We start from the raw sequence: 57,671 nt of genomic DNA on the forward strand, positions 1-57,671 counted from the left end.
GGCTATTACGCTACGTTGTTTTCCTTGCTTGCTTTCGGTAAAAACAGAGAATCAATGACAACGCTCTGAATCCTGCATCTTGAAGTCACTTGGGTATATATCCCGTTAGCTTGCCACACAGTGAACTAAACTTAGCTAAGTTGCTCAAAGTTAAGGATTCTCAAACAAGGAAGGGAGTGCAACAGTTGTTAATCTCATTGGCGGTCATCTTGGCGGTTTGTGCCATAGTCATCACATGGAAAGCAGTCGGTCGAATATCAAGGCTCGAAGACGAAGTATCTCTGCTTCATAAAGAACTGACAGAGCTGCGTGCGCGTTGGTTTGAGGGAGATACATCAACGACTCCACAGCCTGAGCATAAGGTTACAGCAACACTGCATGCGTCAACACCACCAGACAGTCCCGTACCACCTAATGCTCCGAAGCTTAAATCAGATCCAGAGCTAATAACTGCGTCTCTAGCAGCCAAAGAAGTGCCACAACCGATTGTTGAGCCGAGCCTCCCGTCACTCGACGAAGTGCACATTGGTGGTTTAGCCCATAGCAGTGAATCCGTTTTTGAGAAGCAAGCCAATAAACTGCTGACCAACATCCAAGAAAATTGGTTGGTTTGGGTTGGCGCACTCGCCATGTTGATTGGTGGCGGTTATCTCGTGCAAGTGATTGGCAGTCATATCGAGTTCTCACCAATCATGCGCGTGACCATCGCATTCTCAATCTCCCTTGCTACCGTGATAGCAGGTGAGTGGTTCCATCGCCGTGAGCAAAAATCCTCAGACCGAGCAGAACGAGCGAAAGGTTTTACTTACGTACCTGCTGCCATTACCGGAACAGGGTTAACAGGGATTTACTGCACGGTGATCTTTGCGTTTGTCTTCTATCAACTATTATCGCCTAGTGCATCGCTGCTGATCTTAGCGGGCGCCGCATTTTCGAGCTTAGCTCTCTCCCTGCGCCAGGGACCTTTAATGGCTGTACTTGGTTTGATCGGCGGCTACTCCGCGCCCCTGTGGATTGGCGGCGCAGAGCCCAACTATTACTTGCTCGCGGGCTATATCACTGCGATTTCAGTTGCAGCGACTTTGTTAATGCAAAAGATCCGACACGCTTGGATTTCACCATCAATGACCGTGCCGCATGTTTTGTGGATGCTTCTGTTGATCGAAAGCATACCAATAGAACAACTATTCTCTTGGCTTACGCTCTTCCTTTCACTCAGTTTGTACCTGTTGTTTGTCGTACCAAGAATGGGCTGGATGCTCAAACCGCGTTACCGTCATTGCCAAGGTAAGTGGACACATCCGCCAACAGGTATTGCTCCGGCTATCACGTTGTTAATGCTGTCGGCATTGGCTCGCATGTCTAGCGTTGATACCGCAGAGATGGTTTACTTCTATGTGTTCTTTATTGCCATGATTTGGCTACCAGCCGTTCGAAAGGCTTGGTCGTTAAGAATCTTTTTACCATCAATTTTGGTGGCTTCTACCGCAATCATGCTGCTTTCTATCGCGCTTGAGTCTATCTATATGGCAGAGGGGCAAACACCAGTATTGGTTGCGCTCGGTGTCAGTATTGCGTTGATTGCACTGCGAACATTATTCCAAACACTAGCAGGTGATCACTCACGGCTGACGGGTACCCTCTTCCTTGTTCTTGCCCCAGCAATGACATTGATTACCCTGCTCTACGCGTACGAGTTTATGAGTCGTCATGTTTTTGCTTGGACACTCTTCACCGCAGTGATTGCGGTTTATTACGCCTTACTCGGACAGAAATTCAAAGCTCTGGCGCTGGAGTGTTCAGCTATCATGCATGCCATCATTGCAGGAACGGCTTTTGTTTGGCTCAATGACACATGGCTTACGACTGCCATTTCGATTCAAGTGGCAGTAATGGCATTACAGACTCAAGCCAACCTGTTCCGCCCTGCAAGTTGGGCAGTGAAAGTTACCATGGGGATCTTGGTCATGCGTCTGACTTTGCTACCATTCATTCCAGAGTGGCAACCCGTTAATGCTGGGCACTGGGCTTGGGTATTGATCAGTTACTTGCCGTCTTTGGCGATTCTTGCTTACGCTCGTACTGTATTACATCACTCAGATACAGAACTCGCCAATTGGTTTGAAGGTGCATTTTTACACGTGTTCTTGATGGCAGTGTTCACTCAGACCAACTACTGGCTGACGGGGCAATACGGCTACCTTGGCTACGTCGATTTCACTTCTGCCATTGTGTTTGCCAACCAAGCATTAGTGATGGGATTGGTTTACAGCTATCGCAGCAAGTTCGCGCAACAATTAGAACGTGTTTATCAAGCTTACAGCTACCTACTTTGGGGCGTCTTTGTTGTGTTGGTGTTGCTACTCAATAGCCTTGAATCACCGTTGATGGTCAATAATGTTTCCGCTGAGTCCATGCCTGTGTTTAACATGCTATCACTCGGCTGGCTACTGCCTGCAATTATTTTGCTAGTAACTACTTACAAACACTGGGACACATTGCAAATCCCACGTCCTATTGTTACTAGCTTTGGTATTATCTTAACGGCAGCTTGGCTAGGTATGTCGATTCGCCAATTCTGGCAGCCTATCTCGATGACGCTAGCTCAACCAACGGGTATGGCAGAGCTGTTTACCTACTCGATTGCTGGTTTGATTGTCGGCGGCTTACTCACTTGGGTAGGCGCAACACGTAAAGCGATGACGATTCAACGCATTGGTTTGGCAGTGTTGGCGTGCGTCGCGCTTAAGGTGTTCTTGTGGGATGTAAGCTCACTAGATGGCTTCTGGCGAGCGGTTAGCTTCTTGGGGTTAGGGGCGTCACTGATTGGACTTGGGTGGTTGTTCCAAAAACTCCATCGTTCGGTTGCAGGACCTGTTGAGCAAGCAGAATAGAGTTTGAACTAAGAAAGAGATTCCCGACGTCGCTCCTTCGTCGCTCTCGGGAATGACCCAGAAGAGTATTGAGCCGTTGACGAATTCTAAAGCGGAATACGCGCCTAATGATCGTCTTTTCAGAGTTGAGGAATTAAGTGTCAGGAATCTCTCTTTTAATAGCGAACTAGAAAGGCGATTCCCAACTCTTTTCTGGTTTTTGAAACCACATATAGAATCGAGAAGGGAATCTTGGAGTGTTCTTGAAAGGTTATTTCAGGAGCGCCACAACCGTATGGCGACGCACATTCGCTTGTGCATTAAGCGCTTGGAACGTTGAGGTAAATTGATCTGACGTTGCCATAAATCCATCGAGTTTCGAATTCACATCCTCGGCACTCATCTGGTTAGATTTACTTTGCACCGAACGCATCTGAGCACTCAACTCACCGTGAAAAGCTTTGGCTTCTTCCAAGCTGGTTTGCACTTGTCTTAAATGCTGATTCACCTTGGCAATAGTTTGTTTGATGCCATCGCGAGAACCTAGGTCAAAGCTTAACTCTGCAATACCGTCAGGTTCCGATTTTAGGTTCAGAACATTAGCGTGCCCCGCTGGGAATCGATGCCCTTCACCCGTCACCAATACCTTTTGCTGCATTTGCTGATAAGCAGTATCGCGCGCTTCAAATAAAATAGTGCCGTCTTCCGCCAGTGATGCGCGCATTCCCATCGCAATCAAACTGCGATCGAGCATTTTCACCGTACGCGCACCATCCGCCTGACCGTCAAACTGGATCATCACCGATTGACCCTGCGGAAAATCCAAGCGAATTTGCTCTGCTTTTTCACTCAAACGATGTACGTTCAAACCCGGGATAGAGAAGCGGCGAATATCGGCTTTATCCAGTTTTAGGTGCAGTTCGTTATCAATCACCTTTTGTCCATCAAAACGCGCCTGATCAACCACTTGCTGAATGGACGTTTTGGAGCGAACTAAACTGTCTTGCAAACCAGGGACGTTCTGTGTTCCTTGGCTAACGGCTTGAGTCAAACCTCGCTTAATTTGAGTCAGCTCTCTACCAATCACTTGCAGCGATTTTGATGCGATCTGCACAGCAGTTGCTTGTTGCTGACCTTGAGTAAGCTGAATACCGGAAACAGAATAGGCTGACGCAGTGTCAGCCTGAACTTGCCTAGGACGCGGTTTAATCGCACTGCTCGTATCCGCTGAGCGGGTCGGCATGATAGAGGCTTGTTCTTGCCCACCTAAGCGTATACTGTGGGGTCTTACCTCTACTGTGCTCATCACCATATAAAACTTCCTTAAATACGATCAAACAGGTTGAGATCGTTGATCTTAACGTAGCTAGCTTGCGTTGCTTGTAACGCTGCCATGTAGTTGCTCAAACGTACTGATGCTTCACCGTAATCGAGCGCAGACAAATCGTTCGTCACTTTATCAACAAACAGCTTGTTTTCGCCGTGAGCTCCATCCATCAGATCTAGGTTGTTGTGGCGTCCACCAATCTCTGTGATAGCACCTAATACGTTTGCAGAGGTATCATCAATGGCAGCAAGGCTAGCGTCCACTTCAGCTCGAAAATTCGGACTCGGCTTCTCAAATTCTGCAATTAAAGCATCAAGTTGGTTCAGCACATTGTCGCCACTGCCAAGCTCTAAAATGTCTTTAGCGGTCATGTTGGATTCCATGGTGACGCCTTTAGCAACCGTCACAACACGCTTATCGCTGTTGCCGTCTACTTGGTAAACACCGCCCCCGTTACTCACCGCTGGTTTGTCGGTTTGAGTGCCTGAAAACAAGTAATGACCTTCTTCGTCTTGTGCATTAAAGGACGACTGTATGGCATCTCGGTAGCTTTTTAGTTCGGTAACCATGCCGCTGCGGTCATCATCGGTTAACGAGCCATTTGCCCCCCAAAGCACCAAGTCGCGAACGCTTTTCAAGCTTTCATTCACAGAATCCAAATGTGTTTCTTGCGCAGAAAGCGTCGTTTTCAGATTGGCAATATTGCTTTGGTACTGACCGATTGCGCTGTTTTCACGCTCAAGGTTAAGTAGCTTAATGGACGCCATTGGATCGTCTGAAAGCTTGGTCAGTCGATTACCTGTCGACATTTGTTGTAGCACATTCCCCAAGCCTGCGTTGTTGGTTTGCAGACTTTGCAGCATCATCTGGCTAAATTGAGTGTCACTGATTCGCATATCGAGTTCCCTTTAGAAAAGCTGCAATACAGCATCGAAAAGTTGGTTAGCTGTGCTAATGACTTTCATATTGGCATTGTGTGCGTTAGCAAACGTCATCAAGTTCGCCGCTTCTTCATTACTGTTAACCGCACTAACATTATCGCGTGCCGCGTGAGCTTGCTTGTTCATTGCGGTTTTTGCTTCATAATCTGCCGCAGCTTGGCGCGCTTTAATCGCCGTTTCACCAACCATTGCGGTAAATGCATCGTTCAAGCTCAAAGAACCAAAACCTGTAATGGCGACCGGTTTGTTGCTCAACTTAATCAAGTTATTCAGTACGTCGGCATTACCTGGCGCACCATCACTTGAGAATGCCAATTCCTCTGCGCTGATTCCCGTAATTTTTAAGCTAGATGAAGGGTTTGCAGGGTCGTAACTGAACAAAGGTTTGCCCGGGTTACCGTTAAGGTCTTTACCCGTCGCAAGTACCGCGTTGTACTCGTCTGCCATCGCCTTCGCCATATCGTCTAGTGCCACTTGGTTTGGCATTAGGATTTCTGTTTGATAGTCGTTAATCGCTCCCAATTTGCCGCCGACAGATTGATCGAGACCAAAACTTTGAGAAGCAAACTCAACATTTAAATCAGCAAGATAAGGATCGGAAGGATTTGGCTTCGACGTTAGCTGACCGTAATCAGTCCCCATCACCAAAGGCTGACCTGAAGCGAGTGTCACCTGCATGCTTCCATCAGCTTGATCCGTTGTCTTGATTTCAACGATCTGAGAGAGCTCACCAATCAAAACATCACGAGTATCCATTAGCTGAGCTGGGTTACCGCCCGTTCCCTGCATTTCGACAATCTGCTTGTTTATGTGAGCGATGTTCGTCATCAAGCTATTGGCATGATTTAACGCCGCATTACGTTGCTCACTCATGTCTTTATGCTGATTATGAAGCGACTCGGTTAACGTATTGAAGCGACGCGCTAACGCTTCTGATTCGTTGATAATTTGCTGACGGTATGGAATTGATTCTGGTTTTACTGTGGCATCATTCAAAGCTGCGTTAAGCGAATCCAAGCCCGCAGAAATACTAAAACCATCAGCGCCAAGCGTACTTTCAAGCTGGCTCATTGCGGTAGTGTAACCACTTGAGTATGACGCTAGGCTGTTTGTCGACCAAGTCTGTTTGACCAAAAACTGGTCTGTTACGCGGCGAATACTTGTGACTTCAACACCAATGCCCGGACTGAGCTTGTTGTACTTGCCATCCCCTACAGATGCCATAAGCGCTTGTTGACGGCTGTATCCTGGCGTATTGATGTTTGCCACGTTTTGCGCCGTCACTTCAAGTGCGACTTGGTTTGCGTTCAAGCCTGAAAGGCCGATATTAACAAGGTTCATTTACAGCTCCATTTTTCTGATCAGCGGCTGAGTAAACGCGGTCGTCATACCGGCTTCACCGAGCACTTGTTTAACAGAGGCGACCACTTGCTGCACGGAATTAACTGCATCAGTGACTGTGGCGATATCATCACTTTCAAGTTGTGACTTGCGTTCAAGCGAGGTCACTTTTCCATCATTCGCCGAAGAGATACTGCGTGATTGGTCGAATGCTACCTCACGCATTGATGGGCTTAGCTGTTGAACCAGCATATTGGCAATGCCCGCATTTTGCTTTTTAGCAAGCTCCATTGCCAGTTGACCGTCATACATATCGCGAAACACACCTTGTTGTTGGCTAGCAAATGGACTGTCTTTGTCAGCCAACACGTCACTACTGCTGCGCATTTGACGAAGCACCATTTGCAGAAACATGGCTTCAAACTGACCTGCAACCACTTCCAAGGCACCTTCTTGATCACGGCTTCTCTTGATGTTCGCTAGCGCACTATTGTCGTGATACAACATGGAGCTCAGTTTGGCTTGATCGTTACTGGTATCTAATTTCATCTCAAACTCCTTAAATCACGACAAGCTCGGCATTCAACGCACCCGCTTCACTGAGTGCTTGCAGAATCGACATCAGATCCGTCGGTGTTGCACCTAAGCTATTCACTGCATTGACGATGGTGTTCAGCTCCGTTCCCGGCGGCCATATCACCATTTGCGCAAGCTCTTCATCAACGTTAATTTGCGTTTGATCTATGACTTTTGTATCACCACCAGCAAAGGCGTTCGGCTGGCTAACTTGCTGCGATTCCGATATACGGACAGTCAAGTTACCGTGGCTAACTGCCGCTTCGCCCACTTTGACATTTTTACCGATGACAACGGTGCCAGTACGAGAGTTGAAAACAATTCGAGCCGGTTTACGACCTTCTTCCACGCTCATCTCTTCTAGCATCGACATCATGGTTACACGCTGCTGGGTATCCATTGGTGCTCGCATTTCAACGCGTGCTTTGTTGATTGCTTTCGCTACATTTGGACCAAAGGTGTTGTTGATTTCGCGGGCGATGTTTTTTGCGGTAGTGAAACTTGGTTTACGAAGGTTTAACGTAATTTCACCACGCTGGTTAAAGTCTGTTTCGATTTCTCGCTCCAACGTTGCACCGTTTGGAACACGACCTGCAGTTGGTGTGTTCACTTCTACCTTGGAGCCGCTTTTGCCTTCAGCCGATAAGCCGCCAACTACCACACTACCTTGAGCGATGGCATAAACTTCACCATCAATACCGCGCAGTGGTGTAAGTAACAGCGTACCGCCACGTAAGCTTTTCGCGTCACCAATAGAAGAGACTACGACGTCAAGTGTTTGACCCGGTCCCGCCATTGGGTCTACCGATGCAGTAACACTCACCGATGCCACGTTACGTAGTTTCGGGTTCATGCTGTCATCAATTTGTACACCAAATTGGCGTAACATGTTGGTAATCGATTGAGCAGTGAATTTAACTTGGTTCCGATCACCTTGACCTGCCAAGCCCACTACCAAACCGTAGCCGACCAATTGGTTTTCTCGGATGCCCTGAACATCCACCAAGTCCATGATCGGAATTTCCACTTCAGCTTGCGAAGTGGCAGGAAGTCCCAAGGTCAATGCCAATAGGAAAGAAGAAAAGAATGCGTTAATTGGCTTCATTAGAATGGTACCCATGGGCTGTTGAAGAACTGCGTCAGCCACCCAGCTGCGTTGCTGTCAGCTAATGCGCCGCGACCTGCATAGGTGATACGAGCATCTGCAATACGCTGAGAAGAAACTTGGTTGCTACGGTTGATATCATCAACACGCACGATGCCTGTTAGGCGAATAAATTCATCGCCTTGGTTAAGTCGCAACCACTTTTCACCGCTAATACGAAGCACACCATTTGGTAGCACTTCATGCACAGTAACCGTGATTGCACCCTGTAATTTGTTGCCCTGTGAACTCGAAGCGCTGCCATCAAAATTACGGCTACCGTCCACGCTTACACCCAATTCATCGATGGTTTTAGTGCCAATGGTTGGCGCAACAAAATTTACAGTTGAGCTTTTACCAAACTTAGTGCCTGCTTTTTTGCTGGATTCCGTCTCTTCCGATAGCTGCACCGTCAAGACATCACCAACACGGTAGGCACGTCGGTCTTGGAATAACGTCATGGTGTATTGGTGACGATAAAGGCTACCTGAGTTTGCTTCTGGCAAGGTGTAATCCAACACCGGCGGCGCGTATTCCTCTGCATTTGGTTCAGGCGGAATAAACTCCTGACGCCCAGCACATCCCACCAGCAACACGACGGCAACTGCCCAACTTTTCGAAAGCCATTTCATTGCTTTTTCCTTCATCATCACCAATTTCTTACCTACATTGCCTGTGCGACAAACTTCAGCATGTCATCCGCTGCAGAAACGACTTTTGCGTTCATTTCGTATGCGCGCTGAGTTGTGATCATGTCGACCATCTCTTCAACAACTTGCACGTTAGAACCTTCTAAAGCCCCTTGCTTAATGCTGCCCGCGCCATCTTCACCTGCGATTAACTCGTCAGCTGGTCCGCTTGCTGCTGTTTCACGGAACAAGTTGCCACCCACTGCTTCTAAGCCCGCAGGGTTAATGAACTTAGCCAGAGTGATTTGCCCTAGTTGCTGCGGCGTCGGGTCATCTGCTGACGTAGTTGTTACCGTGCCATCCACACCAACAGAGAATGAAATGGCGTTATCTGGGATCTGAATTTGAGGTTCTAGTGGTAGACCTTGACTGTTCACCATCAAACCTTCTGAGTTGATATGGAACTGACCATTTCGGGTGTACATGATCTGACCATCAGAGTTTTCGATTTGGAAAAAGCCCTGCCCCATTACCGCCAAGTCAAACTCACCAGTCGTATTTTGCGTGTTACCTTGTGTGAAGACTTTTTGCGTCCCCACAACACGAACACCAGAACCCAACTGAACACCGGTTGGTAGCTCGTTAACTTGGTCAACTTGCGCGCCTGGCTGACGCTGAATGCTGTAGAACAGGTCTTCAAACACTACTCGGTCACGCTTAAAGCCGACCGTGTTGACGTTTGCTAGGTTGTTCGAGATGGCAGTCATTTTTGTATCTTGAGCTGCCATGCCCGTTTTACTTACCCATAATGCTGAATGCATTGGTTATCTCCTTTGTGGCAGGAATTATCTAGAAGCACGATTTACGTTGAGCAAAAAGTGTTATCTCGCTGCCATCAATTTGTTTCCGGCTTGCGCCAAGGTTTCTGCGGTTTTCATCATGCGAACTTGCATCTCGAAGTTGCGCGTCAGTGACATCACGCTGAGTAGTTCATCGATGGCTGAAACGTTACTACCTTCGATATGCTCTGGTGCCAATTGCACCGTTTCATCAGCGACAAAAGGCACACCATCAACACTGTGCAGTAAGCTGTCGCTTTCTTTCTGAAGTTGGTTAATGGCAGGTTTCACCATTTTTAAAGTGCCAACTTCAACTTCTGCACCACCGCCCGGTGGGATCACAGACACGCGACCGCGCTCACTGATCTCAATCTTTTGAAAATCAGGCACGATCATTGGTCCGTTTTCACCTACAACGGGAAATCCATTGATACTCATGGCACCAAACGTATCGATTTTGATGTTACCCGCACGCGTGTAAGCCTCATTTCCAGCCGGTGTTTCTACTGTTAGGTAGCCTTCACCCATGATCGCAACGTCTAAGGGGCGTCCCGTTTTCATGATGTCGCCAGAATCAAAACGCGTCGATGCAGAGTTCGTCACCACCATGGTGCGACCATCAAAGCCCGCACCTTGCAATTCAACGCTTCGTACACGTTCCATATCCGCACGGAAACCAGCAGTATCGGCGTTCGATAAGTTGTTAGAACGAACGTGCTGAGCCTTAAGAACTCGGCTCGCACCAGACGTTGCAGTAAATAACAAGCTATCCATGCAATACTCCCATTACACTGCGTTGAACAGAGCTTGAGTTAGCTTGTCGTTGGTTGAGATGGTTTTGGCGTTCGCTTGGTAGTTACGCTGCGCCGTCATTAGCGCGACAAGCTCACTGGTTAAGTCAACGTTAGAACCTTCCAATGCACCCGGAGTAAGGTCACCCAGTGTACCTGTACCCGGAACGCCCATGATCGGCGCACCAGAGCTAAAGCTTTGTGTCCAAGCGGTACCGCTCACTTTCGATAGACCTTGCGTGTTAGCAAAGTCCGCAAGCACTACTTGACCTTGAAGTTGAGATTGACCATTGGTGTACGTCGCGTAAACCATGCCGTTGTCTTCCACTCTAACGCCAGCAAGTTCACCCGATGTGTAACCATTGGGATTATTGGTGCTCACGCCAAATGCAGCACCAAACTGAGTACTACCTGAAAGGCTAATATCAACGCTCATTGCGTTTGCACCCGCGGCTGGGAATGCCACATTAAATGCGCCAGCAGGAGAAGCCAGCGTACCATCGGTATTGAATTGAACGGTTTGAGCTGTTGCAGGAGTCGTAGGCGCACCATCCACTTCTACATTCACTTGCCATTCGTTATCTGACGTTTTAGTGAAGTACTGAGTCACCGTATGGGAATTGCCTAGCGAGTCGAAAACCTTGGTGGTGTAAGAAGAGTTGAATGATTTAGGGTCCGAAGAATTAAATGGATAAACCGCTTGATCAATCTTGGTCGCACTTGCATCGAAGTTAGCAACAAATTCTAAGCTGCTTGTTGCTTTAGCACTCAGAGAAGAAGTGGATACCTTGATATCGCCGACTGAACCTGTTTGCAGGTTATTATTGTTGTCAACGCTGTAGCCTTGTAGTTTGGTTCCGTTGTTCGCGGTAACGAAATTGTTCTTATCTGTGCTAAATACACCAGCACGGGTGTAGAGCATTTGACCCATAGAGTCTTTGGTCACAAAGAAACCGTTGCCGTTAATTGCTAGGTCCATTGCTCTGCCAGTACCCGTTACAGAACCGTTTTTTTCGAAGTTCTGAGAGATTGACGCCACTTCTACGCCGCCTGGCTGCATGCCGTTGTAAACCGCCGCGAATTCAGTACGACCGCCTTTGAAACCATACGTCGAAGCGTTAGCAATGTTATGACTGATGGTGTTCAATTCTGTATTGGTCGCGTCCAGACCACTAAGTGCGATGTTAAAACTCATAAATAACCTCTGATTTCCTTATTTGGTTAAGCACCAAACTGAGTAATTTGATAGAAAGGAACGTTGCCAACGCCTTGAACATTGACCAGTGCTGAGCCACCTGAGCTTGGAATACGAACCTGCTCAACCGTGCCTGCCAGCAAAACTTTAGGGCTTTTCTGCCCATCTTGAACTTCCACCGCAACGGTGTACTTACCCGGTTTCAAACCGAGCTCTTCAGGATTAATGGAGAATTCCAAATCACCAGCAGCGTGCGCGCCAAGAGGCACTTTCGTTGATTGACCAAACTGGTCTTTCACCACTAGCGTTACTTGGTTAGAACCATGTTCTAGTTCTATCTTGCCGTTTTGCGCGCCTTCACCGAGTTCAAACTCATTCGATGAAACGTACACGGTTTGACCAACCAAACCAGCGGTCGAAAGCACTTGCATGTTGTCGAGTAACACCATGCTGTTTTGCATTAACTTCGACATATTTTCGGTACTCTGCACCTGAGAAAACTGCGCAAGTTGACCAACGTACTCGGTTCCGTCTAACGGGTTTAGTGGGTCTTGGTTTTGAATTTGTGCAACCATCAACGAGATAAACTCATTTTGCAGTGAGCTGGCACTGTTCATATCTGATGGGTTAGCAGAGACACTTGCGTCACTGCCAGACTTGGTTGTTACCGGCTTATCGGAAGACAGTGGGGTGTATTGTGCAATACTCATTAGCTACCCTGCCCTAATCGAAGCAGACCTTGCTGCATGCTTTTCACATTCGCCAATACCTCGACATTGGTCTCGAAGCTGCGTGTCGCTGACATCATGTCTGCCATTTCTGACACCACATCAATATCCGGGTAGTACACGTAACCTTCATCGTTTGCCAATGGGTTATTAGGTTCGAAGCGCTTCTCTGCCTGCCCTGCATTTTTCACAACATCCACAATGCGAACTTCTGCATTTGGATAAGCACTGTTCTCTGTTGCCATTTGCGTTTTTTGATACACAGTTGCAAACACAGGTTTAAGTGCCTTGTAGGCATCATCTGGGTTGGCAGACACCGCATCGGCGTTTGCAAGGTTACTGGCTACCGTGTTCAGACGAACGGTTTGCGCCGTCATCGCTGAGCCAGTGATCGAATAGATATCAGTAAATGACATGTTTAACGTCCCTCAATCGCTTTCGCCAAGCCACTGAATTTCATGTTGAGAAACGTCAGGCTGGTTTGAAAGTCCATGTTGTTTTGTGTGAATTTGGCTTGTTCAACACCAAGTTCCACGGTGTTGCCGTCTTTGCTGTTTTGGTAAGGCACTGAATATTGCGCCTCTACCTGAAACTTCGGCACTGATTTGCTCACACTTCCCGTCGACATATTGTTCATCACGGTGGTGAAGCTCAGGTCCTTTGCCAAGTACCCTGGGGTATCAACATTTGCTAGGTTACTGGCGAGGACTTTGGTACGCTGAACGCGAAAATTAAGTGCCTCTGGATGTACACCTAACGCATTTTCGAATGTGATCGCCATGCATCTTTCCTTCAAGTCGGCTCGAATACGCCAAGAATGAAACAAGATGCGTGCCATAAAAATTACTTATAAAAATCAATGAATTATAAACAAGGAAGGAAGCCTCGCTTCCGGTTTACGGAAACCACTCAAAACAAGGGGAAAGGTCGATTTCCCCAAATTATGCTGCTTTGTGGTTTGGTTTTGAGTGCCAGTTCGATAAGTGCCGCTGCCGCAGAGAAAACCCTCACGGCGAACGAACTAAAAGTCACCGTCAGTAAACAATTTGAGCAAGAAGTCGCACAAATCGCGCGTTCACACCATTGGGGAACCTATCAGCTCGAATATCGTATTTGGGTTCCGGGCTCTGCCAATCACTTGCCCGCCTGTACGTCGCCTTTGGTCATCGCAGGACGAGATAATCGCTCACTGCCTGTTGGCAATTTGAAGCGCGCGGTCAGTTGTGAGGACATCACCTCTCCTTGGCGAATCAACGTTACAATCAAATCTGCAGTGACACTCCCTGTCCTCGTTGCGACCAGCACAATTGGGCGTAACGAAACGATCTCCGCGACTCATTTAAAATCTGAAACGCGCACGATTTCGCGCCAAGACGACTTCTACACACAAGTGAGCCAAGCGGTAGGATTGGAGACCTCTCGCCGTATTCGCGCCGGACAAATTATTGATCCTTCAAACCTAAGCTCCCCTGCTCTGGTTGAGAAAGGCAACGAGGTGATTATTGTTGCGAGCAAAGATGGATTTAGCGCCAGTACCAAAGGCGTCGCCCTAGAACAGGGAAAGAAAGGTCAGCAGATCGATGTAGAAAACATCAGCTCTGGCAAAGTGATACGAGCAGTCGTGACAGGGTTAAATCAAGTACATACTCAGTTCTGATTTTGGACTCAGGTTATCATTTTTTGATTTTTACACTCGTCAGCACAGGTGAACTTCGAGTACAAAAAATAAATATTTAATGTTCATCACACCCTAGTCGCCTATTCGATTTAGAACATGATGATTGAGGACAACAGCATGAAAATCGACAAAGTCGCGGGCGGTCATGTCCCACAAACGAAATTCCAGCAAGCAAGCAAGAAGCCTGTCGAAACCATCGCACAGAGCAAAACTAGCGAGTCAGCATTCCAAGCTAACACTGCCGCCATCGATCGCGCTCAAGCAGAAATGAAATCACTGCCAGACGTAGATATGGCAAAGGTTGAAGAGATCCGCAACGCATTAGCACGTGGTGAACTGAATCTGGATACCAAAGCACTATCCAAAGCAGTAATGCAGTTCCACACTGGTCACGAGTAACGCAGCGCACTAGGAGTCATGCATGGCAACGGCCGCATCGCAGCACATTCAACAATTTGTTCGTTCCCTAGCGGAAGACATTAAACTCTACCAGCAATTGCTAGAGCTTATTCAGCAACAAAAAACGCTGTACTTGAAGTTTGATGGGGAATCGCTTAGCGAGAACATTCAAAAGCAAACGCCAATTTTGAATCGACTTAGTCGCTCGGCGAGTGAAAGAAGTCAGTTGATGCGCTCGCTTGGACTCCCTTGCAACGAAACCAGTGTGAATCGAATTTTCAATGCTCTGCCTGCCAAAATTGGCACGCAAGCAAGAAAACAATGGGCGCTGTTGGAAACCTTGGTAAAACAATGCCAAACGGACAATCAGAGCAACGGTCAAAGCTCTGCGGCGTTCCAAGAGTTGGTCAGTCAACTCAAGCAACCTGTGCAACACACTTATGAAGAGCGTTCGTTCTAAACAATTCTCGCCTTGCCTACAGAATCTTCCTCCATCCAGGTCGATTACTGTGGGCTTTTTTGCGTTTTGGCTCACCTGCTTTTCTTCTCTCTCAATAGCCAAACCCAACGAAGAAACCATTACCCAACAATATCAAGTGCTCGCGCCCTACCAGAGCCAAATTGCCAAACGTCTCGATTCTGTTCGCCCATTGCTCGATCATATTTTCAAACAGCTTAAGCAACAGTCGTTACCGCCCACATTCGTTTTGTTGCCCATGTTGGAATCGTCTTATAACCCTCAAGCCGTCTCACATGCGAATGCTGCGGGTCTATGGCAATTAATCCCTGCCACAGCGACACGATTTGGTTTACAAGTATCAGACACCGATGATGAACGGTTTGATACCAAAGCCAGCACTCAAGCGGCGTTGAAATACTTGGCGTTCCTGTATGAGAAGTTTGATCAAGACTTGGCACTGACTCTAGCAGCTTACAACGCGGGCGAGGGACGCGTATCAAGGGCGATGAAAAATGCGGGTAGTCGAAATTTTGATGCGCTCACTTTACCCAATGAAACACAAGAGTACGTCAACCGCTTCTACGCACTAGAGCGCTTGGTTGATGTACAACAACTTCGTACGGATTCTTTTCAGCCTTTGCTGTTATTTTCCGACCAGTCATCTATCTACACCAAACCGCTTATAGACCTTAGTCGATTACCACCTCTGGTCGAATTGTGACACCCATCACTAAAACTCGACAATGTCAGGTGTTCGTAAAAATACAAGATCCTGTACTGCCAATTTGCAAACTCGTGATCTCGATGCAAACGCGTGCATAAAAGTTAAGGTAATGTATCTCAAAGATAAGAAAGAGCAGTGGTTTGCTGATAATTCACCAATTTGTGCTTGTGTATTGAGTAGAGATGCATCACATTACGGGTGCAAATTCAGTGAAAAACAATGGTTAGACCTATTAATTATTTACACAACAAATATAAAACCGCTATTGTTTTTACAGATTGAAACAAAATACAGAATATCGAGATGACGCTTCGCTTGCGCGTCTGGAATAAGTCCGGGTTCCGGGGGGGAGCTCGGACTTTTTTATTGGCTGGAAGTTACAACTTTGACCGTAGGGTGATTACAACAACTCTTTTGCGATTAGTTGGAGCAAGAAGGTTTCGCGTTCAATGCTCATTCCTTTCTTTGGGCTTTCTGCCATCGTCTTTTCATTATGCGCAATCGCATCATGCACATTCATCCAAACTGGACGCATGCCGTTTTTCACTTCGTAATCTTCATAAGACGTTTCACCTAGCTCACGATCAATCTTACACGTGTAGCAGTATGACGTCATGTGCATCACATCCGCATCGTCTTTGTACCAAGGACGAAACTCTTCAAAGATACCAAATGGCTTAATGTTGTGAATGTTTTTCGCACCAGTTTCTTCTTCGAGTTCACGAACCAAACCTGCAATCACGTCTTCGCCTTCATCAATACCACCACCCGGCAGAGTGTAGTCGTGGTAACGTTCAGTGTAGAGGAGAAGAACATCTTCACCATCAAGCACAATGGCACGTGCTGCATTACGCTGAAAGATGATTTTGTCATCCAAATGTTCGATGTCTGGGTGCGTAGTTGTTTTTAAGTGTCTCATCGCAGGATCCGCTGTGAATGTTTTGCGCGCATACTACCGAAATTCATAACTATTCCCAAGTTTCAATTTGCGCAAGCCTACAACAATGCCACCCAAGATAACCTTGAGATACTTGGATATACAGACGAACAGTGAGCAAATTCTAAAATTACACAGAATTCCCTTTCAAGCGTCGTGCTTTTAACAAACATAAGACAGTATTTTTCTTAAACTCTCCTATAATCAACACACTACTCGTAATTCCCACGCGGAGATCAAGAATGAAAAAGACGGCTTTAGTAACGGCGGTGGCGGCAGCAATGGTGTTGGCAGGTTGTTCTACTTATGAAGGTGCAACTCGCTCAAACGAATACACATCAGCAGCAAACCCAGCAGCAGTATACTGCGTGCAGCAAGGTGGTGAACTAGATACAGTGACAGAAAACGGTGAACGCATAACTTACTGCCTATTGTCTGAAAATGAGCGTGTTGAGCAGTGGGAATATTACCGTAAAAACCACAAAGAAGACGCTGAGTCATAATGGTTAACATTTACGCAATCTAAGATTGCACAATCCACAACAAAGGAGCTTCATGCTCCTTTTTATTTTATCTAAACATTCCAGATTTCTGACACTTAGTCCTTTATTTACCAGCCTTACCGCATAGCGACACCATATCGAACGCCGTTTTATTTCTGACATTCCTCTGACATTACTTTCCACTTGGGCAATAAAATTTCTCGCGCACATCACGAAATTTCACGTTTTTTCCACATTTTTATTGGAGCGGGTGGTCAGGATGAAAATAGATACTGTCAAACAAGTCGAATCGGCACAATCCAACCTTGTTGAAGACTCAAAAATTACTGAAGAATCAAAGCGCGTTATCTACAAAGCGATGTTGAGTGCATTGACCATCATCGCGATTAGTATTTTAGTGAACCTGAGTATTCGCGTAGATTACGTTCTACTGGGCTCAAGCTTGGGTGAAACATCCATCACTGAAACGCTACAACTGATCATGTTAGCCGTCGCTTCTTGGTCGTTCTATCGCGTTTCCAAGCAAGAAGCTCACTTATCGCACGCCGCGATCCTTATCTCTGGTTTTTTTGCGGTATTGATGATCCGCGAAATGGATTACTGGTTTGATATGATTCACCATGGCTCTTGGGTATTCCCAGCCTTAGCAGTAACAGCACTCGCATGTGCAAAAGCTTACCAAGGTGGTAAAGGTACCGTGAATCAGATGGCGGTTATACTTCAGTCGCCATACATGAAACTGCTCATTGGCTCTGTTGTTTTATTGGTGGTATTTTCTCGCTTATACGGAATGGGAAGTTTCTGGCAACACGTTATGGGTGAGCACTACGTGCGTGATGTGAAAAACATCTCTGAAGAAGGCATCGAGCTATTGTGCTACAGCCTTATTGCACTAAGCGCAGTTCGTACTCGTCGTGAACTTAAACGCCAGTAAACCTGAGTTTCATTCCGATACACTCGCTTCTGGGTCAAGGCGTTGATTTAACGCCGTGAGTATCGGATGAAATACAGCCAACGCTTGTTGCGCTGCAAAAACTGAATCATCAAAGGTCGTCATTTCGATGGCCTTTTTCATCTCTGCGATTTGGTTTTTAACGTCTTGTGTTAAAGGCAAAGTTTGGAGTTTTTCTATTGCTTTTAAAGCTATCGCTAATGGCTTCGCTTGTACTTGAGCCAAGTCTCGCTTAAATGCCTTGTTTTTCACCCCTTCCAAATAAACACGATAAGTCGTCAGTTCATCAAATAAAAGAAACGCATCTGCCTGAGTGCCTGAGTTTGGATATGGCACACTGATATGCTCAGCGATATCTAGTGAAACAGTGAGCTCTATTCCCATGTCTGCACAACGCGATTTCAATACTCGTAATAAGCCTTGTTCATCCATCAAGGTTTGGATCTCAATAATGCGCTCTAAATGGTAGTCATTGGAAAGCAGTATGACTTCGATAGCTTGTCCCATTGGACATAACCCACTTTTCAGTAGCTCTTTTGCCGCATTTTGCATGTTCTGCACGGTATTCAGGGAACGATTCTCGATGATGACTTGCTGATCAGGAAAGTCTATTCCCCTAACCTTGGCTAGCTGACCAAAATACTGATACATCGCATCCGCTTCAGAGATCATTTGACCATGAGTGACCCCTCCACAAAAAACCAATGCCGTCGACTCAAAATCCCATTGGTTTAAAACGGAAACTAAAGCTTCCATACGTGAGCGCCCTTCAGCACTGAGCTGATCATGCACCAAACGCTTACCTAGAATGATCACTACCTTGTTTAACTTCATTACCGAGATCTCAATTACTCATACTTTCGCGAACAATTTGTATACAAAAATTTGCTTTGCCAATACTCTTTCAGGCATTAACATCTAATTAACAATGTCGTTCTAGAGACCTTGACAAAGGTCCGCAAAGAAAGGAAGTCAATTATGCTGTCGATTTTCGATATTTTTAAGGTCGGTGTCGGTCCTTCTAGCTCCCACACCAATGGTCCTATGCTCGCAGGTTACCATTTCACTCAATTGCTTAGCGACTCTATGGCGAAAGTGCACAAGGTGCAAGTCGACCTTTACGGCTCTTTATCGCTCACCGGTAAAGGGCACCACACGGATCGTGCTACCGTCTTAGGGCTAATGGGTAATAAACCCGACACTATCAAGATGACGAGCGCGAAAAGCGCGCTACAACATACCATTGAACACGGCACGCTCTCTGTCGCAGGTGTTCATGAAATCGTGTTTAGCTATGAGCACGATATCGTCTTCCACAGCGATAACCTTCCTCTTCATGAAAACGGCATGACCATCACGGCTTTTGATGCTGCTGGTGAGCAAGTGGCGTTTGAAACTTACTATTCCATCGGTGGTGGCTTTATTGCCACTGCTGCCGAGCTAGAAAACGGTGGCAATGAGGCAGAAATCCAAGTTGCTTACCCTTTCACCTCTGCTGACGAGATGTTAGAAAAAGCAGAGCAAAACGGCTTTAGCTTAGGGGGGATGATCCTTCAAAACGAATTGGCTTTCCGTGAGCAAGAAGAGATCGATCAAAAAGCAGAACAGATCTGGAAAGTAATGTCGTTGTGTATGCAACGTGGCTTTGACACCGAAGGCATTCTTGAAGGCGGGTTAAACGTCACACGCCGAGCACCTAACCTACTCAAAAAGCTTGAAGCTAACGCAGCAGTAGAAAACGATCCAATGGAGATCATGGATTGGATAAACCTATTTGCTTTCGCAGTAAGTGAAGAAAACGCGGCTGGCGGTCAGGTGGTCACATCGCCGACCAACGGCGCAGCTGGCGTCATCCCCGCGGTACTCATGTACTACCATCGTTTCATCAAAGAGCTCGACAACAAACAACTGAAAGACTTCTTAGCTGTGGCTGGGGCGATTGGTATCTTGTACAAAACCAACGCTTCGATTTCTGGTGCAGAAGTCGGATGCCAGGGAGAAGTCGGCGTTTCTTCTTCTATGGCAGCAGCAGGTTTAACCGCCCTGCGTGGTGGCAGCAACGAGCAAATCTGCATTGCTGCTGAGATTGCTATGGAGCATTCACTTGGCATGACTTGTGATCCAATTGGTGGTTTGGTTCAAGTTCCGTGTATCGAACGAAACGCGATGGGCGCAATGAAAGCCATCAATGCATCACGCATGGCGTTAAAACGCACTAGCAAATGTCTTATTTCATTAGATAAAGTTATCGAAACCATGTACCAGACAGGTAAAGACATGAACAAGAAATATCGTGAGACGTCACTCGGCGGTCTGGCAGTGATTCACATGGCACCACCTTGCGAATAGCATACTTTATTTCAGCGTTTGCTAATTAATATTTTTCATTGTTGGCGGATAAAATTCCGCCAACGTCTTTATTCCTGAATAAAAATCACGCTATCTCCCACCTCACTCTCGACTGCTTATTATTTCAACGTCTTTTCAAAACCTTAAAAATCACTAAAGAATAATAGTCTTATAAAATGTTATTTTTTAGTCATTTATTCACATAATTCCTAGTTGATCTAGAACAATACATTAGCAAGGCAAACGTTTCGCATTAGAAAATTTAGTGCATTAAATTCGTTTTATGCGACAATTGTTTCAATATGTAACATAGCGTTTAAGTAACATTTAACAGAAATAATAACTACCTTTCTCGCAATAGTGAGTATTTAATTATGTGGAATAAACTAAATAAATCTATGATGTTCTGCCAAATGATGTTTGGCTTATCATTCTACGGCGTGTTAGTCAGTCTAACGCGTTTTTTCTTAGAGGATCTGAATTACAACGAAGCTGATACCATGATGATCGTGGGTGCCTTTTCTGCGATTGGTCCCCTATTTGCGATTGCTGGCGGTTTCATCGCTGACAAATTTTTAGGAGCTTACCGTTCTCTATCGATTGCCTTCCTAGCATTCACATCTGGTTACGCGCTGCTTGTTCTTGGTGCTTCGGCTACCAACGTACCACTGTCTATGTGTGGTATCGCACTAGCAAGCTACGGTCGTGGTTTGATGTCACCTTCCTACCCTAGCTTGTACAAACGTACCTTTAAGTCTCAAGAAGACTTTGAGAAAGGCTATCCAATCAACTACTCAGTGAACAACGTAGGCGCCTTCCTAGGTCAATACCTGTTCCCAATGATTGTATTGGTGATTGGCTTTAATGGCGGTTTCACCATCTCTGCAGTAATGGCAGGCGCAGCACTGGTTATGCTACTTGTGTTCCGCAAAGGCTTGGTTGGTGTCGCATCAGATCTAGACAAACAAACCGTTAGCATCAAAAACTGGATCTTCTTTGCTCTTATTTCTGTGGCGATGATTGCGTTGGTATTCTTCATGTTCTCAAACATGGATATCGGTCAAAACATCGTTTACGCCATTGGTGGTGCAGCAATTCTTTACTTTGTTTCTTTGATGTTGAAAGCAAGCAAAGCGGAATCATTGAAGATGGGTACCATCCTTATCGTAACCTTCCTAACCACGTGTTTCTTCGTTTACTACGGTCAAATGATGACTTCAATGAACATGGTGGCGATCAACACACTAAAAGGTTCCCTATTTGGCTTTATTCCACTAGAACCTGAAGCTGCAATGGCGATGAACCCGCTATGGTGTATGGTTGGTGGTCCTATCGTAGCTGGCTTCTTTGGTGTGCTAGAAAAACGCGATATTCACCTATCTACAGCAACTAAAATTGCGTTGGCATTCGTGCTAACAGCGATTGCTTTCGGCATCCTAACCTTCGCTGTAACCACAGTGGGCGAAGACGTAATCATCATGCCTGAGATCTTCCTAGCGATTCACTTCTTCCAAGCAATTGCAGAAGTGATTGTAGGCTCAATGGTCGTTGCATTTATCCTATCGGTTGCACCGAAGCACATTGAAAACTTCTCAGTAAGCTTGTTCTCTGTTGCTATCGCGCTGAGTGGTATTGTTGGTGCTGCATTCTCGACTTCTATCGCTCTAGAAAAAGGGCAAGAAATCACCCAAGAAATCGTACAACACGTCTACGGTGATTACTTCCAATTGCTAACCGTGCTCGCTGTTGTAATGGTTGCTATCGCACTAGGTGCTTCTTTCATCATCCGCAAAATGCTTGAAGCTGCCAAACGCAGTGAAGCTGAATTGGAAATGGTTGAGGCTAACGTACAAAACTAATATTCCTCTTCACCTAAATGTAAAAACGGAAGCCAATTGGCTTCCGTTTTTTTATCGACAGAGATTTGTCGCTTAGCGAGCGTTGGCTATGCAGCAAGCGTAAACATCAAATACGCGTTCAATGCCAGTACAAGAGTGACGATAACCACACCCGAATAAGATACCCATTTGTTGTTTTTGAACTCGCCCATCAAGCGCTCGCTGTTGGTAAAGATAAGCAGTGGAATAATCGCCAGCGCAATACCGAAGCTTAATACCACTTGGCTCATCACCAAAATATCAGTGGTGTTCATACCCAAACCAATCACCACAAATGATGGCGCCATGGTAATGAAGCGGCGCAACCACATTGGAATAGAGAAGCGTACAAAGCCTTGCATCACGACTTGTCCTGCCATGGTTCCCACTACTGTGGAAGATAAACCCGAAGCAATCAGAGACACACCAAATAGCACAGAGGCAGCTTTACCTACGAGTGGGGTCAGCGTCATGTACGCGGTTTCAATTTCTGCTACATGCTGGTTACCAGAGTAATGGAAAACAGCTGCTGCCATCGCCACAATAGCGATATTCACAAAGCCCGCTATTACCATCGCAATCAACACGTCAAAACGAGTAGTACGAAGACGTGTTTTCGTACTTTCACCATAGTTGTTTTTGAACAATGCCGAGTGAAGGTATATCACGTGAGGCATCACAGTTGCGCCTAAAATGCCTGCCGCAAGGTAGATTTGGTGCGAGTTAGTAAATGTTGGGGTTAACAAACCTTTTGCCATTTCACCGCCAGCGGGGTGAGCGAAGAACAATTCCGCAATGTAGATAACCGCAACCAGCATCAGAAGCGAACCAATCACCACCTCTAGCGGCTTTTGACCTTTCTGGTTAAGCGTCAGAATCATCACTGTCGCAACGGCAGTGATCAACGCCCCTTCCATCAAACTGATACCAAAGACAAGCTGAAAGCCGACTGCTGCACCAATAAATTCCGCTAGGTCAGTTGCTATCGCTATGATTTCAGCCTGAATCCAATAGAAACCCACTGCCCATTTATTGGGTAGATGGTCGCGTAAGTGTTCTGCGAGGTTTTTGCCTGTAACAATGCCAAGTTTAGCGGACAAATACTGAATCAACATCGCCATGAGGTTTGCCCAAAGCACAACCCAAAGCAGTTGATAGCCGAATGAAGATCCCGATTCAATATTCGTTGCAAAGTTACCTGGGTCAATGTAACCAATTGCAGCAATAAACGCTGGACCTAACATGAGTAACTTGCGTTTTATTTTGTTAAAGGCTGACGCGTTTTGTGCCGCCGTTGTTTGTATCGCTGTAGCGTGTAAATTATTGGACGTACCATTCATGAGCGTATTCCCCTCTCGTCGATAGAGAAAATCATACGCCAACCTAAATGAGAATCAATATCATTTAGGTGCACAAAAATGGTAATTAAGATTTCAACAATTAATTTTCAATTATCGATAAATAAAAGCTATCAGAATAACTTTAAATCTAGAAGTGTCATAAACAACAATGCCGCGTTAAACGCGGCATTGAAAGTAAGGAGATTTCGACCATTTAGTCGCGGCGACCGCGAAGTTGGATCGGTTGAGTAGAAGCGTCTGTTTGAATCATAACACCACCATAAGCAGCATCATTTCGACCTTTTAGAGTCAGGTTAGAATCTGCGCGTTCCACATCAACTTGGTTAGCTTGGCTTGTTGTCATATCAATGGTACCTGTGTATGACCCATCGCCAGCGAATGCCACATTTACTGAACAAACCATTAAGCCTAGTGCGATTAGTTTTTTCATACGTCACCTCTGTTGTTTGTGGTACATCATTTCGATATAGAAACTTTAGCAACGCCGCCCAAGTAGCACGAGGAAAACCCGAATTTACCAAATGGAAATCCCTGTTAGAAAAAGGCTTTTTTGCCATAAACTTAGAATTGACCATTCCCTGTCTTTCCGCTGTTGAGGCAGCGCTATGATGCCGTAGCAAACGTTGGCTGGAGTAAAAGAATGACAATCAATCTAGATATGCAGAACGTCTTGGTAATAAAGCGCATGTACGATCTGCGCAACGTTCGCTTGGTCGCGGAATCAATGGGAAAAACCTCCGGCGCCATCAGCAAAAACCTCACTAAAATGAAAGCGCAACTGGACGATCCTCTGTTCATTCAAACCAAAAATGGATTTGAACCAACCTCATTTGTGGAAACCAATATGCCTCATTTCGAGCAAATCTTGGCGAGCGCAGATGCAATCAAACCCCAAGAGTTTTCCCCGCCGCTCTATACTGGCGATGTTGCAATCTACGCCAACACACTTTTTTGGGATCGTTTTGGCGATAAACTTTACCTAGAGTTGCTCAAGCAAGCGCCGCATGCCAATTATGCATTTTTAAGGTGGGGGGCTGATGCTCGCAATCGCATCATTGACGGTGAGAACGCCATTGCTATTCATTACTTTGATGAAGATCTACCTCAATCCATCGCACAAAAAGAGTTGGGAAAAGGCAAAGCGGTATTCTTTGTACGCAAAGATCATCCTGCCAAGGACTTCCAATCGTTGGGCGATTATACCTTTGTTTTGTTCAAGACGCCTGGTTGGAACGATCATAAATACCCACTTTTGGATCGCTTAAAAAACATCGGCTTTCATGTTGATCCAAAAGTTGAGATTGAACATCCTGCCATGATTCACAGCATCATCATGAACACCGACCATTTCGGTATTACGATGAGTGGTAACGTTCCTGAATCATGCCGTAGCATCGAACTTCCAAATGGTTTAGAGCTCGGCGTGAGCTTTGTGATGAGCTGCCGACGTTCTCAGCAGCACGACCCACAAAACCAATGGCTGTTTAGTGTGATTCAATCCATCATCAAAAGGCACACCAAGCCAGACTAAAATTTGATTTCTCCCAATACGCCCAAAGTAATCGCTTGGTGGTGTTTGTTGAGGTATTCGATATCTTGTAAATAAGCCGTATGGTGACAATCTTCCATATTGGCTTGAAACTGGGCATCACCATTGGCTGCCATCGTGCGCATGTGATCGACTAACGCCGTTAAGCGCAACGTCATTACCTCCACCAACTCTTCGCGTTCTAATCGGGAGCAGCCATAGGCATCACAAAAGATTTTGGCTCGTCGAATTTGTTCTTCTAACGTGCCCATCTTGTCATCTTCATCAGTCTTAAATGGCGCCCAACCGTATATAGAAAAAGCAATATCCCAAATTCGCGGCGCAGGATGAGCGGTATCGAAATCAAATACGCCGCTCACGACATCCCCATCTAAAGCCACGTTATAAGGCATGAAATCACCGTGACAAATCACTTCTTGCGGCGAGCGAGCTGGCAACATCCAATGATGAACATCTTGATCATGCTGTTTAAGGAAACTCTCCGACGCATCATGATAACAACGGAGCAGGTTTGCGGCAGATTTCAACGCAGTGAGCGAAGCAATCGGTCCTTCTAACGGGTAGTTATAGCTGTCACCCTCAACAAAGGTCAGCAACTCTTTCCCGCCCTCAATCGACACTGCTTTTGGACATGCAGTAAAACCATGTTGATGAAGATGTTGGAGTAATTGATGGACGGTCATCGTCCAGTGGCTAGCTGGTCTACTGACCAAATTACCTTTACGATAAATGGCATTATCCCTGCCCCCTTCTAACGCTTCCATTACTGCTCCTTGATAACCAGAGCGCATGCTCTGTGAGTGATGACGACATGAAACGTACTCTGTCATCTTAGCACCCGAACTTTGGTCATGACGGTTGATAATGTTTCAGATTGTTAGCTCTATCTCAGTTCGTGCTCATCTTGTCATTTTGCCCCCCGATAGCCCGAAAATCGCTTGGACATCTGGTTACGCTTGTAAGCTTTTTACTAGCCATTGAGTAAAGGCTTTGACATGCGGCTTCTCGCCACAACGAACGATCATATGATGTGCGCCTCGGCTTGGCATTGACCAATGACCTACTTGGACCAAAGTACCTTGTTGAAGATGATCTTCTACTAACAAGTCGCGCACTAATAAGACACCTAGCTGATTCACCGCAGCCTCAATAGCCAACAAAGAATGTTCAAATTCTCCCGCTAACTTTACGCTCCCTCCTTCGTGCCCTTGGTACGCAAACCAACCTTGCCATGTTTCCTGATAACCACCAGTCGCAAGTTTCGGCAAACGGACAAGATCAACCAGTTCAGAAACGGGATTTAGTAAAAGAAACCCCGGACTTGCCACCAAAATCCAGTTCTCTTGCGTGAGTTGCGTTGCGTGTTGCGAAGACCAATCACCATAACCATTAATGATTTCCACATCCGCGATGTCGCTATTACTCGGCACTGCATTTGCGGTAGTAGAAACTTTAAAACTCACTTCAGGATACTGGCGATGAAAATCAGCGAGTCGAGGTATCAACCATTGGGAGCAAAAGCTGTGCGCCACGTGTAACGTTAACTGGGTCTGTTTTTGGCGAGAGAAAAGGTGTTGAGTTGCGGCGAACAAACTCTGGAATACATTGCTAACCACGGGCAAGTAATCGTGTGCTGCTTGGGTCAAAATGAGTTGTGCGCCATTGCGTTCAAACAAAGTGGCATCTAGATACATTTCCAGAGATTTCACTTGTTGACTAACCGCTGCGCGGGTGACATTGAGCTCTTCAGCAGCTTTAGTAAAGCTGCGCAATCTTGCCGTCGCTTCAAATGCTTTTAAAGAATTGAGTGGGGGTAAGTTCTGCATCTGTAGCTCCAAACAAAAGAACACGAAAAGTGTAAGTCAGAGCTGTGACATTTCGATGAAAACAAAAAAGCCAGCGACAAACGCTGGCTTTTAGAATCATTAAGCTAATGGTGGATTATTTAGCTTCTTCAGTTGTTTGGTATTGGAACGCAGGAACAACAACTTCTACACGACGGTTTTGTTCACGACCTTCACGAGTTTCGTTGCTCGCTACTGGGTTAGCTTCGCCCATGCCTTTAACAGTCATACGGTCTGCAGCAATACCTTCAGCTTGGAAGTGATCAGCAACTGCTTGTGCACGCTTCTCTGTTAGCTGTTGGTTGTAAGCTTCAGAACCTGTTGTATCACTGTAGCCGTTGATTTCAACTTGAGCTTGTGGGTAAGTGTTCATTAGCTCAACAGTACCGTTGAACGCAGAAGCGTCTTGTAGTTCAGCACTTTCTAGACCAAATTGTACTGTTGCAGTTTGAGCTGGGTATTCGTGCTCAACGATGCGAGTTACAGGACGAGTTTCAACCACTTCTTCTTGAACTACTGGCTCAGAACCAAACTTGTAGTTGAAGCCGATACCAAAGAAGTCAGAATCCATGTCGTCGATGATGTCATCAGACATGTCTTGGTAACGTTGGTACTCAGCGCGTAGGCTCCAGTTGTAGTTGATTTGGTATTCAGCACCTAGAGAGCCCGTTGGTACGAAATCTTTCTCATCGCCAGCCATCATGTAAGCAGCACCTACTTTAGCAAATAGGTTCCATGAGTCTGTTAGAGGTAGGTTGAACTTAGGAGCTAGAGTCAGTGCCCATAGGTCGCCATCAACAGTGTTTTTGCCAGCTTTGTTGAAGTTAGCAGTAAAGTTACCTAGGTAGTCAACGCCGTATTCAGCTGCAACGTATTCGTTAAAGTTGTAGCCAAGGTGCATACCTGCTGCAAAGCTATCGTCATCACATGGTGCGTCTAAGTGACATGCGTCGTTTAGTGCGTTGTAACCAAGTTTGCCACCGATGTATGTATCAGCAAGAGCAACATTTGACATTACGCCACCAGCAAGAACGGTAGCCACTGCAAGAGCAATCTTTTTCATTATTTTTTTCCTTTATGCGAAGGCGACCCGATTACTTTCCCCAGCATACGCTGTCATCAAGAAAGTCAGAACCTGCACTGTTTTTAGTGATTAAAACTACGCCAACAATCTCTATTAACGCATCATCGCATGACGCTCTAATTGGGATATTTCCATTAGGAGCGCTGGTTGGAATTTTGATACACCTATCTGCCACGTCTTGTCCCAAGCGTTTAAACCTGAACGATTGGAGTGATAGATAACGATGAGCAAACCTCTGTAGGTACAAGATTCCGCGATAAAAATTATCCGGCTTCCATCTTGTAATTACATAGCAACTTAAAACTAATTTAACTGGCTGTGCCTACTTTCAACCTCACACTCAAGGCTGTTACCCCTATGAGATGTTATGATTTTTGTGACGAGAATCTCGAAATGGACTTTAACAGAATAAGTATCGCTAAATTAAATTAGATTTTTTATCGACACGATAAATCCAACTTATCGAGACTCACATAAGCATCAGAAATTGCAGATTTTTTGTCTTAACTGCGGAGAAAGTAGCTCATTAATAGAGAACGCGGAGAGAATAATGGCAGGAAAGACAGCCCGCAAAGTACGGGCTGTGAACGAATTGCGTTAAATTTTGTCAGATACGGCTAGCGTCGCTGCTAAAATATCTTGCCCAAACAACACACTACGCTCTGGAGACCAACCGTAAAGTGGGTCGGGGTGGTTGTTGTTGTCTTTGAATGGCATTTCAATAGTGTAAGACAGACATTTAAATTGCTCTGCTACCCAGTTAGAGCCAACGGTTAGGTTCGCTTTACCTGGTTCATCTTTGTCGTAACCAATCTCGTCTTGGAACTCTGGTGTAATCGTCAGAAGTGCTTGTTTAAACGCGTTTTCCAACTCAGCCATGCCTTCGTCATAAGAAGGAATGCCTTCAGATCCCGCTACAAAATTGTAAGGGATAGCTTCATCACCATGAATATCTAGGAACATATCCACGCCAGTTTCTAGCATACGTTCACGAACCAAGAAGACTTCTGGGCTCTTTTCCATTGATGGCGTTTGCCACTCTCGGTTGAGGTTCACACCCACTGCGTTAGTACGCAAGTGACCACGAACACCGCCGTCTGGGTTCATGTTTGGTACAACGTAAAGTACTGCTTTTTCTAGCAATGCACGCGCAACCGTGTCGTTTTCATCCAGTAGACGTTGAATCATGCCTTCCATGAACCATTCTGCCATCGTCTCGCCTGGATGCTGACGTGCAATCATCCAGATTTTCTTTTTACCTTCTTCTGGCTCACCGAAAGTAAGCAAGCTCATGTCATTGCCATCTAGCGTGTGACCCAAAGTTTCCAACTGGCAGTGGTGTGCACTTTGTGCCATGTGTAATAGGTCTAGATGACGATCGTACGTGTATGGTGCAAAGTACGCGAAGTAGATTGAGCTGCGCTCAGGGATAACAGTGAAAGTCAGCGTATCACCATCGAACTCTGCTGGCACGCGGAACCACTCTTCACGATCGTAAGACGCAACAACGTCGTAGCCTTGCCAACCTTCTGGGTAAGCCGACTTCGCAAGATCAAGTAGTTTGATGGTGTGCGATTGCTCGGCTTCGGTCTCAAGACGGAAGTGGAACCACTGGTAGAATTCCGACATGTTGTCGTTAGGGATTTTAAGTTGGATGTCGTTTTTGTCGTCTGCTTTCACTACGTGAATGCTGCCGCTGTCGAAGTTGCTGAATACTTTCATTCTATTACTCACCTTTTGCATCTGAGCTTGAAAGACTGAGGCTAACACAAAGGGAAGAGGTGCCTCTAACGATTTCACTTCTTCCCTATCCGTTTGCGATCAAAATATTCAGTTTAGTCGAGCTTATCCGCTTTGCCTGCTGGTCCCGCAAGTTTTGCTAGCCACTTATCCCAGATAAATGGTGTTTGCTCATTATCTTCTGCTTCCTCTTTTCGGCGTACGGCATTACGCACCATCATTGCCCCTGTCCAACGAAAAGGCTCTGGTGGGAATTGTCCTAATGGTCCTCTGGCTAAACCGCTTCGCGTCCAGTCATTATCTAGCCCCAATACGAATGAAGATAAGATCTTTCCGCCCATTCGAGTCTGAGCCACACCGTTACCCGAATAGCCAAAGCCGTAAAAGACATTGTTCTGTTTATCTAGCTCGCCAAAGAATGGGAAACCGGTAGCAGAGCGATCCGAACCACCCGTCCATGAATAAGCGAATTCTGTTCCTTTTAAACGCGGAAACAGCTTATCGAACGACTTACGCAGCAGATTTTGATAGCGCGTTGGTTTATTAAACATCACGTCGACGCGGTTATTGTAAGAGAATTGATTGCCGCCCTTACCCAACATCAAACGACCATCTGGCGTATCTCGATAATAATGGACGAAGATACGTGAATCCAACACGCTAGAGCCCGTTTGCCATCCTGATTGAGGCAAAGCGTCACCCAGAGGTTTTGTAATCACCATATCTGAAGAGACAACAACGATGCTGTTGTTAAATTGCTTAAAGTGTTCCACCATCCAAGCATTTAATGCCAACACTACTTGCTTCGCTTTGATGCTCGCATTAGGCGTACTAACGGTTGCAGGTTGACCATAATCTAAACGCGTCATTGGCGTATTTTCATAAACCTCAACACCCAGTTCGATAGCAACACGACGTAGCCCTCTAGCCAACAAAGCCGGCTGGACGCTTGCGGCAATAGGAGAGTGAAAACCGTCCACATGCCTTGGCGAGCCAGCATTCTCTCGCAGCTCTTCAGTCTGACAATGTCGCCAACTATTCACGTTTAGCCGCTTAAGTTCATCCACGACCGGCTGCATACTTCCGGTTTGCGCATGGTTTGTCGCCGTGTAGTAAACGCCTTTCAAGGATAATTGTGCATCGACATTATGCTGCTGACAAAACGCCTCAATTTCCAAGACTGCTTGCTCCGATTCTTTTACTAACCATGCCGCTTGTTGTTCACCAAACAAGCGCTTCAATGTTGGAAACTTTGTTGACCAAGTCAGCATACAACCACCATTTGCGCCCGATGCCCCGCTGCCACACAAGCCTTTTTCAATCACAACGACTTGTTTTTCCGGCGATTGCTGCTTAATCATGATCGCAGTCCAAAGACCTGTATAACCACCGCCGACAATCGCCACATCCGTCGCTATATCTTGTTGGAATGACAATGACGGCGTTGGCTGTTCCATTTCCAGAGCTTGCTTGAACCAGTAAGAGAGATGAGTCATTCCGTATCCTTTGTAAAGTGGCACACAATCTTGCTTTAGTACCACTTTACAAACGAACATGAGAATCAACGAGCGAGAAAACCTGACGCTGAGCGTTAGAAAATATTGCCTATTAATAATAAATATAAATTAAGCAATAAAAAAAGGGGAGCAAAGCCCCCCAACATTCCTATAAATAACACACAGCAAGGATAAAGCAGAAATTAATAAATATTAGCTAGCGAGAATATAAATTAACGGTTACCTAACTCTCTCAAACGATATTCGTATTTCACGTTTAAAATTGGTTGGTAGGCAATTTGTCCGTTATCTTGTAGAAACTCATCCACCGTAACTTTACTATCGGTGATTGAGAAAGAATTTTTGTCTACTTTTGCAAAAGAGCCATACAGTTCTTTGCTTAGTTGTAGAGATGTTTTACCTTGATATTCTTTAATCATTTCAAAGCCCATCTCGTAAGCAGCTTGCTTGCTGTCGACGACATTACCTTGAATCGATTTGCTGTTATTTGTCCATTGATACCCACCAGCGAATGCAGCAATTGGCGAAGCGGTTAGTGCAATGAGACCAACAAGAGTGATTAAACGTTTCATAATATGCTCCTTACTTACCTTTTAAATATCGAGTTCCAAGTGCTCGATGAATGTAGCGTACGTATAGAGACCTATAGCGAATAAAATTAATTTCAAAAAAGATTAAAATTAATTCATTTTATTTATCGGCTTTCTTTAAACGTCTTTGACTCTAAAAAAATAAACACTAGAAAAATCCATAGATTACGTTTTATACCTAACTCACTTCGAGATACTTGCTTCCGCAAAAATGGTTTGATTCGCACTCAAAACAACGATGTGTATCGCTTGTTTGTCTTCAAAGCTCATTCAGTCCCCCTAGATAGTGACAATGACTATTGGTTACTAAAGAAACGAACCCACTTATTAGCTCACTCAACGGGTTTGTCTGAGCACAACAACACGCTCTGACAATTTCATACTAAACCATACAAACCTCGCTTCTTTTTTCTCTTAAAATCTTCGCCAAAAGAACACCGTTCAAAACCAGCTCCCGTCAATGCTTGAGCGAAATAAGACCACTCTCTTTTATCGCCCTATTTTCGCGTTTTATATCAAGCGCTCACGCCTCTTTGACAGAGCCGAACAACTGGAAATGAGTTTGGAGTGAAATGACCATGAATAAATCCATCCTTGATCACAGCAGAACCATTTATTCTGATGAGTACGCTGACATTTATCGTCCAATTTGGACCTACCGCGTAAAATTCATCGCACGCGCTTTATTCTACAGAAAGTCGTTTAAGTACCTCGCGGACAACATTGAAGCATCACTGCTCGAACTGCTTTGCACTCGTACACACCGATTCTTAGAGAAGCCATTTCGTCCTTACATTATTAAGAATGGACCTGCTTTCGACCGTTCTGCGCTTGTTGTCGATCACTACAACTCGGTAGCAGACCTGATCTCGCCTGAACTGATTCAAGAGATCTACACCGATGCGGAAGGTCTAACTCTGACTTCATTTGAAATTGACGACATCTTGTATTCGGTCCGCTTGGTTTACGAAGCGCGTTACCAAAAAGAAGGTGATATGAGCTTGGTGCTGCATAGCCAAGAAGATGGCAACTTCTATACCCTTTCTTTCAGCTTGGGTCATGAGAATGGCGAGCGATGCATCATGATTGGTGGTTTACAAGGACCACGCAGCTGTGAAGAAAACAACGCAAAAATCAAAAAGCTGACGCGTAAGCTATACGGTCAACGTCCGAAAAGCTTGATGGTTGGATTGCTGGCTATCGTTGCGCAGGTTTGGGGCATAGAAACACTGTTGGCAGTAAAAACTCAATCGCACACTTACGCAGCTAAGCGTTACAGCAAAGGAAGAATCAAAACCGATTACGATGCGCTGTGGCTAGAACTTGGTGGCACAGAATACGACCGTAACTTCTACTCTATCGACGTAAATGCACCTCGTCGTGATATTGAAGGTATGTCTCGTTCAAAACGTTCTATGTACCGTCGTCGTTACGAATGGCTAGACAACACCAAAGTCACTTTCGAACAAGTCCTAAGAAACTAAAAGGCTAAAAGCTAAGGGGAAACGTTTATGCGCTATTCATTCGTTACTGCTTTGGTGTTGTCGACACTTTCTTTGTCTGCTAACGCAACCACCAGCGAGCACATCATAGGTACAAACATTGGCTATGGCGGTGTGAACTACGACGCACCGACGAGCGAAGAATCAGGCGACATGTTCTTAGGTGAGATTTATTACCGCTACATGCCAACGCATAACTTTGGTATCGAAGCGGGTTATAAAGGCGCGTTTGACGGTATTGGTTCGATACTCGTGAGTCCGATTTCAGAAGTCACCGATACGAGCTTCTCCGGACCTCGCTTAAGTGGCTATGCTAGCTATCCACTGGGTTCAGGCTTCGAGCTTTACGGCAAGGCAGGTGTCACTCTCTACACTCTCGAATACACCTATAAAGTAAACGGTCAGAGCAAAAACATCGAACACTCAAGTGTTGGTGGTGAAGCGGCTGGCGGTATTGGCTGGAGCTATAAACACTTTGGTTTGAATGCAGAATATGTGTATTCAAAAAACAGCGATTTTGACTCTAGCGGCGTGATGTTTGGTGCGCAATTGCGTTTCTAAACAAGGCTTACAGGTTAATACAAAAGGCAGCGAGAGGCTCATTCGCTGCCTTTTCTTTTTTGTATTAACGGGCGCATATCCCGCTCATTAGTTAATGCGTTAATGCGTTAATGCCAAAATAATCCCCACCAGAATCGAACTAACCCCAATACCCCGAGTGAGATACCATTTCTCAGACAGAAACCAAATCCCCATAAACAATCCAAACACGATGCTGATTTGCCTTAGTGCCACCACCAAACTTACGTTGTCTGTCATGGTCATCGCAAACAACACCAAGCCGTAGGTGGATGCCATCATTACCCCTGCCATACTGGCTGTTTTGCGGATCTGCCACGCTGTCTTAATCTCATCTAGCTTACCCGTAACTAAGCACCAAACAAGAGCAGGAATACCTATCGCCCAAAACTGCACACCCAAGTAGAAAATTGCACTGTACTGATCATTCAAGATCTCTGATGCTTGTCCGGTGAGTAAACTCAGCGCTTCTTTATCGACCACCGAGTAACCCGTTGTGCCTATTGCGGCAATCAATGCCCAGAACACACCAACGTTCAAATAAGAACCCAATGTCATCTGACGAAAGTTCGTCAGTGGTACCAGCATACAACCAAGAGTAATTAGTAAGAATCCAAGCCACTGCTGACTAGATAATTCATGTCCCAATGCAACACTGATTGCGCCGACCATCATCACTGGCAGTGCCCGAGCAATCGGATAAACCACCCCCACATCAGCGTGCTTATAAGCGACAATCAAACCAACCAGATAAACCATTTGTGAAATGCCGCTGATGAACAGCAATCCCCAAAACTCACTCGGTAATGATGTCCAGCCAATGGTTGCCAAATACCAAATCAAATAAGGGGTAAGAATGAAACATGCAGAAAAGCTGGCGGCCATGGTAAACGCGAGTCCAGACCCAGAGTTGCTTTTGCCAAGGATATTCCAGCCTGCATGAAGAACAGCAGAGAAAACGACGAGACCAATCGCCAACAAATCCATTTCAATGTTCCTGTCTGAATAAAAGAAAGGCCCCGAGATGGAGCCTTAGATAATGAGAAACTCCACTTAACGATTGAGTTCCGCCAGAGATTCAATGCTGATGGCATCGTGTCGCCAATACTCGATATCGCAATCAATCAACTCACCGTGCTGGTTGTAGTTGATGCGCTCCACCACCATCGCTGGTGTGCCGGCTGTCGCGCGCAGTGCCTGAGCCATTTCACCCAACAAAGTGCTGGTTGAAATGCGGTAGCGAATCTTTTGATACGTCACGCCATAATGATCGCGGTAAATGTCCGTCAGTGAATTTGATAAATCGTAATCCAGCAGGTTCGGAAACAGCTCTGGACGAATGTAGTTTGTTACGAATACCACAGGTCTGTCTTCAAGGTATCGCACACGGTCGACTCGATACACATCCGAGAAAGGTTGCAAGTCCAGCAAGCGCGCCGCTTGTTTGTTTGCCAACGTCCCTTTTGCTGCGACCAACTCCGTTTTTGGCACACGATTTTGCGCTTTCGCCATGTTCGGGAAGTTCAGAGTTTGGGTTGGGTCGTAACGCAATGGCTCGGGTGAGATAAACCAACCTCGGCGATCTTCGCGATAGATTCGACCTTCTGCTTCCAGCAGTGATAAAGCTTCACGCAGAGTGACGCGTGTAGTATCGAACGACTCCGCCAACTTACGCTCTGCTGGCAGTTTTTGACGCGGCGATAGCATGCCCGCTTCAATCTGTTCAACAATCGAATCTTTAATTTTTACGTATTGCACGAAGTGTCCTTATCTTTTGCGCCAAGCTTGTGTGCGATTCTCTAACAATTTACCCAAAGTCATCTGAACAATCTTCGCAATTGCGGCAGCCATCATGATCATCACAGCCATTGCCGCTGCAGCGCCAGTTTGACCTGCATCGTCCATGTTCAGAATCGAGACCGAAGCCGGAATCGTATCGGTTGAGTAAAGGAATACTACCGCAGAAGTGGTGGTCAATGCATTAACAAACAAGTAAGTCGCAATGTCCAAAATCGCAGGTAAGCACACAGGTAATGTCACTTTAAAGAACAACTTGTATTGAGGAAGCTTCACCGATGCCGCCGTGGCTTCAATCTCCGATGGCAACTGCTTTAGCGCTGTCAGGGCTGTCATGTGACCCACGGTATAGTAATGCACTACCGTGTTAATCACCAAGAATGCCATGGTGCCATAAAGCACATTCAGAGGATTGTTCGCATCATTGAAGTAAAAGATGTAACCCAAGCCAAGCACCATACCCGGAACCGCCATTGGCACCACGCTGAGCATTTGCATCACTTGACGAATTGGACCAAACGCACGCCCTTTCTCAATGCAGTAAGCACCGACAAAGATGATGGCTGTACCAATAACTGCCGTCCAACCTGCCAGCGTTAACGAGTTGAAGAATGGGCTCCAACCGTAGGTGCTCATTTCAGCAAAGTTGTAGTTGTTTAGCGTCAGCGCTTTGTTCCAAGGCCAGAACGTAACTAACGAGCCATAAACCGCCATGCCAAGCACAGCCAACACTGCGATAGAAATGATGCTGCAGTAAACCAAACAAATGCTGTCGCGCGCTTTGTTGGGTTCTGGCTGATATGGCACCGAGCGAGTGTCAAATAAGCTCTTTTGTTTTTTCTGTACCCAACGGTCTGCACCGAACGCCATTACCGCAGGGAATAGAAGCATAATGCTTGTCACCGCACCCATGGCAAAGTTTTGCTGTCCCACAACTTGTTTGAAGATGTCAGTCGCCAAAACGTTGTAGCTGCCCCCAATCACTTTCGGCACACCAAAGTCCGTGATAACTAGCGTAAAGACGACGATAAGCGTACTGATCAAACCGTATTTCGCCGCAGGTAACGTCACCATAAAGAAAGTTTTGATGGGTGAAGTTTTAAGTGCGCGGGCTGCTTCATACAAACGGGCATCTGAAGTGCGCAGTGAAGTGGTCAAAATCATCAATGCATGAGGGAAGGTCCAGAAAATCAAACCCATCGAGATACCAATCACGCCATAAATCGAGTTTCCTAACAGCATCTCTTTAGCAATGCCTTGATTGCCGAAAAGGAAGATCAAACTGATCGCCGGCAACAACGAAGGCGCAAGGATCGGCGCAGTACCTAGAATTTGAAACAAACCTTTAAACGGCATGCATGAACGAGTCAGCGCGTAGGCATAACCAAACGCAAGCACACCGACTACCGAGGTCACAATCACGCCCAAAGTGAAGGTATTACCCACCGACACCCACAAGCTTGAAGAAGAAAAGTACGTCGCAAAGTTTGCCAGACCGACAAATTCGCCATTGGCATTTTGCACACTCTTGGTCAACATTGCCCAAAGCGGCATTAAGATGAACAGCACCATCATGGTCGACAAACCAGCGAGCAAACCGAACAACACAAGGTTGTCGCGGCTAACACGTCCGAGTAAGGATTTTGCTTTGTCTTGTGTAGTCAGGCTATTCATCGTCATTGTCTTCGCATCCATGTTTACACCTACGCCGCTAGTGCTTTATCAACCGAGGGCACGGCGTAACCATGCAGCCCTTCTTCAGCAAACTGGATGTAACGTACATCGCCCGCCTTGATATTGAGTTTTTGAACCGTTTCCACAGGCACATCCACTACGATGGTTTTCGTTGAGCTGTCGTTTTGCAATACGCAATCAATGCGGAAAAACGCACCCAGAAACTCGGTTGCGGTAACTCGCACAGGTAAAGAGTTGGTGTAGTTTTCAACGAACTTGATGCTTTCAGGACGCACCGCAAGGTCAAAGCGGTCACCACGTTGGATCTTACGATTGGTCAAGCTTGGCGCTGGCATCAATGTTTCTGCAATGCGTACCTGAGAATCCGTTGCGGCTGAGGTTTCAATAAAGTTCATGCTGCCGACAAACTCAGCGACAAAGCGCGTTGCTGGTTGTTGGTAGATCTCTTGAGGTGTGCCGACTTGCTCAATCACGCCATGGTTCATTACCACGATCCGATCCGCCATCGACAGCGCTTCGTCCTGATCGTGCGTAACCATGATGGTGGTGATGCCCAGCTTGCGTTGCAGCTTACAAATCTCATCACGTAAGTGAACACGTACTTTTGCATCCAGCGCTGACAGCGGCTCATCCAATAACAGTAGACCCGGAGACAACGCCAATGCACGAGCCAACGCAACACGCTGCTGCTGACCACCAGAAAGTTGGTTAGGGAATTTATCGCCAGAGGTTGGAAGACCAATGGTTTCTAGCCAGTAATCTACTTTCTCTAACGCTTCTTTGGTCGACATGCCTTGGTTCTTCAAACCCACCGCAATGTTCTCTTGCACAGTTAAGTTCGGAAACAGCGCATAAGATTGGAATACGATACCGAAATCGCGCTTCTCTGGTGGTAGGAATGTGGTCTCTTGACCGTTTTGAAAAATCGCACCAGATGTTGGCAAGTCTAAACCCGCAATAGCACGTAGCAGAGTGGTTTTACCGCAGCCAGAAGGACCAAGAAAACAAACGAACTCGCCCTTTTCAATCGCTAGCGAGATTTTCTTTAATGCAGTGAACTGTCCGAATTGCTTCACTACATTTTCGATATTTAGGTAATGTTGGTTAGTTGACATAACACACGCTCCGAATGGTATATACCAACTTTAGTTTTGGAGTGTTACGTTCCAATGACAAATTTATAGCCAGAAGATGACAAATAGATGAAGGGCGGTGAGGTTTGTTCAAGTGGTAATTAAAGATTCCCGACTCGCTCCTTCGTCGTTCTTGAGAATAACGTGGTGAGTGTGGATTATAAATTCTGAATCACACTCATTGCCTAGAATTACGAGCTTTGACTTTCACTCCATATGCTTAATATCGTCATTCCGGACGAGCCTAAGCGAGCCATCCGGAATCTCTTACAAGCACTATTTTCTGAGATTCCCGACTCACTCCTTCGTCGCTCTCGAGAATGACGTTGTGAGTGCGGATAGAAGCTCCCAACTTTCTTAAGTCCGTCATTCCAGCGAACCTAGGTGAGACTAGGAATCTACTTGCAGCAAACTCTGAAATAACAGAGAAAACAAAAAATCCACCTCAATCGAGGTGGATTTCAGTATTCAACTCAAAGCAAATTCGATTAAGACTTTGGCTCTGATTTCGCGTCGAACTTCTCAGACCATGCCGCTAGAATCTCTGCACGCTTGCTGCCCATTTGCGCGAAGTCCATCTTCGCCATGTTCTCTTGAACGTTCGGGAAGTTAGACACGGTCGCTTTCACTTCTTTATGTGCAACCACTGGGTACATTTCTACGTAAAGCTCGTTTGCCGCTTTAGAGATTGACCAGTCGACAACGCGCTTCGCTGCATCCGACTCTTTTACTAGACCAACCGCTTCTGATTCCCAGCCGATGCCTTTTGGTGTGATAACCGCTAGTGGTGCACCTTGTGTTTTCAGCTTCGCGCCGCGGCTTGCCATCGAGATACCGATAGCCACTTCACCCATGCCCGCTTGAACACATGGCTTAGAGCCCGAGTGCGTGTAGTGTGCAATGTTCTTGTCTAAGTCACGCATGTAGTTCCATGCCTGATCTTCACCCATGTTTTGTAGCCAAGCAGAAACCTGCATGTAGCCAGTGCCTGAAGAAGCTGGGTTCGGCATTGCAATGTGACCTTTGTAAACCGGCTTTGTTAGGTCTTCCCAAGACGTTGGTTTCGGTAGGTTAAGTTGTTTCGCTACCGCTTCGTTAAAACAAACTGCGTTAAAGAACGCATCGTTACCGAACCAAGCTTGGTTTGATTGAGGGTCGTTTAGGTTCGCGTGCAGCTCTTCCAAACCTTTTGGTGTGTAAGGCTTAAGAAGACCTTCATCTTTAAGCAGTGCCATTGACGAGCCAGCAAGACCCCAAACCACTTCCGCTTGAGGGTTGTTCTTTTCTGCCAGCAATTTCGCCGTCATGATACCGGTGGAATCGCGAACCCACTTAATCTTGATATCTGGGTTATCTTTCTCAAACGCAGACTTGTATTTAGCAAGAATGTCAGTTTCGAAAGCGGTGTAAACCGTGACTTCCTGTGCTGCCATTGCATTCGTAGCTAGCAGAGAGACAAGTGCAGCCAGCGATCCTTTCATCAAACGGTTTTTCATCATTTTCTCCAGTTAATTTGGCTAAGTTTTTATTTGGTCTGTACCAGTTGACGATATACACCCTACTGAGCCTTTATGACGAAATCATGACCATTAAATGGCAGTTTTACGAAAATTTGCGCTGAATAATCGTTCAATTGATCCGCCATTTTCTGGATATTAAAGTTTTATGAAATTGGAGATTCGCCTATTTACTGCCCTTTTCTTCCTCGCTAGAGTGAACTTGAAATTTGGTGTAGACCAATTAGCCTATTCTGATGGAAATCGAGATGAAAAACGAATACCTACTACTGACTCCAGGTCCTCTATCTACTTCTGAAACAGTACGTGAAGCCATGCTAAAAGACTGGTGTACTTGGGATGATGAATACAACAAAGACATTGTAGAAGTGATCCGCACTAAGCTTGTAAAACTGGCGACTGAGCAAAACGGCTACACCAGCGTACTAATGCAAGGTAGCGGCACCGCATCAGTAGAAGCGACGATTGGCAGCGCCATTGGCAAAGATGGAAAATTGTTGGTTGTCGACAACGGCGCTTACGGTGCACGTATCACTCAGATCGCTGAATACCTAAATATTCCATGCCATGTAGTTTCCCCAGGCGAAACATCACAGCCACACTTGAACGAGGTGGAAACTGCATTGGCATCGGATCCTGCGATCACGCACGTGGCGATTGTTCATTGCGAGACAACCACTGGTATGCTTAACCCAATTGAGGCATTTGCTTCTGCGGCAAAAGCACACGGTAAAGTCGTGATTCTCGATGCCATGTCGAGCTTTGGTGGCATTCCTATCGATATCGCTGATCTAGGCATCGATTTTATGATCAGCTCTGCAAACAAATGTATTCAAGGCGTGCCGGGCTTTGGCTTTGTGATTGCAAAACAAACTGAGCTCGAAAAGTGCCAAGGTCAGGCACGTTCTTTAAGCCTTGATCTTTACGATCAGTGGCAGTGCATGGAAGTGAACCACGGCAAATGGCGTTTTACGTCTCCAACGCACACGGTTCGCGCTTTCTACCAAGCATTGTTAGAACTGGAACAAGAAGGCGGCATTGAGGCTCGTCATAACCGTTACCAAACTAACCAGAAAACACTGGTTGCAGGTATGCGCTCTTTGGGTTTCGAGCCACTACTGAGTGACGATCTTCACTCGCCAATCATCACTTCTTTCTACTCTCCAACGCACAGTGATTACCAATTCAAAGCGTTCTACACGCGTTTGAAAGAGCAAGGTTTCGTGATTTATCCGGGTAAGGTATCGAACGCAGATTGCTTCCGTATCGGCAACATTGGCGAAGTTTACCCAGCAGATATCGAGCGCTTAATCGGTGCGATTGAAAAAGCAATGTATTGGCAAGTTGCGTAAAGCAGCCTTCTGATTGAGAGAGCGTTATGACTCAGAATATCAAACCGACTCATTTCCGCAGCGAAGGTGATGTCAACACGACACCAGCGCGCCAAGCTTGGAATGCATCGATGGACGACGAACGCACGCAAGCTTTGTTGAAGCGTGATTCGGAGGTCTTTCTTCATCAAGCCATGTCGACGCCGTGCTTAGATACCTTGGAAGCAGCAGAAGGCATCTACATCCAAGATGCTACCGGCAAAAAGTACATGGACTTCCATGGCAATAACGTCCATCAGCTGGGCTACGGTCATCCGCATGTGATTAAACGTGTGCAAGAGCAAATTGCCAAACTGCCGTTTTCACCACGTCGTTTTACCAACGAGACCGCGATTGAATGTGCCGAAAAACTCACCCAAATATGTGGCGGCGAATTGAATCGCGTGCTGTTTGCGCCGGGTGGCACATCTGCAGTGGGCATGGCACTTAAACTAGCGCGCCATATCACGGGCAACTACAAGGTGGTGTCTCTGTGGGATTCCTTCCACGGCGCATCGTTGGATGCCATCTCAGTGGGCGGCGAAGCGTGTTTCCGCCAAGGCATGGGACCATTAATGGCAGGTGTTGAACGCATACCACCAGCAGTGTCTTACCGAGGTGCTTTCCCTGTCGCAGACGGTAGCGATGTGCATTATGCCGACTACCTTGAGTACGTGATTGAGAAAGAAGGTGGCGTGGGCGCGTTTATCGCAGAGGCGGTTCGCAACACGGATGTTCAAGTGCCAAGTAAAGCCTATTGGAAACGCATCCGTGAAATCTGTGACAAACACAATGTCATGCTGATCATCGACGACATCCCTAACGGCATGGGTCGCAGCGGTGAATGGTTTACCTACCAAGCCTACGACATCGAGCCAGATATGCTCTGCATTGGTAAAGGTTTGGGTGGTGGCTTAGTGCCTATCGCAGCCATGGTAACCAAAGACAAATACAACACCGCCGAGCAAATCTCCATGGGTCATTACACTCATGAGAAAAGCCCTATCGGTTGTGCTGCGGCACTGGCAACCATGGAAGCCATTGAGCAAGACGGCTTGCTAGATAAAGCCAAAGCCGACAGCCAGTTCATGCGTGAAAAGCTGCTAGAGATGAAAGCTAAGTACCCAGTGATTGGCGATGTGCGTGGCATCGGCATGTTATGGGGCATTGAGTTGGTCACTGACCACGAAAGCAAAGCACGCGCGTATGACGAAGCGGAAGCTGTGTTGTACCAATGCCTCAACAATGGCGTGAGCTTCAAGGTATCGCAAGGCAATGTGATTCAACTCAGCCCACCGCTGATCATCACCCGCGAACAACTAACAGAAGCGTTAGCGATCTTCGAAGAAGCCATCGCCAAAGTGTGTAAAGACTTTAACTACGTTTAGGTTTTGTTGACCTTTTGAGCTGATTTTTGCAGCAGTTTGTGGGTTCTTTATGCAAGGCAGAGGCTTTGAGTTGTAGCTGTTCTACCTGATAAGCCGATAACGCAGAAGAAAGGAACCACAAACGCTGCCCGAAGGGTTCGGCTAAAAGCGTTTTACTCTTTGTTGTGAGGTGTTGTGCTTAGAATGACTAGGCTACAAACCTCTCGCCGCGATTAAAACGCTTTTATCTCGAACAAAATTTAACCGCAAAAGGTCAACAAAACCTAGAGTCAATAGACATCAACAAAAACCAATTTATCCAGAGCGCGGTTCCAATGTGTAGGCAGCGCTCTGGCAAGCAAGAAAAAGGATTGAACATGAGCAACTCACCAATTCAAGCAGTGATCTTTGACTGGGCTGGCACTATCGTCGATTTCGGCTCTTTTGCACCGACCAGTATCTTTGTGGAAGCGTTCAAACAAGGCTTTGATTTCGATATCGATCTTGAGGAAGCACGCGAACCAATGGGGCTTGGTAAGTGGGATCACATCCAAGCTGTGGGTCGTATTCCTGCGGTTGATAAGCGTTGGAATGAGAAGTTTGGTCGCTCAATGACCAGCGAAGACATCGACGCGATCTACGCAGCATTTATGCCTTTGCAAAAAGCAAAAGTGGCTGACCACGCAGAGCCAATCCTCAATGCGATTGAAGTTGTGAACGGCATGAAAGACAAAGGCATCAAGATCGGTTCTTGTTCTGGTTACCCCCGCGAAGTGATGGACGTGCTGATCCCTGTTGCAGCGGATTACGGCTACAAACCGGATTACGTAGTAGCAACGGATGACCTGCCTCAAGGTGGTCGCCCTGCACCATTTATGGCACTGAAGAACGTGATTGAGCTGAATGTAACGGACGTTAATGCGTGTATCAAAGTGGATGACGCAGCACCGGGCATCGATGAAGGTCACAACGCCGGTATGTGGACCGTTGGCTTGCTGCTTTCTGGTAACGAAGCGGGTCTAACGTTTGAAGAATACCAAGCTGCGGACGAAGCAACGCTTAATGCTGCTCGTGAAAAAGCGCGTGCAAAATTGCTAAAGAGCTCGCCGCATTACCTCATCGACACCATTGCTGACTTCCCAGAAGTGGTTGCAGATATCGAACGTCGCCTAGCGGCAGGTGAGCGTCCTTAGTCGACAGTCACTATTCTCACGCATAAAAAAACCTCTCAGCATCGAGAGGTTTTTTGTATCACGTATTAGTTTCTAACCAAATGAGGTTAGTTGATCGCAGTACTCGCTCGGCGTTTTAGCTTAAAGCCCATATCCGTTGCATGCTCTACAGGCTCACCTTTAATGGCTTGCAGTAACTTGTCTGCAGCTTTCGTCCCCATGCGTTCGTAGTCGAATTCCGCACAGGTCAAACTTGGATAGGCGTGCTCACCCATGGAAGAACCTTCCAAACAGATAATCGCAATGTCGGTCGGGACTTTCAGCACTCGGCGGTGACACTCAAACAATGCGCCAATCGCAATCTCTTCATGGCTACATACCAGAGCATTCAAACTTGAATCGCGCAGCAATAGCTTTGCCAACCCTTCCGCACCTAATTGTGAAGATGGTGCTTCGTGGGTGGTTAAGAAATGGTCCGGCGCAAGGTAGTTCTCAATCATCGCGCTTTGCCAGCCGTGTAGCTTACGTTGCAAGGTGGAGTGATCGCCACGTGCACCAATGAAGCCCACGTTCTTAAAGCCTTGTTCAATCACGTGTTTGGTGCAGGCTTTGCCCACCTCAAAATGGTCAACACCGATATTGAGATAACTGGCTTTCGAACTTAACTCAGCAATTTCCAATACTGGCGTGTTCGAGGCTTCCAAAAGCTGATTAGTACGTTGGCTGTGTTCATTACCAAACAGCACCACTCCGGCTGGGCGGCTCTCAAGAAATGTCGAAAGCAGTTTCTCTTCTTGTTCTACCGAATAATCACTGTAGCCAAGCAGCAACTGATAACCCGCTTTGTTCAACGCTTGTTGAAAGCTCGGTAAGAAAAGCGCGCACGCTTTTTCAAACAGGGAAGGAATGATAAGAGCGATGGAGTAACTTTCAGCAGACGCCAAAGCCCCTGCCGCTTTATTCGGGATATAGCCGAGCTCATCAACCACTTGTTGAATCTTTTCTCTCAGCTTGTCAGATACTAGCTCGGGCGTTCGTAATGCTCTCGACACCGTCATGGTGCCTACGCCGGCTTTTTTAGCGACGTCCGCCAAGGTGACATTGCCAGTACTTCTTCGTTTGCGAGGTTCGCTCATTGTTCTTATTTAGTATTCTCTATTTTCTGCCGCGACATCTTACCACAGCGTTTTAGTGGTTTTGATATTAGCGCATTAGAAGTCGATCACAAGCATATGAAACTCGGACGACTGATAAAAATGGTAGCGCTATCACAAATTATGATAGCGCTATCAGATAGCGCTACCATTTGTGATCATTCTCAGGTTTTTCTGACAAATTGATCGATAAAGTACCCATCAACAAAACAACAAACCGGAAAGATCCAATGCTACGTGAACTGATTACCTCTGATGTGATTCGCATCCATTCTGATGCTACTGACTGGAAAGATGCGGTGAGCAAATCCTGTGAAGCACTGATTGAAAATGGCGCGATTGAGCCAAGCTACGTGGACGCTATTTACCGCTCACACGAAGAGCTCGGTCCTTACTACGTGGTAGGTCCTGGTATGGCAATGCCACACGCTCGCCCTGAAGATGGCGTTAACCGTTTGTCTCTTGCAATCACAGTGATTCAAAGCGGCGTGAACTTCGATTCTGAAGGTAACGATCCAGTAAAAATGCTGGTTACGCTAGCCGCGACAGACAGTAACTCGCACGTGGATGCGATTTCTAAACTGGCTGAGTTGTTTATGAATGAAGAGCATGTAGAAGCCATCTGCACCGCTCAAAACACACAAGATGTTCTAGCGATCATCGAAAAATACTAACTCCTGATGTGCCCTTCAAAATGGGCATACACCCCTATAAAAAGAAAAGGTCTGAATTATGAAAATTATGGTTGTTTGCGGTCACGGTCTTGGTACTAGCCTAATGATGGAAATGAGCATCAAAGGCATCGTGAAAGAGTTGAATGTAAACGCAGAAGTAGATCATATCGATCTAGGTTCTGCAAAAGGTACGGATTGTGACATCTTCATCGGTACTAACGACATCGTTGAACAGTTGAATGCACTTGGCGTTGAACCACGCATCGTTGCGCTTGATAACATGGTCGACAAAGTGGCAATGAAAGAGCGTCTATCTGTGGCACTTCAAGAGCTTGGCGCTCTATAAGGTGACGTTATGGAATTTTTCAGTTTCTTAATGAACGATGTCCTATCAGAGCCGGCGGTTCTGGTAGGTCTCATCGCCCTAATCGGCTTAATTGCCCAGAAAAAACCGGTCACCGAGTGCATTAAAGGCACGGTAAAAACCATTCTTGGTTTCATCGTGCTTGGCGCGGGTGCGGGTCTGGTTGTGACTTCTCTGGGTGACTTTGCGACGATTTTCCAACACGCATTTGGCATCACAGGCGTGGTTCCAAACAACGAAGCTATCGTCTCTATCGCGCAAGAAGCGTTTGGTAAAGAGATGGCGATGATCATGTTCTTCGGTATGTTAGTGAACATTCTGATCGCTCGCTTCACGCCATGGAAATTCATCTTCCTAACGGGTCACCACACGCTATTTATGTCGATGATGGTAGCGGCAATCCTTGCTTCTAGCGGAATGAAAGGTGTTCCACTGATCGCACTTGGCTCTCTGGTTGTGGGCTCTGTGATGGTGTTCTTCCCTGCGATTGCTCACAAGTACATGAAGCAAGTAACAGGCTCTGACGACGTTGCGATTGGTCACTTCTCTACCCTTTCTTACGTACTAGCGGGCTTTATTGGCAGCAAGTTCGGTAACAAAGAACACTCTACTGAAGAGATGAACGTACCTAAGAGCTTGTTGTTCCTACGTGATACGCCAGTAGCAATCTCTTTCACCATGGGCATCATCTTTATGGTGACGTGTATCTTCGCTGGCGGTGACTTTGTACGCGAAGTCAGTGGTGGTAAGCACTGGTTCATGTTCGCGCTAATGCAATCCATCACATTCGCCGGTGGTGTGTACGTTATCCTTCAAGGTGTACGTATGGTTATCGCAGAAATCGTTCCGGCGTTTAAAGGTATCTCAGACAAACTAGTACCAAACGCGAAACCTGCGCTTGATTGTCCGGTTGTATTCCCATACGCACCAAACGCAGTATTGGTTGGCTTCCTATCGAGCTTTGCGGCGGGTCTTTTGGGCATGTTCCTACTTTACGTGATGGGGCTTACTGTGATTATCCCTGGTGTCGTTCCACACTTCTTTGTAGGTGCAGCGGCAGGTGTATTTGGTAACGCTACAGGTGGTCGTCGCGGTGCAATCTTGGGTGCTTTTGCACAAGGTCTACTGATTACCTTCCTACCAGTATTCCTAATGCCAGTACTTGGTGACCTAGGTTTTGCTAACACGACCTTTAGTGACGCAGACTTCGGCGCTGTTGGTATCTTACTGGGTCTGATTGTTCGCTAAGTGGTTAGCTTGAATATGATTAGCTGAAAACTGGGTTGATTGATGCGGGAATAGGCTCATCGGCATCAATCTTCAAGAATCTCTAGTCATAGCAAGCGACTGACTTTAGAAGAACCCAGTCATAAAAAGTAATCATAGAAAGCAATCGTAGAAAGAAAGCAAACGCCCCTCACGTGAGGGGCGTTTTTCTTTTTGGCACTATCTTAAGGAGGTTTGGTTTATTGAAACGTAGTTCCGTTAGATAGCAGCTTTCTTGTCGGCTCTTGCTCGGTGTATTCGACCGCATCGTGATCCGCGAGCTTCTCGATTTCCGCCTGTTCACCCACCACAATCAACACGTGTTGTTTCACCAGAGCGTCGACCACTTCAATGTTGTGCTGACGAAGAAGCGCTCTCACTTCGCTCTCTTTTCCTTCATGATACTTAACAAAGTAACGCGCAGGTTGCTGCTCGGCTTGATCTTGGCGTTCATCCACGAGAGGAAATCCTTGATTGTTTGCCAAGCTGCTTGAGCTCAGTCCGATTGCCAATAGTGCGGTAGCGCCTACCGCAGACAAAGAAAGTAAGGTCAACTTCTTCATAGTCACTCCTTATTGAAAGGTCAGAGTCCAACTGTTGATGGTGCCTGTGTCTCTTCTGGCATTGTCCACCGCTTTAAGTTCCCATGTGCCTTGCGATTCAAAACCAGAGAAGTCCGCTTGGAAACTGGTTTTAATGTCGTTCGCACCACCACCCGCATTGTCGTGCAGTACTACTTGACCACCATCTGGTGACGTTAGCGTGACACGAAGATCGCCAATGTAGGTGTGAGTGATATCCAAGTCGATAGTCACTGAACCTGCATCGCCAGAGCGAGCCACATCTAATGGGCTTACAATACCTGCAGAGCTGTTGTCAGGAATCGCTACTGCATTCGAGTTGGTGTAGCTAGAAGGTGCAGAACCGCCGCCTGATGAATCGCCCGAGCCGTTATGCGCGGCAACAAGAGAAACACCAGAGTACGCGCTGTAGCCGTAAACCAATACTTCATATTGCCCTGCGCCAGATACGTTCAAGCTACAGCTTTCGCCATTACCGCCCGCCCATGAACGACAATCGTAAGTGCTGGTGCTTGGTGTGCCGTTAAAGCGCACGTAAAGGTCAGCATCACCAGAGCCACCACTCATGTTGAATGTCGCTTGCGTTGCATCCGCTGGGACGTCAAACACGAATACAGTGCTTGATTTGCTGCCGCCAGAAAGCTGCGTTTTCGCCACGCCATTTTCTAGAACGTTGTCGTTGCCAGAACCACCGCCATCTGGACCATTACAGCCTGCGTCTAGGTATTGTTTCGCAGCCTCAGCATTCACAAGACCATGACCAGTGCGGTTATCACGACCTGTTACGTCGATGTCCGTTGCTGTCTTGATCAGTGCGTTACGTACTTGCGCAGCGGTACAGGTTGGATGGTAACTCCACACCAAACCTGCAACACCCGTTACGTGCGGCGTCGCCATCGAAGTACCGTTGTAGTACTCGTAGTCTTCACCCTTGGTGGTCGATACCGTGATGTCTTGACCAACATAGTCCAACAGTTCCTGACCGAAGGCACGATCAACCGTCACCGACACAATACGCGCCGCGTTGTTTTGATCGACAAGGAAAGGATTCTGCAAACCCGGAAGCTCAGAGTTACTGTACACAATCGCCGCACTTGCGCCTGCGTTGTAACACGCTTGAACTGCATCGATTTCTGGGTAGTTACCCGATGATTGGTTACCCACACGCTCAGTCAAACAGATCTTGCCAGACATATCACCACAGCTGAAGCTGCTACCGGATACGTCACAACTTGCCAGTGTCGCCGTGATAGAACCTGCTACTGGATCAGGACCGTAACTGCCGCCCGATTGGATCAAGCGGTTGTGAGGAACGATGCCACGATCGAACTGGCTAACACCATTCAAGCGAATGTCTGAAAGCTTACCCTCGCCGACTGTCACCGTAGATAGAATCGCTACGCCCGGACCTGCGATTTCAACTTGGTCTGTCGCTTGGGAAAACGCCGCGTGATCACGCTTATCATCCACCGCCGCAACCGACATTACTGAATCGTAAGATGCTGGGTAACTGTGCGCAGTATTACCATCGTTACCCGCAGCGGCAATCAGCAACACGCCTTGGTCGTAAATGGTTTGCAACGCGTTTTTCTCTGTCACACTCGACTGGCTACCACCAAGGCTCATGTTGACCACGTTCGCGCCGTTGTCAGCACAAGTTTGTACCGCTTTCACCAAGCTGGATGAGTAGCCCCACCCCGCTTCATTGAACACCTTAACAATGTGCAAATTCACGTTTTGGTTTGGCATAACGCCTTTGATGCCTTCCGTGTTGGCAATCGCGGCAATCGTACCCGCTACGTGTGTACCGTGAGCGTTGTTATTCCCCGGAACACTCCAAGAACCGGTACCGCTATCATTTGTACCCGACACTCGGTTACCACTCAGATCGTTGTGCGCCAAATCGTAACCCGAGTCGATGATACACACGGTGCGATTCCCTGCATTTGAGTCATTCAGAAGCTGAGCATTCACCGCCTCATAGCCCCAAGGGATAGTCTCGCTTAACAGATAACGCGGTGGGTCAATTTCAACGTATTCCACGTCGCTGCGGTTACGCAGTTGCCCCAACTCCGAGTCTTCCATTTCCACGCTGTAAATCGCGCGATTTCCTAGCTTTTCCACTTTACGCGCTTTGAGCTGATCTAAGACCGACTCTTGCGCGATACGTGGTCCCCAGAATGAGTTCCCACCCAATGCTGAAGGACTGGACGTATCTTCTTTAAATTTGACGATGTATTTGGTCGGCAAGTTAGATTCGTCGAACCCCGTCAGAGGAGCCGCATGCGCTGACATCGAAAATGTCAGTGCCACTGCAACGGCAGACAATGAAAACAAGCCATTTAATTTAGTTGTTGTGTGATGCATTTGCTCTATTCCTTTTTGAGCTGATTTTTATTCACTTTACGCTCATGAAAAATCATTCACCTATCATTAACATGAGCTACTCAGCTATAGATTATTTGTAAAAAAATCCAAACAATTGATTTTGTGAATGCATAATTGTTAATAAAGGATCATTTAATCAACAGATAAAGTGAACATCAAAAAGGAACCAATTTTCTTATAAAGCAATTACTTATTAACGCCAAAAGTGCATGTTAAATTAATGTTAGTGAGTAATTATTCTAGATTTTATAAAATTATGCTATTTACTAAATCTATTGAAAGTTGAACGCGGTACCAGAATTGACAGAATGAATAATTAGATATTTGACTAAGTAGGGTATTTACTCAGAATGAGGACGTTTGGTGAGATAAATTCTCACCTAAATCATGACGATAATCATCACAGAGAGTGAATCATGAATAAAACTATTACGTTACTTAGTGCATTATTACTACCACTAAGTTTTGCTCACGCTGCCGAGCCAACATTGTCTCCAGAGATGGTCAGTGCCTCTCAAGTAAGAAGCGCGCAAGCGAAACAAACTTACACTTATGTCCGCTGCTGGTACCGCACCAGTTATTCAAAAGATGAACCTGCGACCGATTGGGAGTGGGCAGAAAATCCAGACGGCAGTTACTTCACGCTTGATGGCTACTGGTGGAGTTCGGTTTCTTTCAAGAACATGTTCTACACAGACACACCGCTAAGTGTTATCAAGCAACGTTGTGAGCAAACTCTGGACCTAGCAAATGAAAACGCTGACATCACCTTCTTTGCAGCCGATAACCGTTTCTCCTACAACCATACTATCTGGAGCAACGACCCTGTCATGCAGCCAGACCAAATCAACAAGGTCGTAGCATTGGGTGACAGCTTGTCTGATACAGGCAACATCTTTAATGCATCACAATGGCGATTCCCGAATCCAAATAGCTGGTTCTTGGGACACTTCTCAAACGGTTTTGTGTGGACTGAGTACATTGCTCAAGCGAAAAACTTACCGCTATACAACTGGGCTGTAGGTGGTGCGGCAGGCGAAAACCAATACATCGCTCTGACTGGTGTAGGTGAGCAAGTTTCCTCTTACTTGGCATATGCGAAATTAGCGAAAAACTACAAGCCTGCTAATACCCTGTTTACCCTTGAGTTTGGTCTAAATGACTTCATGAACTACAACCGTAGCGTGCCAGAAGTGAAATCAGACTACGCGGAAGCCTTGATTAAACTGACCGATGCAGGTGCGAAGAACTTGTTGTTGATGACACTACCAGATGCAACACGTGCACCACAGTTTACCTACTCGACTCAAGAAGAAATCAACAAGATCCGCGCGAAGATCGTGGAAATGAATGAGTTCATCAAAGCACAAGCGGCGTATTACACTGCACAAGGCTACAACGTTACCTTGTACGATACGCATGCACTGTTTGAAAGCTTAACAGCAAATCCAGAGCAACACGGTTTTGTAAACGCGAGCCAAGCTTGCCAAGACATCAACCGCTCTTCATCGGTGGATTACCTATACCATCATGCATTGCGTTCTGAGTGTGCGTCTTCTGGCTCTGATAAGTTTGTATTCTGGGACGTAACGCACCCGACCACAGCAACACACCACTACGTGGCAGAAAAAATGCTAGAAAGTACGAATCAATTGTCAAACCATCCTTTCTAAGCTAACGAAACTCATAGAACCTCTCTGTCGTCGAGAGGTTCTAATTGCCTTATTCCCATTCATAAGCCAGAGATTGTATTCGTCGTTCGAACTCGATAAGTTGAAAGAAAACTCTGAGGTCAACGTCATGCTCGAACATCCTTTAACTCAACGCGCTCTTGAAATCATTCGCTCGAAATCTGTTGGAGCACCTCAATCACATCCATTTTCGGTCACAATTAACTTCCATCCCGATCGTTTGACCTCTCAAGGCATACCTCTTCTCAAAGCAATTGCGCAAGACGGAAAGCTCAAATCTCAGTTTGAAACCGGTACAAGCAATGGCGGATTAACAGCTTATAAAGGCGGAGAACGTTGGCGCTGGGAGCGGCGTGTATTTAATGGCGTCTATGACAATAGCCAACCAAATCAACGCCCAAAGTATGGCGCACTAAATTTCTCTGGCTCAGAAGTAGGCGCATCACCACGATTTGGTTCGAGCTACTTCTTATTGAAACCAGAAATCACTAAGCGAGCGACATTTTGTTATCCAGATAGCTTCTTCGAGCCAGAGCACTTCGCCACCATTGAACGTGTTCAAGCCTTGTTGGATGAGTTAAACGTACAAGCGCCAGACAGGTTGGACGCCTATATCGAAACTCAAATCCACGGCGATTTGCGCTTGGAGGAAGATATTCGAGCCTTGGTGCTCGATCCATCATTTAAAGGCACAGAGGTAGAAGATTACGCTCGCGAATTACCAGTTGAAATTCGTTGGCACAGTGGCTTTTGTGTCTCAATAGAAGACATCAATCTTTATCCAGACTACCGAGGACAAACCATTTTAGACATCGCAAATCAGGTTGCAGAAAATGGCATGCTAACACCACGCATTATTGGTGAAGCGGTAAAAGCAAAAGCGTTTGACGAGCAAGATTTGAAGAAAGTCTGGCACTACTTAGCGCGATTTGGGTTTGATTATCGATAAGCTAACGATTAAAAGCCACCAGCCCAGCTATCGAATTCATCAATCACATCTAGCTCTTTTTGAGTTCGAGGGCGAGGATAATAAGGTAGAGCAAGTAGCTTTTCTGACGGCATTAGCTGCCAATCCGGTGACATCTTCATACGCACCAATTCTTGCTCCCCTTCACGACGCACAAACATATAATAACCATCAACGTGAGTATTGGCATAACTTGCGATTTGAACGATTTCTCCACTTGGCAGCTTTACTTTGCGTCCCAAAGGATAGAGACGATGCAACGCAAAACTCACATGCGCATCTTCAAGATAGCCCTTTTTGATCGAGAGATGCCAATCGCAGTCGATGTTGTTCGATGAGACCAACCCGCCAATATCAACCCTTTGAGAGAATCTTTGAATGGCAGCCCTTTTGGCTCACCTTCATTGGAGATGAATTGCACCGTTAACGTGTCACCTTGCTCATCTAAAATTTGCAAAAATTGTTCACCAGTTTTATCTGCCAATAATTTCACGCTACTGCTCCGCCAAAGGTTGATGAATGAAATACTATATACAACTTGGCAAGAGCTAGCTATTACGCTGCATTGTTTTCCTTGAACTCGACTCAATGACAACGCTCTGAACCCTGCATCTTGAAACCACTTGGGTATATAGCCCCTAACGCAAAGTTCAAGGTCGTTTTTCGTCAATCTTGCTATGATAATTTGGTCACTTTTTAAGGAACAAAGAATGAATCTAAAACACTATATTGTATTGCCTATGATGGCAGCGGTGCTGTTTGGTTGTGCTCAGCGCAATTCTGATGACACCATGAACACAATGACAATTCATGTCGCTCCTGAGCGTGTAGACTGCGTGGGTGTGGCTCCAATGAAGTGCATGGTCGTGGACGGTAACTACTTCTATGATCAAATTGACGGTTTTGAATTTGAACCCGGCTATGAGTACACCTTAAAAGTCAAACGCATCCAGCAATTTACTCCAGAGAATGCGCCAGCAGATACAAGTTTGTACCGATATGAACTCATTGAAGTACTAGAGAGACGATAGCCCAAGATTAACCGCCTGTTGAAAGGAAATCATTATGTTTGGAAGTTGGAAACGAAACCGCCAAATTCGAGAAATCGCAAAAGACATTACACCTAAACTCGTGCTCAAGTATGGTGAGAAAACGGATTACGCGAAGAAAGAGATCGATTGGGCACTCAAAGAAAATGGAAAAACAGACGACGCTTTCGCCCTTCTCGCATACGGCATGTTCATTAACCAAACCACTTACGTGTCGATAGGGCTAAGCCAAGAGCTGGGTGAGCATGTTGAATTTCAATCAGAAGTCTCACTTGCCTTGTTTGACCAAGCGACAGATCTTGTAAGCGTCAGTGCTTTACTGACTTACGCAGAAATTCAGGACTGCAACAAACAACAACCCGCCACCGATTCTAATGATTTCGATGCTGACAGCGGAGACTTTGGGGGAGACGGTGGTGATGGTGGCGGCGAATAGCATCACGCCAACATCTGTGGTGATAAGCTCCTGTGGTAACAAAAAGCGGCGCTAATTCATCCCTATAATAATCACGAAAAGGCTCATCGCGAGCCTTTTGCCTTATCACCTTGGGTAACTTAATAGCTTCTTTTTGCTTACACCAAGCCTTTCAATTTCGCTAAACCATAAGCGGCAATGGTCACGCAGTCTTTGATTTCGCCGTCTATCATCATGCGCTCAAACGCTTCGACAGAAAACGAACGAGTGATCAAATCTTCTTCTTCGCTGTCTAGCTGATTGCCCACTTCAGACAACTCACTCGCGAAGTACACGTGGCAAGTCTGGTTTAAGAACCCGTAAGCGATGAACTGCGCACCAACGTACTCCATCTTATTAGCCTGCATGCCGGTCTCTTCACGAAGTTCACCTTTTGCTAGCTCAAGATGATCCGCATCTGGATTTGATTCCCACGCCCCTTGCGGGATTTCCCAACAACGTTGCCCTACGGTGTAACGAAACTGCTGTACTAAATGAATCACACCGTTATCGATAGCCAGAATCGCCGCACAGTCTGGCTTATCGACCACACCGTAAATGCCTTCGGCTCCGCTAGGACGTTGGATTTTATCTTCACGTACCGTCATCCATTTGTTTTGATACACCACTTTGCTGTCGAGCTGCTTGATGTCTGCCATGAGAGTCCTTACTGCTTGATTCTTCGAAATAACTTGTTGGATTAAGCGCCATTCTAACGCTGTTTGCGTGTCAGTTTGTAGACGGTTTTCAAATTCGAGGCGCTTATTTAAGTTCAATATGTCGCATAAAAATAATCATTCATCGCAATAATTCTAATGGCGCGAAATGGCAAGTTTTCAATTCGAGGAACTCATATAGTTAACCCATCGACGCAAGGCATGGCTTTGCAAACTTGTTCATTATTGATTGAGGGTTCTTATGAGCGCATCGGATAAAGTCTACGGTTTCAACACTCCACAACGTCTGTTTGTTGGTTATACCTTGGCGGTATTGGTAGACCTTACGGTACTGAACTTCTATGACGAATACTGGGACTTTGTAACGATTGATTCGTTTACGATTTCTTTCGCCGCGGCATTGCTGCTTCAGTTGCTTTTGAAGCTGTCGATCAAAGCGGAACACAAAATTGCAGAGTACTTTAAATCGAAACCGGGCACGGCACCTAAGATTTATCGCGGTCTTTCGACTTACGTTATTTTGGTCGGTTCGAAGTTCGTGATGCTAGAAGCAATTAACATCCTATTTGGTGACAAGGTTGACTTTAGTGGTCCTTGGAACGGAGTTGTAGCCTTCTTTGCGGTGGTGTTTACCATCCTGATTTCAGAGGTCATCGTCGGCAAGATTTACTTCAAGCTTGGTGAGAAAGAACGACAAGTACAAGGCGAATTGACTGAAAAAAACGCAAACTAATAAGCAAGATCGATTGACACAAAACAGTATCGATAAAAACAAGAAAGCGCTGAGAAATCAGCGCTTTTTCCGTTTATTTGTTTACTTAAGCTTAAGCGATGAGGATGTTCTTAAGCTCATTCAATGATTCCACCGTGTAGCTTGGTGCAATGCGCTCATCCACACTTGCACCTGTGGTGTTCAGCCAGCATGTTTCAATACCGAAGTTGTTACCACCCAAGATATCAGAATGCAGGTTGTCACCCACCATCAAGACGCGCGTCTTACACGGGTTACCCATTTGCGTCATCGCGTACTCAAAAATGCCTAGATCCGGCTTGGCAATACCGACTTGTTCAGAAATCACCACGTGCTCGAAGTAATCGCTCATACCTGTGCGTTCTAGACGAATCGCTTGCAGCTCGGTAAAACCATTGGTGATGATGCCCATTTTGGCTTTACCTTGCAGCGCTTCCATCAACTCTTTCGCACCCGGCAACAAAGTGCAGATGTCTGCCATCGCTTCTAAGAATGCCGTGTTGAGATCCGCCGTCGTGGTATTGAGCTTTTCTGCCCACTCAGTAAAGCGTTTGTGCTTGAGCTCATCTGCTGTCACTTTACCATCTTGGTAATCTACCCAAAGTGGCTTGTTGACCGTTTGGTAGTGGGCAAAATCTTGCTCGGTGAAGTCTACGCCTTTGCGAGAAAACATTAGCTGCAAACCTTTGAAGGCATCAAAGTGAAACAAGGTTTCGTCAGCATCAAACAAGATCCAATCGTATTTCATTTTCTTCTTTCCAATATCCAGGTCGTTTTCTGCCGCATAGTCTAATTGTTTTCTTCTTGAAGATAATCTCTATAATTGGAAAATGATTGTATCGTTTTTCTCAACAATATGACTAATAATAGATAACCCCAATAACCTAGGAGCACACCGTGAATGCCATTGCGTCACTGCCAGTATTTGTCGCTGTCGTCGAATGCGGCAGCTTTTCCCTTGCCGCCAAGCAGTTAAACCTGACTAAATCGGCGATCAGCAAACGCATTAATCAACTCGAAGATGACCTCGGTATTCGCTTGCTTAATCGCACTACAAGAAAGCTCAGCTTAACCGAAGCTGGACGTCGATACTTCGAGTACGCTTCACAAGCAGTGAACCTTGCTCAACAAGGTGTCGATGCCGTTTCCGAGTTGCAAGGCTCACCGCAAGGTAGGCTCAAAATCACAGCCCCGATGTCTTTTGGCGTTTTGCACGTTGCGCCACTTATCAGCGAATTTCTTGCACGTTACCCGAAAATTGAGGTTGATTTACAGCTCGAAGACGCCTTGGTGGATTTGGTCGAACAAGGATTTGATTTGGGGATTCGCATTGGTGAACTTGCGACTTCTAACCTTGTAGCTAAGCGCCTTGCTCCGTGTAAAAGCGTACTGTGCGCCTCTCCCGAATACCTAAAAGAATTTGGCGTGCCAACCAAACCAAGCGATTTGGTGACGCACAACTGTTTGCGTTATTCGTATTTCCGAGGCGGTGTCGAGTGGATGTTCATCAACAGCGGTAACGAATACAAAGTTCTGCCGAAGGGTAACTTTGTAGTCAACAACAGTGAAGCGATT

General features: G+C 46.2%; 56 protein-coding genes and 1 pseudogene (1 of these 57 running past the window's edge). 24 read left to right on the forward strand and 33 right to left on the reverse strand.

All coding sequences use genetic code 11. From position 1 onward, the window contains the following. Window positions 1-176: 176 nt before the first annotated feature. On the forward strand, window positions 177-2,894 hold the full coding sequence (locus MHO32_RS09110) for a DUF2339 domain-containing protein (protein ID WP_239211328.1): 2,718 nt from the start codon (window positions 177-179) through the stop codon (window positions 2,892-2,894). Window positions 2,895-3,144: 250 nt separating this feature from the next. Here the strand turns inward: MHO32_RS09110 and MHO32_RS09115 are convergent, their stop codons facing one another. The 12 genes from MHO32_RS09115 to flgB are packed head-to-tail and all read right to left on the reverse strand — an operon-like array spanning window position 3,145 to window position 13,165. Continuing rightward, window positions 3,145-4,185, reverse strand: coding sequence for a hypothetical protein (locus MHO32_RS09115; RefSeq protein WP_005445367.1), 1,041 nt, complete (start codon window positions 4,183-4,185; stop codon window positions 3,145-3,147). An 11-nt stretch (window positions 4,186-4,196) separates the two neighbouring features. Then, a complete protein-coding gene (flgL, locus tag MHO32_RS09120; protein WP_005445368.1) occupies window positions 4,197-5,096 on the reverse strand; it encodes a flagellar hook-associated protein FlgL in 900 nt (299 codons plus the stop codon). A 12-nt stretch (window positions 5,097-5,108) separates the two neighbouring features. After that, window positions 5,109-6,482 (reverse strand): flagellar hook-associated protein FlgK, encoded by a 1,374-nt coding sequence (gene flgK, locus MHO32_RS09125; protein ID WP_239211330.1) that lies wholly within the window; start codon window positions 6,480-6,482, stop codon window positions 5,109-5,111. Further along, on the reverse strand, window positions 6,483-7,031 hold the full coding sequence (locus MHO32_RS09130) for a rod-binding protein (RefSeq protein ID WP_005445370.1): 549 nt from the start codon (window positions 7,029-7,031) through the stop codon (window positions 6,483-6,485). Window positions 7,032-7,041: 10 nt separating this feature from the next. Next, entirely contained in the window at window positions 7,042-8,163 is a 1,122-nt protein-coding gene (locus MHO32_RS09135; protein ID WP_005445371.1) for a flagellar basal body P-ring protein FlgI, read from the reverse strand. Beyond that, the gene (gene flgH, locus MHO32_RS09140; protein ID WP_009696916.1) at window positions 8,163-8,834 is read right to left on the reverse strand and encodes a flagellar basal body L-ring protein FlgH; all 672 of its coding nucleotides are present in this window, start codon (window positions 8,832-8,834) and stop codon (window positions 8,163-8,165) included. The genes MHO32_RS09135 and flgH overlap by 1 nt, the downstream gene beginning before the upstream one ends. 32 nt (window positions 8,835-8,866) lie before the next feature. Further along, complete coding sequence (gene flgG / locus MHO32_RS09145; RefSeq protein ID WP_005445374.1) at window positions 8,867-9,652, reverse strand: flagellar basal-body rod protein FlgG; 786 nt, start codon at window positions 9,650-9,652, stop codon at window positions 8,867-8,869. Window positions 9,653-9,712: 60 nt separating this feature from the next. Further along, window positions 9,713-10,444, reverse strand: a complete 732-nt coding sequence (flgF, locus tag MHO32_RS09150; RefSeq protein WP_029789141.1) for a flagellar basal-body rod protein FlgF — start codon at window positions 10,442-10,444, stop codon at window positions 9,713-9,715. 12 nt (window positions 10,445-10,456) lie between these two features. Beyond that, entirely contained in the window at window positions 10,457-11,656 is a 1,200-nt protein-coding gene (flgE, locus tag MHO32_RS09155; RefSeq protein ID WP_005445376.1) for a flagellar hook protein FlgE, read from the reverse strand. Window positions 11,657-11,682: 26 nt separating this feature from the next. Continuing rightward, complete coding sequence (gene flgD, locus MHO32_RS09160) at window positions 11,683-12,366, reverse strand: flagellar hook assembly protein FlgD (protein WP_005445377.1); 684 nt, start codon at window positions 12,364-12,366, stop codon at window positions 11,683-11,685. Next, window positions 12,366-12,800, reverse strand: coding sequence for a flagellar basal body rod protein FlgC (flgC, locus tag MHO32_RS09165; protein WP_005445378.1), 435 nt, complete (start codon window positions 12,798-12,800; stop codon window positions 12,366-12,368). Before flgC ends, flgD begins: the two co-directional genes overlap by 1 nt. 2 nt (window positions 12,801-12,802) lie before the next feature. Continuing rightward, window positions 12,803-13,165: a flagellar basal body rod protein FlgB gene (gene flgB, locus MHO32_RS09170; protein ID WP_005445380.1), complete on the reverse strand. Its 363-nt coding sequence runs from the start codon at window positions 13,163-13,165 to the stop codon at window positions 12,803-12,805. 78 nt (window positions 13,166-13,243) lie between these two features. Between flgB and flgA the strand changes: the two genes are divergently transcribed. The 4 genes from flgA to MHO32_RS09190 all read left to right on the forward strand — a co-directional run bounded on the left by flgA (window position 13,244) and on the right by MHO32_RS09190 (window position 15,642). Further along, window positions 13,244-14,041 (forward strand): flagellar basal body P-ring formation chaperone FlgA, encoded by a 798-nt coding sequence (gene flgA, locus MHO32_RS09175; protein WP_239211332.1) that lies wholly within the window; start codon window positions 13,244-13,246, stop codon window positions 14,039-14,041. A gap of 138 nt (window positions 14,042-14,179) precedes the next feature. Continuing rightward, window positions 14,180-14,461 carry a flagellar biosynthesis anti-sigma factor FlgM gene (gene flgM / locus MHO32_RS09180; protein ID WP_239211335.1) on the forward strand — a complete coding sequence of 94 codons (282 nt, stop codon included), beginning with the start codon at window positions 14,180-14,182 and terminating at the stop codon, window positions 14,459-14,461. Between the two features lie 22 nt (window positions 14,462-14,483). Continuing rightward, window positions 14,484-14,921: a flagellar export chaperone FlgN gene (flgN, locus tag MHO32_RS09185; RefSeq protein WP_005445383.1), complete on the forward strand. Its 438-nt coding sequence runs from the start codon at window positions 14,484-14,486 to the stop codon at window positions 14,919-14,921. Between the two features lie 43 nt (window positions 14,922-14,964). Beyond that, window positions 14,965-15,642, forward strand: coding sequence for a lytic transglycosylase domain-containing protein (locus tag MHO32_RS09190; RefSeq protein WP_033002550.1), 678 nt, complete (start codon window positions 14,965-14,967; stop codon window positions 15,640-15,642). 403 nt (window positions 15,643-16,045) lie between these two features. Here the strand turns inward: MHO32_RS09190 and MHO32_RS09195 are convergent, their stop codons facing one another. Then, window positions 16,046-16,564 carry an NUDIX hydrolase gene (locus tag MHO32_RS09195; RefSeq protein ID WP_005445385.1) on the reverse strand — a complete coding sequence of 173 codons (519 nt, stop codon included), beginning with the start codon at window positions 16,562-16,564 and terminating at the stop codon, window positions 16,046-16,048. A gap of 260 nt (window positions 16,565-16,824) precedes the next feature. Between MHO32_RS09195 and MHO32_RS09200 the strand changes: the two genes are divergently transcribed. Next, entirely contained in the window at window positions 16,825-17,085 is a 261-nt protein-coding gene (locus MHO32_RS09200) for a putative hemolysin (RefSeq protein WP_239211337.1), read from the forward strand. Window positions 17,086-17,344: 259 nt separating this feature from the next. Continuing rightward, window positions 17,345-18,019 (forward strand): hypothetical protein, encoded by a 675-nt coding sequence (locus MHO32_RS09205; RefSeq protein WP_009696910.1) that lies wholly within the window; start codon window positions 17,345-17,347, stop codon window positions 18,017-18,019. Between the two features lie 9 nt (window positions 18,020-18,028). Here MHO32_RS09205 and MHO32_RS09210 read toward each other — a convergent pair whose 3' ends face one another. Beyond that, complete coding sequence (locus MHO32_RS09210) at window positions 18,029-18,871, reverse strand: YdcF family protein (protein ID WP_239211342.1); 843 nt, start codon at window positions 18,869-18,871, stop codon at window positions 18,029-18,031. A 144-nt stretch (window positions 18,872-19,015) separates the two neighbouring features. Between MHO32_RS09210 and MHO32_RS09215 the strand changes: the two genes are divergently transcribed. Together MHO32_RS09215 and MHO32_RS09220 are read left to right on the forward strand one after the other, a co-directional pair. Then, on the forward strand, window positions 19,016-20,386 hold the full coding sequence (locus MHO32_RS09215) for an L-serine ammonia-lyase (protein WP_017817330.1): 1,371 nt from the start codon (window positions 19,016-19,018) through the stop codon (window positions 20,384-20,386). Window positions 20,387-20,760: 374 nt separating this feature from the next. Beyond that, on the forward strand, window positions 20,761-22,245 hold the full coding sequence (locus tag MHO32_RS09220) for a peptide MFS transporter (RefSeq protein WP_239211344.1): 1,485 nt from the start codon (window positions 20,761-20,763) through the stop codon (window positions 22,243-22,245). 86 nt (window positions 22,246-22,331) lie between these two features. On the opposite strand, the gene MHO32_RS09225 is transcribed toward MHO32_RS09220, so the two are convergent. Beyond that, entirely contained in the window at window positions 22,332-23,603 is a 1,272-nt protein-coding gene (locus MHO32_RS09225) for an Nramp family divalent metal transporter (RefSeq protein WP_005445392.1), read from the reverse strand. Between the two features lie 214 nt (window positions 23,604-23,817). Continuing rightward, window positions 23,818-24,054 carry a hypothetical protein gene (locus tag MHO32_RS09230; protein ID WP_005445393.1) on the reverse strand — a complete coding sequence of 79 codons (237 nt, stop codon included), beginning with the start codon at window positions 24,052-24,054 and terminating at the stop codon, window positions 23,818-23,820. A 210-nt stretch (window positions 24,055-24,264) separates the two neighbouring features. Here MHO32_RS09230 and MHO32_RS09235 point away from each other — a divergent pair, with 210 nt between their 5' ends. After that, the gene (locus tag MHO32_RS09235; RefSeq protein ID WP_239211346.1) at window positions 24,265-25,155 is read left to right on the forward strand and encodes a LysR family transcriptional regulator; all 891 of its coding nucleotides are present in this window, start codon (window positions 24,265-24,267) and stop codon (window positions 25,153-25,155) included. On the opposite strand, the gene MHO32_RS09240 is transcribed toward MHO32_RS09235, so the two are convergent. The 6 genes from MHO32_RS09240 to MHO32_RS09265 all read right to left on the reverse strand — a co-directional run bounded on the left by MHO32_RS09240 (window position 25,152) and on the right by MHO32_RS09265 (window position 31,930). Further along, complete coding sequence (locus MHO32_RS09240; RefSeq protein ID WP_045487021.1) at window positions 25,152-25,937, reverse strand: phosphotransferase enzyme family protein; 786 nt, start codon at window positions 25,935-25,937, stop codon at window positions 25,152-25,154. The two genes, MHO32_RS09235 and MHO32_RS09240, sit on opposite strands and share 4 nt — an antisense overlap. A 186-nt stretch (window positions 25,938-26,123) precedes the next feature. After that, window positions 26,124-26,999 (reverse strand): LysR substrate-binding domain-containing protein, encoded by an 876-nt coding sequence (locus MHO32_RS09245; protein ID WP_239211349.1) that lies wholly within the window; start codon window positions 26,997-26,999, stop codon window positions 26,124-26,126. A gap of 115 nt (window positions 27,000-27,114) precedes the next feature. Further along, window positions 27,115-28,080, reverse strand: coding sequence for an OmpA family protein (locus MHO32_RS09250; protein WP_005445398.1), 966 nt, complete (start codon window positions 28,078-28,080; stop codon window positions 27,115-27,117). A 618-nt stretch (window positions 28,081-28,698) separates the two neighbouring features. Then, on the reverse strand, window positions 28,699-29,823 hold the full coding sequence (locus MHO32_RS09255) for a M14 family metallopeptidase (RefSeq protein WP_005445399.1): 1,125 nt from the start codon (window positions 29,821-29,823) through the stop codon (window positions 28,699-28,701). 113 nt (window positions 29,824-29,936) lie between these two features. Beyond that, window positions 29,937-31,337 carry an FAD-dependent oxidoreductase gene (locus MHO32_RS09260; RefSeq protein ID WP_239211353.1) on the reverse strand — a complete coding sequence of 467 codons (1,401 nt, stop codon included), beginning with the start codon at window positions 31,335-31,337 and terminating at the stop codon, window positions 29,937-29,939. Window positions 31,338-31,570: 233 nt separating this feature from the next. Next, window positions 31,571-31,930, reverse strand: coding sequence for a DUF3316 domain-containing protein (locus MHO32_RS09265; protein ID WP_009696903.1), 360 nt, complete (start codon window positions 31,928-31,930; stop codon window positions 31,571-31,573). Between the two features lie 590 nt (window positions 31,931-32,520). On the opposite strand from MHO32_RS09265, the gene MHO32_RS09270 reads away from it, so the two are divergent. Together MHO32_RS09270 and MHO32_RS09275 are read left to right on the forward strand one after the other, a co-directional pair. Further along, on the forward strand, window positions 32,521-33,432 hold the full coding sequence (locus MHO32_RS09270) for a VirK/YbjX family protein (protein WP_017188571.1): 912 nt from the start codon (window positions 32,521-32,523) through the stop codon (window positions 33,430-33,432). A 27-nt stretch (window positions 33,433-33,459) separates the two neighbouring features. Further along, on the forward strand, window positions 33,460-34,011 hold the full coding sequence (locus MHO32_RS09275; RefSeq protein ID WP_005445404.1) for an outer membrane beta-barrel protein: 552 nt from the start codon (window positions 33,460-33,462) through the stop codon (window positions 34,009-34,011). A 99-nt stretch (window positions 34,012-34,110) separates the two neighbouring features. Here MHO32_RS09275 and MHO32_RS09280 read toward each other — a convergent pair whose 3' ends face one another. The 5 genes from MHO32_RS09280 to MHO32_RS09300 all read right to left on the reverse strand — a co-directional run bounded on the left by MHO32_RS09280 (window position 34,111) and on the right by MHO32_RS09300 (window position 40,153). Then, window positions 34,111-35,016 (reverse strand): EamA family transporter, encoded by a 906-nt coding sequence (locus MHO32_RS09280; RefSeq protein ID WP_239211356.1) that lies wholly within the window; start codon window positions 35,014-35,016, stop codon window positions 34,111-34,113. Window positions 35,017-35,082: 66 nt separating this feature from the next. Continuing rightward, window positions 35,083-35,787, reverse strand: a complete 705-nt coding sequence (gene phnR, locus MHO32_RS09285) for a phosphonate utilization transcriptional regulator PhnR (protein WP_005442366.1) — start codon at window positions 35,785-35,787, stop codon at window positions 35,083-35,085. A 9-nt stretch (window positions 35,788-35,796) separates the two neighbouring features. Next, the gene (locus tag MHO32_RS09290; RefSeq protein WP_005442364.1) at window positions 35,797-37,521 is read right to left on the reverse strand and encodes a putative 2-aminoethylphosphonate ABC transporter permease subunit; all 1,725 of its coding nucleotides are present in this window, start codon (window positions 37,519-37,521) and stop codon (window positions 35,797-35,799) included. A gap of 8 nt (window positions 37,522-37,529) precedes the next feature. Next, window positions 37,530-38,636, reverse strand: a complete 1,107-nt coding sequence (locus MHO32_RS09295; protein ID WP_187993467.1) for a putative 2-aminoethylphosphonate ABC transporter ATP-binding protein — start codon at window positions 38,634-38,636, stop codon at window positions 37,530-37,532. A 506-nt stretch (window positions 38,637-39,142) separates the two neighbouring features. Beyond that, entirely contained in the window at window positions 39,143-40,153 is a 1,011-nt protein-coding gene (locus tag MHO32_RS09300) for a putative 2-aminoethylphosphonate ABC transporter substrate-binding protein (protein ID WP_005384363.1), read from the reverse strand. Window positions 40,154-40,419: 266 nt separating this feature from the next. Between MHO32_RS09300 and phnW the strand changes: the two genes are divergently transcribed. From phnW to phnX, 3 genes are all read left to right on the forward strand, one after another. Then, on the forward strand, window positions 40,420-41,523 hold the full coding sequence (gene phnW / locus MHO32_RS09305) for a 2-aminoethylphosphonate--pyruvate transaminase (RefSeq protein WP_239211360.1): 1,104 nt from the start codon (window positions 40,420-40,422) through the stop codon (window positions 41,521-41,523). Between the two features lie 26 nt (window positions 41,524-41,549). Beyond that, the gene (locus MHO32_RS09310; RefSeq protein WP_239211361.1) at window positions 41,550-42,929 is read left to right on the forward strand and encodes an aspartate aminotransferase family protein; all 1,380 of its coding nucleotides are present in this window, start codon (window positions 41,550-41,552) and stop codon (window positions 42,927-42,929) included. Between the two features lie 356 nt (window positions 42,930-43,285). Next, on the forward strand, window positions 43,286-44,101 hold the full coding sequence (phnX, locus tag MHO32_RS09315; RefSeq protein WP_239211364.1) for a phosphonoacetaldehyde hydrolase: 816 nt from the start codon (window positions 43,286-43,288) through the stop codon (window positions 44,099-44,101). A gap of 86 nt (window positions 44,102-44,187) precedes the next feature. Here the strand turns inward: phnX and MHO32_RS09320 are convergent, their stop codons facing one another. Next, window positions 44,188-45,216: a LacI family DNA-binding transcriptional regulator gene (locus MHO32_RS09320; protein WP_005442357.1), complete on the reverse strand. Its 1,029-nt coding sequence runs from the start codon at window positions 45,214-45,216 to the stop codon at window positions 44,188-44,190. Window positions 45,217-45,464: 248 nt separating this feature from the next. Here MHO32_RS09320 and MHO32_RS09325 point away from each other — a divergent pair, with 248 nt between their 5' ends. Genes MHO32_RS09325 through MHO32_RS09335 form a run of 3 tightly spaced genes read left to right on the forward strand, consistent with a single transcriptional unit; the run spans window position 45,465 to window position 47,520 of the window. Then, complete coding sequence (locus MHO32_RS09325) at window positions 45,465-45,908, forward strand: PTS sugar transporter subunit IIA (RefSeq protein ID WP_038898189.1); 444 nt, start codon at window positions 45,465-45,467, stop codon at window positions 45,906-45,908. A gap of 58 nt (window positions 45,909-45,966) precedes the next feature. After that, entirely contained in the window at window positions 45,967-46,254 is a 288-nt protein-coding gene (locus MHO32_RS09330; RefSeq protein ID WP_005374080.1) for a PTS sugar transporter subunit IIB, read from the forward strand. Window positions 46,255-46,263: 9 nt separating this feature from the next. Continuing rightward, the gene (locus tag MHO32_RS09335) at window positions 46,264-47,520 is read left to right on the forward strand and encodes a PTS ascorbate transporter subunit IIC (RefSeq protein WP_005384349.1); all 1,257 of its coding nucleotides are present in this window, start codon (window positions 46,264-46,266) and stop codon (window positions 47,518-47,520) included. A 218-nt stretch (window positions 47,521-47,738) separates the two neighbouring features. Here the strand turns inward: MHO32_RS09335 and MHO32_RS09340 are convergent, their stop codons facing one another. Beyond that, window positions 47,739-48,101 carry an ATPase gene (locus MHO32_RS09340; RefSeq protein WP_239211367.1) on the reverse strand — a complete coding sequence of 121 codons (363 nt, stop codon included), beginning with the start codon at window positions 48,099-48,101 and terminating at the stop codon, window positions 47,739-47,741. A gap of 9 nt (window positions 48,102-48,110) precedes the next feature. Further along, on the reverse strand, window positions 48,111-50,486 hold the full coding sequence (locus MHO32_RS09345) for a S8 family serine peptidase (protein ID WP_239211373.1): 2,376 nt from the start codon (window positions 50,484-50,486) through the stop codon (window positions 48,111-48,113). A gap of 434 nt (window positions 50,487-50,920) precedes the next feature. Here MHO32_RS09345 and MHO32_RS09350 point away from each other — a divergent pair, with 434 nt between their 5' ends. Next, complete coding sequence (locus tag MHO32_RS09350) at window positions 50,921-52,180, forward strand: SGNH/GDSL hydrolase family protein (RefSeq protein ID WP_239211492.1); 1,260 nt, start codon at window positions 50,921-50,923, stop codon at window positions 52,178-52,180. 127 nt (window positions 52,181-52,307) lie between these two features. Next, complete coding sequence (locus tag MHO32_RS09355) at window positions 52,308-53,147, forward strand: DUF3626 domain-containing protein (RefSeq protein WP_239211383.1); 840 nt, start codon at window positions 52,308-52,310, stop codon at window positions 53,145-53,147. Window positions 53,148-53,155: 8 nt separating this feature from the next. Here MHO32_RS09355 and MHO32_RS09360 read toward each other — a convergent pair. After that, window positions 53,156-53,658 (reverse strand): annotated as a pseudogene (locus MHO32_RS09360) (hypothetical protein). A gap of 217 nt (window positions 53,659-53,875) precedes the next feature. Here MHO32_RS09360 and MHO32_RS09365 point away from each other — a divergent pair. Beyond that, the gene (locus MHO32_RS09365) at window positions 53,876-54,196 is read left to right on the forward strand and encodes a DUF4377 domain-containing protein (RefSeq protein WP_005445420.1); all 321 of its coding nucleotides are present in this window, start codon (window positions 53,876-53,878) and stop codon (window positions 54,194-54,196) included. A gap of 34 nt (window positions 54,197-54,230) precedes the next feature. Next, on the forward strand, window positions 54,231-54,650 hold the full coding sequence (locus tag MHO32_RS09370; RefSeq protein WP_049538171.1) for a DUF6559 family protein: 420 nt from the start codon (window positions 54,231-54,233) through the stop codon (window positions 54,648-54,650). Window positions 54,651-54,787: 137 nt separating this feature from the next. On the opposite strand, the gene MHO32_RS09375 is transcribed toward MHO32_RS09370, so the two are convergent. After that, window positions 54,788-55,327, reverse strand: a complete 540-nt coding sequence (locus MHO32_RS09375) for an NUDIX domain-containing protein (protein ID WP_005445422.1) — start codon at window positions 55,325-55,327, stop codon at window positions 54,788-54,790. A gap of 259 nt (window positions 55,328-55,586) precedes the next feature. Between MHO32_RS09375 and MHO32_RS09380 the strand changes: the two genes are divergently transcribed. Beyond that, a complete protein-coding gene (locus tag MHO32_RS09380) occupies window positions 55,587-56,078 on the forward strand; it encodes a hypothetical protein (RefSeq protein WP_050941247.1) in 492 nt (163 codons plus the stop codon). Window positions 56,079-56,169: 91 nt separating this feature from the next. Here the strand turns inward: MHO32_RS09380 and yjjG are convergent, their stop codons facing one another. Beyond that, the gene (gene yjjG / locus MHO32_RS09385) at window positions 56,170-56,844 is read right to left on the reverse strand and encodes a pyrimidine 5'-nucleotidase (RefSeq protein WP_045390823.1); all 675 of its coding nucleotides are present in this window, start codon (window positions 56,842-56,844) and stop codon (window positions 56,170-56,172) included. Window positions 56,845-56,993: 149 nt separating this feature from the next. On the opposite strand from yjjG, the gene MHO32_RS09390 reads away from it, so the two are divergent. Beyond that, window positions 56,994-57,671, forward strand: the 5' portion of a protein-coding gene (locus MHO32_RS09390; protein ID WP_038898184.1) for a LysR family transcriptional regulator. The gene runs 231 nt beyond the window's last position; the window shows 678 of its 909 coding nt (coding positions 1-678); the start codon lies at window positions 56,994-56,996; the stop codon falls past the right edge of the window.

Origin of the sequence: Vibrio sp. MMH1-50 (assembly GCF_022347645.1) — a bacterium.
In the GTDB taxonomy this organism is placed as follows: Bacteria; Pseudomonadota; Gammaproteobacteria; order Enterobacterales; family Vibrionaceae; genus Vibrio; species Vibrio harveyi.

Coding starts and splice junctions, on each gene's coding strand:
- MHO32_RS09115 (WP_005445367.1), bottom strand. CDS start 4,185: ATGGTGATGAGCACAGTAGAGGTAAGACCCCACAGTATACGCTTAGGT.
- flgL (WP_005445368.1), bottom strand. CDS start 5,096: ATGCGAATCAGTGACACTCAATTTAGCCAGATGATGCTGCAAAGTCTG.
- flgK (WP_239211330.1), bottom strand. CDS start 6,482: ATGAACCTTGTTAATATCGGCCTTTCAGGCTTGAACGCAAACCAAGTC.
- MHO32_RS09130 (WP_005445370.1), bottom strand. CDS start 7,031: ATGAAATTAGATACCAGTAACGATCAAGCCAAACTGAGCTCCATGTTG.
- MHO32_RS09135 (WP_005445371.1), bottom strand. CDS start 8,163: ATGAAGCCAATTAACGCATTCTTTTCTTCTTTCCTATTGGCATTGACC.
- flgH (WP_009696916.1), bottom strand. CDS start 8,834: ATGAAATGGCTTTCGAAAAGTTGGGCAGTTGCCGTCGTGTTGCTGGTG.
- flgG (WP_005445374.1), bottom strand. CDS start 9,652: ATGCATTCAGCATTATGGGTAAGTAAAACGGGCATGGCAGCTCAAGAT.
- flgF (WP_029789141.1), bottom strand. CDS start 10,444: ATGGATAGCTTGTTATTTACTGCAACGTCTGGTGCGAGCCGAGTTCTT.
- flgE (WP_005445376.1), bottom strand. CDS start 11,656: ATGAGTTTTAACATCGCACTTAGTGGTCTGGACGCGACCAATACAGAA.
- flgD (WP_005445377.1), bottom strand. CDS start 12,366: ATGAGTATTGCACAATACACCCCACTGTCTTCCGATAAGCCGGTAACA.
- flgC (WP_005445378.1), bottom strand. CDS start 12,800: ATGTCATTTACTGATATCTATTCGATCACTGGCTCAGCGATGACGGCG.
- flgB (WP_005445380.1), bottom strand. CDS start 13,165: ATGGCGATCACATTCGAAAATGCGTTAGGTGTACATCCAGAGGCACTT.
- flgA (WP_239211332.1), top strand. CDS start 13,244: ATGAATTATAAACAAGGAAGGAAGCCTCGCTTCCGGTTTACGGAAACC.
- flgM (WP_239211335.1), top strand. CDS start 14,180: ATGAAAATCGACAAAGTCGCGGGCGGTCATGTCCCACAAACGAAATTC.
- flgN (WP_005445383.1), top strand. CDS start 14,484: ATGGCAACGGCCGCATCGCAGCACATTCAACAATTTGTTCGTTCCCTA.
- MHO32_RS09195 (WP_005445385.1), bottom strand. CDS start 16,564: ATGAGACACTTAAAAACAACTACGCACCCAGACATCGAACATTTGGAT.
- MHO32_RS09200 (WP_239211337.1), top strand. CDS start 16,825: ATGAAAAAGACGGCTTTAGTAACGGCGGTGGCGGCAGCAATGGTGTTG.
- MHO32_RS09205 (WP_009696910.1), top strand. CDS start 17,345: ATGAAAATAGATACTGTCAAACAAGTCGAATCGGCACAATCCAACCTT.
- MHO32_RS09210 (WP_239211342.1), bottom strand. CDS start 18,871: ATGAAGTTAAACAAGGTAGTGATCATTCTAGGTAAGCGTTTGGTGCAT.
- MHO32_RS09215 (WP_017817330.1), top strand. CDS start 19,016: ATGCTGTCGATTTTCGATATTTTTAAGGTCGGTGTCGGTCCTTCTAGC.
- MHO32_RS09220 (WP_239211344.1), top strand. CDS start 20,761: ATGTGGAATAAACTAAATAAATCTATGATGTTCTGCCAAATGATGTTT.
- MHO32_RS09225 (WP_005445392.1), bottom strand. CDS start 23,603: ATGAATGGTACGTCCAATAATTTACACGCTACAGCGATACAAACAACG.
- MHO32_RS09230 (WP_005445393.1), bottom strand. CDS start 24,054: ATGAAAAAACTAATCGCACTAGGCTTAATGGTTTGTTCAGTAAATGTG.
- MHO32_RS09235 (WP_239211346.1), top strand. CDS start 24,265: ATGACAATCAATCTAGATATGCAGAACGTCTTGGTAATAAAGCGCATG.
- MHO32_RS09240 (WP_045487021.1), bottom strand. CDS start 25,937: ATGGAAGCGTTAGAAGGGGGCAGGGATAATGCCATTTATCGTAAAGGT.
- MHO32_RS09245 (WP_239211349.1), bottom strand. CDS start 26,999: ATGCAGAACTTACCCCCACTCAATTCTTTAAAAGCATTTGAAGCGACG.
- MHO32_RS09250 (WP_005445398.1), bottom strand. CDS start 28,080: ATGAAAAAGATTGCTCTTGCAGTGGCTACCGTTCTTGCTGGTGGCGTA.
- MHO32_RS09255 (WP_005445399.1), bottom strand. CDS start 29,823: ATGAAAGTATTCAGCAACTTCGACAGCGGCAGCATTCACGTAGTGAAA.
- MHO32_RS09260 (WP_239211353.1), bottom strand. CDS start 31,337: ATGACTCATCTCTCTTACTGGTTCAAGCAAGCTCTGGAAATGGAACAG.
- MHO32_RS09265 (WP_009696903.1), bottom strand. CDS start 31,930: ATGAAACGTTTAATCACTCTTGTTGGTCTCATTGCACTAACCGCTTCG.
- MHO32_RS09270 (WP_017188571.1), top strand. CDS start 32,521: ATGACCATGAATAAATCCATCCTTGATCACAGCAGAACCATTTATTCT.
- MHO32_RS09275 (WP_005445404.1), top strand. CDS start 33,460: ATGCGCTATTCATTCGTTACTGCTTTGGTGTTGTCGACACTTTCTTTG.
- MHO32_RS09280 (WP_239211356.1), bottom strand. CDS start 35,016: ATGGATTTGTTGGCGATTGGTCTCGTCGTTTTCTCTGCTGTTCTTCAT.
- MHO32_RS09290 (WP_005442364.1), bottom strand. CDS start 37,521: ATGGATGCGAAGACAATGACGATGAATAGCCTGACTACACAAGACAAA.
- MHO32_RS09295 (WP_187993467.1), bottom strand. CDS start 38,636: ATGTCAACTAACCAACATTACCTAAATATCGAAAATGTAGTGAAGCAA.
- MHO32_RS09300 (WP_005384363.1), bottom strand. CDS start 40,153: ATGATGAAAAACCGTTTGATGAAAGGATCGCTGGCTGCACTTGTCTCT.
- phnW (WP_239211360.1), top strand. CDS start 40,420: ATGAAAAACGAATACCTACTACTGACTCCAGGTCCTCTATCTACTTCT.
- MHO32_RS09310 (WP_239211361.1), top strand. CDS start 41,550: ATGACTCAGAATATCAAACCGACTCATTTCCGCAGCGAAGGTGATGTC.
- phnX (WP_239211364.1), top strand. CDS start 43,286: ATGAGCAACTCACCAATTCAAGCAGTGATCTTTGACTGGGCTGGCACT.
- MHO32_RS09320 (WP_005442357.1), bottom strand. CDS start 45,216: ATGAGCGAACCTCGCAAACGAAGAAGTACTGGCAATGTCACCTTGGCG.
- MHO32_RS09325 (WP_038898189.1), top strand. CDS start 45,465: ATGCTACGTGAACTGATTACCTCTGATGTGATTCGCATCCATTCTGAT.
- MHO32_RS09330 (WP_005374080.1), top strand. CDS start 45,967: ATGAAAATTATGGTTGTTTGCGGTCACGGTCTTGGTACTAGCCTAATG.
- MHO32_RS09335 (WP_005384349.1), top strand. CDS start 46,264: ATGGAATTTTTCAGTTTCTTAATGAACGATGTCCTATCAGAGCCGGCG.
- MHO32_RS09340 (WP_239211367.1), bottom strand. CDS start 48,101: ATGAAGAAGTTGACCTTACTTTCTTTGTCTGCGGTAGGCGCTACCGCA.
- MHO32_RS09345 (WP_239211373.1), bottom strand. CDS start 50,486: ATGCATCACACAACAACTAAATTAAATGGCTTGTTTTCATTGTCTGCC.
- MHO32_RS09355 (WP_239211383.1), top strand. CDS start 52,308: ATGCTCGAACATCCTTTAACTCAACGCGCTCTTGAAATCATTCGCTCG.
- MHO32_RS09365 (WP_005445420.1), top strand. CDS start 53,876: ATGAATCTAAAACACTATATTGTATTGCCTATGATGGCAGCGGTGCTG.
- MHO32_RS09370 (WP_049538171.1), top strand. CDS start 54,231: ATGTTTGGAAGTTGGAAACGAAACCGCCAAATTCGAGAAATCGCAAAA.
- MHO32_RS09375 (WP_005445422.1), bottom strand. CDS start 55,327: ATGGCAGACATCAAGCAGCTCGACAGCAAAGTGGTGTATCAAAACAAA.
- MHO32_RS09380 (WP_050941247.1), top strand. CDS start 55,587: ATGAGCGCATCGGATAAAGTCTACGGTTTCAACACTCCACAACGTCTG.
- yjjG (WP_045390823.1), bottom strand. CDS start 56,844: ATGAAATACGATTGGATCTTGTTTGATGCTGACGAAACCTTGTTTCAC.